Annotated in this window: 42 protein-coding genes (1 of these 42 running past the window's edge); 12 read left to right on the forward strand and 30 right to left on the reverse strand. The window is 39.1% G+C overall.

Features of this window, described 5'->3' with window-relative positions; genetic code table 11:
- Window positions 1-358 precede the first annotated feature (358 nt).
- From BLR60_RS07960 to BLR60_RS08000, 9 genes are all read right to left on the reverse strand, one after another.
- Complete coding sequence (locus tag BLR60_RS07960) at window positions 359-1,609, reverse strand: dicarboxylate/amino acid:cation symporter (protein WP_090498572.1); 1,251 nt, start codon at window positions 1,607-1,609, stop codon at window positions 359-361.
- Between the two features lie 167 nt (window positions 1,610-1,776).
- On the reverse strand, window positions 1,777-2,616 hold the full coding sequence (locus BLR60_RS07965; protein WP_090498574.1) for a cyanophycinase: 840 nt from the start codon (window positions 2,614-2,616) through the stop codon (window positions 1,777-1,779).
- The gene (locus BLR60_RS07970; protein ID WP_090498576.1) at window positions 2,616-3,641 is read right to left on the reverse strand and encodes an isoaspartyl peptidase/L-asparaginase family protein; all 1,026 of its coding nucleotides are present in this window, start codon (window positions 3,639-3,641) and stop codon (window positions 2,616-2,618) included. The genes BLR60_RS07965 and BLR60_RS07970 overlap by 1 nt, the downstream gene beginning before the upstream one ends.
- Window positions 3,642-3,647: 6 nt before the next feature.
- Window positions 3,648-4,739: a cyanophycinase gene (locus BLR60_RS07975; protein WP_090498578.1), complete on the reverse strand. Its 1,092-nt coding sequence runs from the start codon at window positions 4,737-4,739 to the stop codon at window positions 3,648-3,650.
- Between the two features lie 56 nt (window positions 4,740-4,795).
- Window positions 4,796-6,184 carry a RagB/SusD family nutrient uptake outer membrane protein gene (locus tag BLR60_RS07980; protein ID WP_244155615.1) on the reverse strand — a complete coding sequence of 463 codons (1,389 nt, stop codon included), beginning with the start codon at window positions 6,182-6,184 and terminating at the stop codon, window positions 4,796-4,798.
- A gap of 10 nt (window positions 6,185-6,194) precedes the next feature.
- A complete protein-coding gene (locus BLR60_RS07985) occupies window positions 6,195-9,593 on the reverse strand; it encodes a SusC/RagA family TonB-linked outer membrane protein (RefSeq protein WP_244155616.1) in 3,399 nt (1,132 codons plus the stop codon).
- Between the two features lie 76 nt (window positions 9,594-9,669).
- Window positions 9,670-10,848 (reverse strand): FecR family protein, encoded by a 1,179-nt coding sequence (locus tag BLR60_RS07990; protein WP_090498580.1) that lies wholly within the window; start codon window positions 10,846-10,848, stop codon window positions 9,670-9,672.
- Window positions 10,849-10,943: 95 nt separating this feature from the next.
- Window positions 10,944-11,528: an RNA polymerase sigma factor gene (locus tag BLR60_RS07995; RefSeq protein WP_090498582.1), complete on the reverse strand. Its 585-nt coding sequence runs from the start codon at window positions 11,526-11,528 to the stop codon at window positions 10,944-10,946.
- Between the two features lie 113 nt (window positions 11,529-11,641).
- Entirely contained in the window at window positions 11,642-13,468 is a 1,827-nt protein-coding gene (locus BLR60_RS08000; RefSeq protein WP_090498584.1) for a glycoside hydrolase family 2 protein, read from the reverse strand.
- A gap of 218 nt (window positions 13,469-13,686) precedes the next feature.
- Between BLR60_RS08000 and BLR60_RS08005 the strand changes: the two genes are divergently transcribed.
- Window positions 13,687-13,947, forward strand: a complete 261-nt coding sequence (locus tag BLR60_RS08005; RefSeq protein WP_090498586.1) for a hypothetical protein — start codon at window positions 13,687-13,689, stop codon at window positions 13,945-13,947.
- Here BLR60_RS08005 and BLR60_RS08010 read toward each other — a convergent pair.
- Window positions 13,944-15,713 (reverse strand): ABC transporter ATP-binding protein, encoded by a 1,770-nt coding sequence (locus BLR60_RS08010; protein WP_090498588.1) that lies wholly within the window; start codon window positions 15,711-15,713, stop codon window positions 13,944-13,946. The genes BLR60_RS08005 and BLR60_RS08010 overlap by 4 nt on opposite strands.
- A gap of 117 nt (window positions 15,714-15,830) precedes the next feature.
- Window positions 15,831-16,583, reverse strand: a complete 753-nt coding sequence (gene truA / locus BLR60_RS08015; protein ID WP_208600597.1) for a tRNA pseudouridine(38-40) synthase TruA — start codon at window positions 16,581-16,583, stop codon at window positions 15,831-15,833.
- Between the two features lie 195 nt (window positions 16,584-16,778).
- Between truA and BLR60_RS08020 the strand changes: the two genes are divergently transcribed.
- From BLR60_RS08020 to BLR60_RS08040, 5 genes are all read left to right on the forward strand, one after another.
- Window positions 16,779-17,246 carry a DUF4293 domain-containing protein gene (locus BLR60_RS08020; protein WP_090498590.1) on the forward strand — a complete coding sequence of 156 codons (468 nt, stop codon included), beginning with the start codon at window positions 16,779-16,781 and terminating at the stop codon, window positions 17,244-17,246.
- A gap of 28 nt (window positions 17,247-17,274) precedes the next feature.
- A complete protein-coding gene (locus tag BLR60_RS08025) occupies window positions 17,275-17,823 on the forward strand; it encodes a DUF4256 domain-containing protein (protein WP_208600598.1) in 549 nt (182 codons plus the stop codon).
- 321 nt (window positions 17,824-18,144) lie between these two features.
- On the forward strand, window positions 18,145-18,288 hold the full coding sequence (locus tag BLR60_RS25430) for a glycosyl-4,4'-diaponeurosporenoate acyltransferase CrtO family protein (RefSeq protein WP_394333564.1): 144 nt from the start codon (window positions 18,145-18,147) through the stop codon (window positions 18,286-18,288).
- A gap of 37 nt (window positions 18,289-18,325) precedes the next feature.
- Window positions 18,326-18,691 (forward strand): DUF2200 domain-containing protein, encoded by a 366-nt coding sequence (locus tag BLR60_RS08035; protein WP_090498594.1) that lies wholly within the window; start codon window positions 18,326-18,328, stop codon window positions 18,689-18,691.
- Between the two features lie 273 nt (window positions 18,692-18,964).
- The gene (locus tag BLR60_RS08040) at window positions 18,965-20,875 is read left to right on the forward strand and encodes a DEAD/DEAH box helicase (RefSeq protein WP_090498597.1); all 1,911 of its coding nucleotides are present in this window, start codon (window positions 18,965-18,967) and stop codon (window positions 20,873-20,875) included.
- Between the two features lie 81 nt (window positions 20,876-20,956).
- On the opposite strand, the gene BLR60_RS08045 is transcribed toward BLR60_RS08040, so the two are convergent.
- Complete coding sequence (locus BLR60_RS08045) at window positions 20,957-21,289, reverse strand: hypothetical protein (RefSeq protein ID WP_090498600.1); 333 nt, start codon at window positions 21,287-21,289, stop codon at window positions 20,957-20,959.
- Window positions 21,290-21,590: 301 nt separating this feature from the next.
- Here BLR60_RS08045 and bshC point away from each other — a divergent pair, with 301 nt between their 5' ends.
- Both bshC and BLR60_RS08055 read left to right on the forward strand, forming a co-directional pair.
- Window positions 21,591-23,177 carry a bacillithiol biosynthesis cysteine-adding enzyme BshC gene (bshC, locus tag BLR60_RS08050; RefSeq protein ID WP_090498603.1) on the forward strand — a complete coding sequence of 529 codons (1,587 nt, stop codon included), beginning with the start codon at window positions 21,591-21,593 and terminating at the stop codon, window positions 23,175-23,177.
- 59 nt (window positions 23,178-23,236) lie between these two features.
- Entirely contained in the window at window positions 23,237-24,322 is a 1,086-nt protein-coding gene (locus BLR60_RS08055) for an Ldh family oxidoreductase (protein WP_090498605.1), read from the forward strand.
- A 424-nt stretch (window positions 24,323-24,746) separates the two neighbouring features.
- On the opposite strand, the gene BLR60_RS08060 is transcribed toward BLR60_RS08055, so the two are convergent.
- The 10 genes from BLR60_RS08060 to BLR60_RS08105 all read right to left on the reverse strand — a co-directional run bounded on the left by BLR60_RS08060 (window position 24,747) and on the right by BLR60_RS08105 (window position 39,850).
- A complete protein-coding gene (locus tag BLR60_RS08060; protein WP_090498607.1) occupies window positions 24,747-27,416 on the reverse strand; it encodes a glycoside hydrolase family 3 C-terminal domain-containing protein in 2,670 nt (889 codons plus the stop codon).
- Window positions 27,417-27,418: 2 nt separating this feature from the next.
- Window positions 27,419-28,840: an alpha-L-fucosidase gene (locus BLR60_RS08065; protein ID WP_090498609.1), complete on the reverse strand. Its 1,422-nt coding sequence runs from the start codon at window positions 28,838-28,840 to the stop codon at window positions 27,419-27,421.
- A 56-nt stretch (window positions 28,841-28,896) separates the two neighbouring features.
- Window positions 28,897-30,501 (reverse strand): SusD/RagB family nutrient-binding outer membrane lipoprotein, encoded by a 1,605-nt coding sequence (locus tag BLR60_RS08070; RefSeq protein ID WP_090498612.1) that lies wholly within the window; start codon window positions 30,499-30,501, stop codon window positions 28,897-28,899.
- A gap of 20 nt (window positions 30,502-30,521) precedes the next feature.
- Window positions 30,522-33,788: a SusC/RagA family TonB-linked outer membrane protein gene (locus BLR60_RS08075; protein WP_090498614.1), complete on the reverse strand. Its 3,267-nt coding sequence runs from the start codon at window positions 33,786-33,788 to the stop codon at window positions 30,522-30,524.
- 116 nt (window positions 33,789-33,904) lie between these two features.
- A complete protein-coding gene (locus tag BLR60_RS08080) occupies window positions 33,905-35,095 on the reverse strand; it encodes an ROK family protein (RefSeq protein ID WP_090498616.1) in 1,191 nt (396 codons plus the stop codon).
- A gap of 148 nt (window positions 35,096-35,243) precedes the next feature.
- Window positions 35,244-36,437, reverse strand: coding sequence for a signal peptidase I (gene lepB / locus BLR60_RS08085; RefSeq protein ID WP_090498618.1), 1,194 nt, complete (start codon window positions 36,435-36,437; stop codon window positions 35,244-35,246).
- Window positions 36,438-36,569: 132 nt separating this feature from the next.
- Window positions 36,570-37,304 carry a 4-hydroxy-tetrahydrodipicolinate reductase gene (gene dapB / locus BLR60_RS08090; protein WP_090498620.1) on the reverse strand — a complete coding sequence of 245 codons (735 nt, stop codon included), beginning with the start codon at window positions 37,302-37,304 and terminating at the stop codon, window positions 36,570-36,572.
- Window positions 37,305-37,417: 113 nt separating this feature from the next.
- Window positions 37,418-38,131 carry a DUF5683 domain-containing protein gene (locus BLR60_RS08095; RefSeq protein WP_090498622.1) on the reverse strand — a complete coding sequence of 238 codons (714 nt, stop codon included), beginning with the start codon at window positions 38,129-38,131 and terminating at the stop codon, window positions 37,418-37,420.
- The gene (locus BLR60_RS08100) at window positions 38,131-39,039 is read right to left on the reverse strand and encodes a ParB/RepB/Spo0J family partition protein (RefSeq protein WP_090498624.1); all 909 of its coding nucleotides are present in this window, start codon (window positions 39,037-39,039) and stop codon (window positions 38,131-38,133) included. The genes BLR60_RS08095 and BLR60_RS08100 overlap by 1 nt, the downstream gene beginning before the upstream one ends.
- A gap of 7 nt (window positions 39,040-39,046) precedes the next feature.
- On the reverse strand, window positions 39,047-39,850 hold the full coding sequence (locus BLR60_RS08105) for a ParA family protein (protein WP_090498626.1): 804 nt from the start codon (window positions 39,848-39,850) through the stop codon (window positions 39,047-39,049).
- A 180-nt stretch (window positions 39,851-40,030) separates the two neighbouring features.
- On the opposite strand from BLR60_RS08105, the gene BLR60_RS08110 reads away from it, so the two are divergent.
- A complete protein-coding gene (locus BLR60_RS08110; protein WP_090498628.1) occupies window positions 40,031-40,552 on the forward strand; it encodes an NADPH-dependent FMN reductase in 522 nt (173 codons plus the stop codon).
- A 1,344-nt stretch (window positions 40,553-41,896) separates the two neighbouring features.
- Entirely contained in the window at window positions 41,897-43,648 is a 1,752-nt protein-coding gene (locus BLR60_RS08115) for a HAMP domain-containing sensor histidine kinase (RefSeq protein ID WP_090498630.1), read from the forward strand.
- Window positions 43,649-43,975: 327 nt separating this feature from the next.
- On the opposite strand, the gene BLR60_RS08120 is transcribed toward BLR60_RS08115, so the two are convergent.
- The 4 genes from BLR60_RS08120 to BLR60_RS08135 all read right to left on the reverse strand — a co-directional run bounded on the left by BLR60_RS08120 (window position 43,976) and on the right by BLR60_RS08135 (window position 49,378).
- Window positions 43,976-44,452: an acyl-CoA thioesterase gene (locus BLR60_RS08120; protein ID WP_090498632.1), complete on the reverse strand. Its 477-nt coding sequence runs from the start codon at window positions 44,450-44,452 to the stop codon at window positions 43,976-43,978.
- A 555-nt stretch (window positions 44,453-45,007) separates the two neighbouring features.
- On the reverse strand, window positions 45,008-47,152 hold the full coding sequence (locus tag BLR60_RS08125; RefSeq protein ID WP_090498635.1) for a glycoside hydrolase family 97 protein: 2,145 nt from the start codon (window positions 47,150-47,152) through the stop codon (window positions 45,008-45,010).
- Between the two features lie 501 nt (window positions 47,153-47,653).
- Window positions 47,654-48,907 (reverse strand): DUF2130 domain-containing protein, encoded by a 1,254-nt coding sequence (locus BLR60_RS08130; RefSeq protein ID WP_090498637.1) that lies wholly within the window; start codon window positions 48,905-48,907, stop codon window positions 47,654-47,656.
- 90 nt (window positions 48,908-48,997) lie between these two features.
- On the reverse strand, window positions 48,998-49,378 hold the full coding sequence (locus BLR60_RS08135) for an OsmC family protein (RefSeq protein ID WP_090498639.1): 381 nt from the start codon (window positions 49,376-49,378) through the stop codon (window positions 48,998-49,000).
- A 180-nt stretch (window positions 49,379-49,558) separates the two neighbouring features.
- Here BLR60_RS08135 and BLR60_RS08140 point away from each other — a divergent pair, with 180 nt between their 5' ends.
- Together BLR60_RS08140 and BLR60_RS08145 are read left to right on the forward strand one after the other, a co-directional pair.
- Window positions 49,559-49,924, forward strand: coding sequence for a YtxH domain-containing protein (locus BLR60_RS08140; RefSeq protein ID WP_090498641.1), 366 nt, complete (start codon window positions 49,559-49,561; stop codon window positions 49,922-49,924).
- Window positions 49,925-49,973: 49 nt separating this feature from the next.
- Window positions 49,974-50,717, forward strand: coding sequence for a YdcF family protein (locus BLR60_RS08145; protein WP_090498643.1), 744 nt, complete (start codon window positions 49,974-49,976; stop codon window positions 50,715-50,717).
- A gap of 100 nt (window positions 50,718-50,817) precedes the next feature.
- Here BLR60_RS08145 and obgE read toward each other — a convergent pair whose 3' ends face one another.
- The 4 genes from obgE to treZ form a co-directional block, all read right to left on the reverse strand.
- Complete coding sequence (gene obgE / locus BLR60_RS08150; RefSeq protein ID WP_090498645.1) at window positions 50,818-51,813, reverse strand: GTPase ObgE; 996 nt, start codon at window positions 51,811-51,813, stop codon at window positions 50,818-50,820.
- Between the two features lie 189 nt (window positions 51,814-52,002).
- Window positions 52,003-52,578, reverse strand: coding sequence for an adenylate kinase (locus tag BLR60_RS08155; protein ID WP_090498646.1), 576 nt, complete (start codon window positions 52,576-52,578; stop codon window positions 52,003-52,005).
- A gap of 374 nt (window positions 52,579-52,952) precedes the next feature.
- Window positions 52,953-57,005 carry a malto-oligosyltrehalose synthase gene (gene treY / locus BLR60_RS08160; RefSeq protein WP_090498648.1) on the reverse strand — a complete coding sequence of 1,351 codons (4,053 nt, stop codon included), beginning with the start codon at window positions 57,003-57,005 and terminating at the stop codon, window positions 52,953-52,955.
- Window positions 56,998-57,671: the 3' end of a malto-oligosyltrehalose trehalohydrolase gene (gene treZ / locus BLR60_RS08165; protein ID WP_090498650.1), read on the reverse strand. The gene runs 1,186 nt beyond the window's last position; 674 of the gene's 1,860 nt are visible here — the last part of the coding sequence; the start codon falls outside the window, past its right edge; its stop codon occupies window positions 56,998-57,000. The genes treY and treZ overlap by 8 nt, the downstream gene beginning before the upstream one ends.

Consider the following 57,671-nt stretch of genomic DNA (forward strand, 5'->3'; position numbering starts at 1 on the left):
TGTGCCTTTATATCCGATTTGCTGATAAAGATCGTTCAGGTACAGCTCAAAAAGAAGTGGGCATTCTCAAACTTGAGGTCGATCATCAGGCTGCATATCATGAGTTACATCAGTCTATATCAGTTTCTCAACAACCCTGAAAAGCTAAATATCGGACGGAGAGATAACAGCGGTCTAAAAAGAGGGACCTTGGAAATTGATTTTAAAACATAATCTAACCCAATTAGCCTAAAAACAAAGTATTTTCTTCCTTTGTAAATTTTAACCGGACAACAGTGAAATAAATTCAGCATGACGACCACATTAGGAATACTAATTGCTTTAGGTTATGCAGCCAAAACTGAGAACTGAAGAGCAGCTATCTTTTTTCTATTTGAATAGCCTCTCTGTACTTCTCTTCATCAAACTGATTTTCACTTTTGGCGATCACAATGGTAGCTACCCCGTTTCCAATGACATTCGTAATGGCTCTGGCTTCGCTCATAAAGCGGTCTACACCAATTAAGATAGAAATATGTTCAATCGGCATAATTTTTAATGCGGTGAGGGTTGATACCAAAACGATAAAACCACTTCCGGTAACCCCGGCAGCCCCTTTAGAGGTAACCATCAGCACACCTAAAACAGTAATCTGCTGCCCCAAAGTCAAATCGACATGAAAAACCTGGCAGAGAAATATCACCGCCATAGCCAGATAGATGGCTGTACCGTCAAGGTTAAAAGAATAACCCGTTGGAATAACCAAACCCACTACGGATTTATCGCAGCCAATGCTTTCCATTTTCTGCATCATACTGGGCAAGGCCGATTCGGAAGAAGAGGTACCTAAAACAATTAAAATTTCCTGTCGGATATATTTTAAGTATTGCCAAAGGCTAAATTTGTAGTATCTGCAGATTCCGTTTAACACAATAAAAATAAACAAAATACAGGTCAAGTAAACCGAACCCATTAGTTTCGCCATCCCAAATATACTTTCCAGTCCATGTGTACCAATGCTAAAGGCCATTCCGCCGAAAGCACCAATTGGGGCTAACCGCATAATCAGCTTCATAATTTTAAACAACACCTTCGATATTTTATCAAAGGCATTCAAAACCGCTGTACCTTCGCCACCCAATTTATTCAATCCGTAACCAAAAAGAATGGCAAAAAGTAGAATCTGCAGAATATTGCCCTCTGCAAAAGCAGCCATTACATTATGTGGGATAATATGGAGAAAGAATTCTCCCCAATTCATCTCTTTTGCCTGCTCGGCATATCCTGCAATTTTTGTAGCATCACCAGTTTTAGCTACCATTCCTGCACCCGGTTTTAAAATATTCGCCACCAGCAAACCAATGGCAATGGCAACTGTGCTTACAATTTCGAAATATAACAGTGCCTTACCACCAACCCTACCTACTTTTTTCATATCACCCATATGTGCAATACCCAATACAATGGTAAAAAATATAATCGGGGCAATTAACATGCTAATCAGGTTGATAAACCCCTCACTGATCATTTTGGCCGTTGGTGCGAAGCCAGGGAAATAAGTACCCACACAGATCCCTATAACGATGGCAATTAAAACCTGGACTGTTAAATTGGAAAATATCTTTTTCATTTATGCTTAGGAAAAATGAAAGATAGGGTAATTTTCCTTTTGTTAAATAGTTTGTTAATATTTGAATTAAAATAAAAGCCTACCTTAATTTCTCAAGATAGGCTTTCCCTGAAAGCGATAGAATCGCAATATTATTTTCGCAATCGTAAAAAACGAGCGCAAACGCATTAAGGCTTAATGTCAATCACATCACCAGCTGTAAAAATGCCAAAATCGGCCTGTTTAAATTTTAGCAGGCCCTTATCGGTTTTTTTGATGTCCTTTGGGTTAGCCAGACGAACAACCTGACTTTCGCCTGCAACAGTTGCTTTATTGCCATGAACAATGATTGCTGTGCTTTCATCAATACCTATACAAACCAGATCAGGATGCGCTGCCAAAGCAGATATCAATCGGTTATAACGGTTGCGTTTTAAAAAATGCTGATCGATAATGGTATTTTGCAATAAGCCCATTCCTTCTGCAAATTCGATATTTCGATCCCATAATTTATTAAAGGTTTCTTTATAAACGGTATCTAAAAGTTGTTTGCCAGTAATCATATACTTACTCATTACCGCAGCCCCGGCACTTGTTCCGGCAATGGTGGCTCCATTTTGATAAGCTTTATGAATAGCAGCGTAAACGGGAGTATTCAGTACCGATTTCATGAAACGGTTCTGGTCGCCACCTAAAATATAAATCAGTTTGGCTCCGGCCAGGGAATCGATCCACTTTTTATCGTTAACATCATGTTTACTAAAGTTAAAATTCCGGATGGTCCGGTTGTCAAGCTTCTTTAATTGGGTAGAAAGGGTCGCAAAGCCCGCATCAGGCACCTCGCTCGCCATTGGCAGCACAATAATATAATCGTCGGCGTTCAGTAAAGCTGTATTCAGCATTTCTTTCATCAAGGCATCAGAGCGGTCGCCACCACCAATAATAAACAGCTTACCTTTGGGTCTTCCCTGCGCAACTACCATTAACGAAAGGATGGCCAGCCATGCTATCAAAAATAGTTTTTTCATTATTTGTAAATGTTTACTTCTATTTTTCCGTCTGCAGTTATAGTGCCTCTGTACATGCCTTCTGTATTAAACGGCATCGATACATTACCTTTTTTATCTAACGCGATCAAACCACCATCACCACCCATTTTGCCCACCTTATCCAATACAATTTTCGAAGCTTCTGTAACCGAAATACCTTTATATTCCATTAAATCAGAAATGGTTTTGGCTACCACATTGCGGATATAGAATTCACCCCAACCGGTACACGAAATTCCAGCAGTTTCGTTATTGCAATAAGTACCTGCACCTATAATCGGCGCATCACCTACCCGTCCATATTTTTTATTGGTCATACCGCCTGTTGATGTGCCGGCAGCCAGGTTGCCTGCTTGATCTAAAGCTACACAGCCAACGGTACCAAATTTATAGTCGTGGTTTTTAATGCCGAGTAAACCCGATTTTTTGCTACCATGATCTAAAACTGCTTTTGTAGAATCTTCTTTAATGGCTTCCTGCAAACCGTTCCAACGTTCCTTTGTCCAGAAATATTTAGGATCAACGATTTCCAGTCCTGCATCTTTTGCAAACAGATCGGCACCCGAACCCACCATCATCACATGTTCCGATTTTTCCATTACCGCTCTTGCTGCTGAAATGGGATTCTTCACGGTTGTTACACCTGCAACAGCACCTGCCATTAAAGTTTTTCCGTCCATAATGGCGGCATCCAGTTCATTTCTGCCATCATGAGTAAAAACAGCACCTTTACCTGCATTAAAATGCGGATCGTTTTCTAAAACATGGATGGTTGCTTCAACAGCATCGAGACTTGATTTACCTGCTTTAATCTCTGCATAACCGGCCTGTAAAGCCTTTGTTAAAGCAGCCACATAAGCAGCCTCTTTCTCGGGTGTCATGTTTTTCTTTAAAATGGTACCAGCACCACCGTGGATGACCATTACATATTTTTTCTGTTGTGCACTAACATTCAATGCTAATACAGCGCATAATAATACCGTAAATAATTTCAATGCTTTCATTTTATTTTATTGATCTTTTTTATTTAACACTCCGTTATCTATCCACCATGCATACCATTTTCCACCGCTGCCATCACTCGCTTTAAAGGTAGCAACATTAAAACTTCCACCACCATTAACCGAGGCAGCAATTTCGTAAACCGAAAAAGCTTTTCCGCCATTGTTCCAATTTACTTTTTGGTTTTCCTCGAACTGTTCTGGTTGTTTGGTTGTATCTGGAATAATGAAATAAGCGTAACTATAAGCCCTTGCGGCCGAATAATCTCCAAAAACTTTAGCCATTCCATCTTTATCAATACAAACAGCGGTACGCTCATCTACAGCAATACATTTAGCCTGAATTGAAAAATCCTTATTGATTCTTCCTAAAAACACCAGAGATCTTCCTTCGCGATCGCGGGTCAAGTAATGTTGATCGGTAATTACATTTTGCAAATAAGGCGCTTTCAGGAAATCGTTATTATACAAGGTAACATTGGCATGGTACGGATTTGCCAATGCCTGCGCAGAGGTTAGCCCTCCGGTTTCGCCGCTGTAATAAAAACCGCCCAAAATAGCACAACCTGCACTAGTACCACCAACTGGTGCTTTTTTATCATTCAACAAATAATTTAAGGCCTGTTCGGTTTTGGTGCCCTTCCAGTATTTCATGTAATCAGATTGGTCGCCACCGGCGATGAAAACCATTTCTGCATGGCGGATGATGTAAGCCACTGTATCATTGTTAGCCAGTTCCTTCGAATTGATCAACAATGTTTCTACAGAATTTACAGTTCCTAACGCGTTTACAAAGGGATTATAGGCATCAGTTCCGGTGGCGCGGAGAATAACTACATCTCCTCCTCCGCTCCTGGCTATCATCCATTTAAATGCGGCTTCTACATCGGCACCACCACCCATAAGTACCATGCCTCCGGTAACTGGTTTAACAACGTTGGCACTATCGCCAATTATACCAATAGAACCTGGCCTGTTGGGCTTTGATGGATTCCCTCCAGTAGTAGGTGCCGGAACGATCGCTGTTGTGCCATCCGATTTGCCGCAGCTGATAGATGAGATGCAAAAAATCATTAAAAGCACAAGAAATGATTGTTTCATAATAAAAATTTGAATATACCGGGGGGAAACATAAGTTCCCCCCGACAAAAAACGCCCTAGTATTTAGGATTTTGGATAATATTTTTGTTCACAGATATTTCTGTTGCAGGAATTGGCAACGCATATTGCGCCTGGCTTGGAGACAAAGTGAGTGCACTTTGCGTTGCGGCAACATCGGCGGCAGTTCTTTCAATTACCATATTTCTACGTCTCAAATCAAAGAAGCGATGACCTTCAAATGCTAACTCTTTATACCTTTCATCATAAATAGCACTAATTAAAGCCGTTTTATCTGCAAATACTGCATTAATATAGCCATTAATTCTTGCCGCGCGTAAGGTATTAATATCTCCTGCAGCATCGCCTGTAGTTTCTGCTCTGGCTTCGGCTCTGATCAGGTACATTTCGCCAGTTCTGAATTGTTTTACATCTGCTAAACCAGGTGCAGATGAAGTTCCACCGATGTATTTATTTACCAGATATTTAGATTTTGTGCCTGTACGTGTATTATCGAATTTGATGTAAGGCACAAACCTGATGTCATTTGTCTGATCGAATGTTGCAATTAATTTAAATGAAGGCGCATATAAAACATAGCTACCCGATTGTCTGAAAAAGAAATCTCCGGTTCTTGAATCACCGGTTACCCGTTTTAATTTCCACACTACTTCAGCATCATTTGCATCTGTCCAGATGCCAGGAAACTGTGCTTTGGTAGCTAAAGGTAAAGCATTTATTACCTCAGTTGAGTAGGCAATGGCATCAGCCCAGTTTTTTTCATACAAAGCAACACGTGCCTGAATTGCCGAAACTGCAGTTTTCGTAATTCTAGTTTTATCGGTAAAGCTTGCTGGTATTAATGCTTTTGCTGCAATTAAATCTGTTTTTGCTTTTGCAATTACCGCCTCAAAAGTTTCTCTGGCTGGATAAATGATAGCAGATTTTTGCATATAGGTTACCCCTAGGGCACCTGTTTGATAGGAAGAGGCGTAAGCCCTTAACAATTCAAAATGCAAATAGGCCCGGAGCGCCAATAACTCACCTTTATAACGATCAGCCAAAGCAATATCTGTTCCCGTAAAAGTTAATTTTTCCATTGCTTCTAAAACCCGGTTAACTCTATCTATAGCTGTATAATTTGTATAGTATAGTCCGGTAACGGAACCATTGGAGCCATTGTACAGCCACCTAAATGCGTCGCTGTTTCCTACTGTATTTTCTTGCGGATACATGGCTTCGTCTGAAACGATTGAGCTATAGCTTAATGTAGAATAATCAATTGGTGCATAAGCGCCGATTACTCCTAAATTAACATCTGTAATATTCCTGAATGCTTGTTCAGGTAAAATTAAGTCTGTTGGCTTAAAATCCAGTTTGGTACAAGATGTTACCAACAATACGACTGCCAATAACACAGTGCATTTTGTATATATTTTGTTAATCATAAAGTACTTATTAAAAGTTAACATTAATTCCTGCAGTATACGTTCTGGTATTTGGATATTGAAAACGTCCGAAAACATCGTTGTTTTCAGGATCCAAACCTCTCCAACTGGTCCAGGTAAATAGATTCTGGCCCTGAACGAATACTTTAACACCTTTAATGATTTTAGTTTTTTCTAAGATTGATTTAGGTAAAGTATAACCAATAGTTACATTTCTTAATCTAAGATAAGAAGCATCCTGAATGTCTTTCGAAGTGAAATTTCTAGGGATATCAAATCTTTGCAGAATGGCATCATCTCCGGTATCGCCGGGGTTTTGCCAACGGTTGTACAACATCCTTACTGATTGGTTACTGGTACGGTAGGTTCTGTTTTCGTTATAAAAATCCTCATTATTCCACCGCATTACGTTGCTTACAAAAGAAAACAGTGCAGAGGCCGTTATTCCTTTATAACTTAATGAGGTAGTAAATCCACCGGTAAATGTTGGGTACATGCTGCCAGAATTTGTGGTACTTTGGGTATTGGCGTTGTACAATGTAGTTATACTGCCATCAAGGTTATAATATTGAGCCTCTCCGGTCTGTGGGTTTACACCTGCCCAATCTGGCGCAAAATAAGTTCCATAAGGCAAGCCTACTTTTATAATTCTCGAATCTCCATCAGGGAAATTATCAGTTACATCGCTCACACGTAAAATCATGTTTTTATTGTAACCTGCATTAGCACCAACTGTCCATATAAAATCTCTGGTTTTAATTACATCTCCGCTAATGTCAAATTCGACACCTCTATTTCTCATTTTACCAGAACTTAAAGGCAAAGTTGCATAACCTGCAACGGCAGAAGGAGGCTGATTGATGAACATATTGCTGGTAATTTTATTATAAAAATCGGCGCTCAAACGTAATCTGCTGCTTTTAAACAAACCCAGGTCGAAACCAGCATTAAATGTACTAACGTACTCCCAGTCGTAATCTATATTACCTGCGGCAGTTGCCCTAATCCCTACATTACCGCCATAGGTAGTATTACCATAGGCTTGTTGGTAATCGAAATTGCCACCAAACGGACTTGCTGCCGTTCCGTAGCTTGCCCTGACACTCAGATCTGAGATAATTTCTAAATTTTTAAGATAATCTTCCTGTTTAGCATTCCAGTTGGCACCTACAGAATAGAAACCATGCCATTTATTTTTTTCGACAACCGTTGTAGAACCATCATAACGGTAGCTTCCGGTTAAAGTATATTTACGATCGTAAGTATAACGGCCAATGCCCATAAATGATGCTATGGCATTTCGTGTTTTGCTTCCAGAAAGTGATGGTAAGAAAACCGTACTTACTGTTATGCCAGCAGGTGTTTCTGGTAAGCGATCATCTATACCAAAGCCTCTGTAACCGAAAAATTTATAGTCATTGTATATATACTCGTACAATGCTGAAAATTCAACATCGTGTTTACTATCAAATGTTTTAGCAAAGGTTAAACCACTTGTAGATACTATGCCGAAATTTCTGCGGCTAATCTCATCTAAACGGCCTTTCCCGCCCAGGGTATTTGCAACAGATCTTGAGCCGTAATAAGAATTTGGATTAACATAGTTTTCATCTGACGAATTTCTATAATCGATGCCAAATCTGGTAGTTGCCTTTAACGATGGTAAAATCTGGTAAGCAAATGAACCGCCAACTATGGCTTTAAACTGATCTGTTTTATTACTGGAATTCAGTAAACGCTCCAGGGCCAGGGTTCCTTCACGCTGATCCAAAATATTATACTTAGGCAGATTACTAATACCTGGATGCACCAGCGTACCATCGGAGGCATAGGGTTTCTCATAAGGCAATGCATAATAAACTGCAGACATTGGTGTGCCTGCCGTAGTAGCGCCTTCTCCATCAATAAAAGTAGATTGAGAATAACCTAATGATACGTTTACGGCTCCGCTAAATTTATCATCATTAAAATCTAAATTGCTTCTGAGTGCATATCGGTTAAGGCCTGTATTTACGGCAACACCTTCCTGGCTGTAATAATTTAATGAGTTATAAAAACGCAGTTTATCATTACCACCGCTAATACTCACCTGTTGTTCCTGGAACTTGCCTTTTCTGAAAAAGATGTCTCTCCAATCGGTATTAATCTGCCTTAAACTATCTAAAATAAAATCTGCACGGCCTCTTGATGCTGCCGTTCCTGCTGCGTAAGATGGGTTTTTCGGAGAATAAGTCCAACCCGGGCCAATGTTTACGCCTGTTAAGCCAATTTCTTCTTCAAACTGCAAACGCTCATTAGTATTCATCATTACAAAGTTTGGTCTGCTCAGATTAGAAAAACCATACTGTGAATTATAGCTTACAGAAACCCCACCTGCCTTACCTTTTTTAGTGGTATAAACAATTACACCGTTAGCCCCTCTTGAACCATATAAAGCGGTAGCTGATGCATCCTTTAGCACTGTAGCTGATTCTATATCATCAGGATTAATGGTTTGGAAATAGCCTGCCTCGATAGGTACGCCATCCAATATAATCAGCGGCCCCCTCACACCATTAATGGTAGCTATTCCTCTAATCACAACAGATGCACTCGTACCTGGCTGGCCTGAAGTTGAGATAACGCTCATGCCCGGCACACGCCCCTGCAAGATCTGATCTAAAGTTAAACCCGGAACCTGATTAATTTTATCGGAAGTAACCAGAGAACTTGCTGCGGCAGATTGCGTTTTTTTATAACTGGTATAACCTGTTACTACAACATCATTTAAAGTACCAGCCGATAAACTTAATTTAAGAGTTCCCAACTGACTTTTAGCTGCTACTTCCCTATCCGTATAACCAATATAAGAAATAACCAGAACTGCATTTTCATCTACATTTCTGATGATGAAATTTCCATTGCTATCGGTAACCGAAATAGCTGGTTGGCCCTTAACTTTTACTGAAGCACCTGGCATTGGGTTTCCATTCTCATCTACAATTTTACCCGTTACATCAATCGCTTTAGCATTATTGCTTTTCGCAATGGGCATAATTAAAATGGTATTTTCTATAATTTCCCAGCTAAATGGCTGCGATCTCAAAACCTGTGTAAGTACTTCCTTGATTTCGGCATTTTTAAGGTCAACCGTTACCGGTTTGGCCAGTTTTTCAATTAAATCAGAATCATACAGGAAAAAATAACCGCTTTGGCGTTTAATTTCTTTTAAAACGCGTACAAGCGGCACATTTTTTTGGTTCATGCTGATGTTCTGAGAAAATGCCGATGCACTAACCTGTAAGCACAGAACCGTCATTACAACAACAAAAAGTTTCATGGTTCTGATAAATGTTAAGTTAAAATAGTTTGTAATAAAACCTTCGGCCTTTAAGGCATCGGGATGATTACTTTGAGTGTAAAAGTTCATACATTCAGTTTGGTTTAAATTTGAATTGATTAGTTTATTTGTGGGTTAATTGATAAAATCTGTTATTCCATAGGCTTTATTTTCCTGGTAATACCTTTAACTTCTTTCCTTCCGCAATTTCGAACCTGATATTTCCAGTCTTCTCCAGCATTTTTAATACATCCGATAGTTTAGACTTACGTGGAACCATACCATTATACTTTTTATTTGGGATAGTATGATAATCGATATCCACATCGTACCATCTTTCCAATTGGCTTAGAACGCTTTTCAGGTCGGCATTGTTAAACTGGAAGAGACCATTTTTCCATGCCGTTTCGTCATCTGCATCTACACCAGTCGCCACCGTGATGATACCATCACCTGAAACCTCGGCAATGGCTTGCTCACCAGGTTTCAAAATTTTGACTGATTGACCGTTGCTTATCCGAACACGCCCTTCAAGCAAAGTGGTTTTTATGGTATTGTCGTCTAAATAGCTATTAATATTGAAATGTGTACCCAATACTTCCACATCCTGATGGTGATTTTTGACGTGGAAAGGTCTAGCCTTATTTTTAGCCACTTCGAAGTAGGCCTCGCCGGTAAGTTCTACGCTACGTATGTTACCACTAAATACTTCAGGATACTTTAAAGAGGAAGCCGCATTTAGCCAAACCTTTGTACCATCTGGTAAAATCACCTGATATTGCCCACCTTTAGGTGTCTGAATGGTGTTATAGGCAATTGCTGACCCCAATTTTAGATGGCTTTGATCTAAAACGGTATAGACCAATTGCCCCTCATTTGTTTTTGAAATTTTTAAGCCATCTTTATCGCTTATATTGGCTGCAGTATGTTCATCTAAAACAATTTTTGAACCATCAGCGAGGGTTAAAATAGCTTTATTGGTACCAGGTAAAATATCCAGCTGTTTGTGAATGGCTGAATCACGCTTAAGCCCTGACTTGGTTTTATAGAGAAAAACAAAGGTGGTTCCGGCAATAACGAGTAGAATGGCTGCCGCCGAAATATATTTATAAAGATTAACGGTTTTACGTTTTTCGTTAAGGTTAATTTTCGATTTAATCGCTGTGAAATTAACGTCAGCCAGTCTGGCTATTTCATCTGCGTTGAACTGCTCAAGAATATCAGGATTCTTGTCCAAATATTGATAGTATTTTTCTACAAAAAGAATCTCATCGGGTGTAGCCGTGCCCAACACATAACGCTGGATGATTTTTTGCAGTTCTTTTTGATGATTAAAGGCGTTCATTTTTTCTGGTTTTATATAGATGTACCAGAAAGCAGAAAATATCCCAAAAGAATTTTAAAATATTTCAAATAAATTTAAAAAAGAACTTAAACTTATCAGGAAATTGCAGATATAACAGCTGAAGCCACTAAAAAAAGGTGTGTAAGCCTTAAACGAAGGGCCTGTGTTGCGTTAGCTAACTGGTTCTGAACAGTTTTTTGCGATATATTGAGTTCAAACGCAATTTTGGCAGTAGATAAACCTTCAAAATAATGCATCATAAATATATTACGACGCTTTTCGGGTAGGGCTTTAATAAACAACTCCAGTAATCCAGCTACTTCTTTTTCAAGCAATATGCCATCAGCCTGCAAAGGAGAAATTAACTCATTTTCGAAAGATTTTCCGAAAAAGCTGTTTTTTGGACTTCTAGCTAAATGTTTCAAAGTCTGAAAGCGAACCGCTGTATGCAGATAAGCCACTGGATTTTCTAAATCGAGTTCAGCTTTTCTATTCCACAGGTCAGTAAAAATATTCTGAATAATATCCTGACATTTCTCTTTTTCGGGCAGCCGTTTGTAGGCTGCATTATAGAGTTCTGCCCAGTACCGGGAATAAATTTTGCCAAAAGCAACCTCATCTCCTTGCTTTAATAAGTCAAAAAGGGCATGATCATGCTCACTATTTCTCTTGATGTTCAAATGATTAGTTGGGTTGCGAAACCAAACATAATCATTTTTAAGGAATTACGTAAACGCTTTCAGACCGAAATTGAAGAGCCATAGTGCATTTAAAACCGTTAATTTTTAGGTTATCATTTTTTTTCAGCTGTGTTAAGGGTCCTGCCCGATTCGATAACAGCATGGTTAATTTCTTTTACACGTTTGACATCCATTTTTTCCACTTTGCGATCATAGGTAAGTAAACCGTTTATTTCATGTTCCACGTCGGTGGTCTGGGTGTAAACCGCTGTACTCAGGCCTTTATAAAGCATCAGCTGCTCAACCTGCTGCATCAGCAGTACATAACGATCCGTAAGCGCATTAACAGTAGGTTCATATCCGTATGCATTATTTTCAACTGGCCACATATGCCCCCTTACAAAGAGCCCGATACCGCCATATTCGCCGAGAGACGCGGCTCGCTTTCCATCTGGCTGCGATGCCCCGTTCGGACCAATATAAATATGCGTATCTACAAAATCACCATTTCCGGGATCTCCCAGTGGTTGCTGATACCCAGGATTATTATTAAACCCGGAATTGCCATTAACCAATCTGGATGGATCATATTTTTTTACCCAGGCGGTGATCTCTTTAACATCAAATGCACCCCAGTTTTCATTAAAGGGCACCCAACTGATAATTGATGGCGCGTTGTAGAGATCATCCATTATAGCTTTAAGCTCTTTTCTGAAAACGCTCCGATTTTTTAATGTATCCTCGTTTTGGTACCACATAGCAGGCATATCCTGCCAAACCAGTATTCCCATTTTATCGGCCAAATAGTAGAACCGTTTAGGTTCGGTTTTCATGTGCTTTCTGATGAGGTTAAAACCTGCATTCTTTGTAAACTCCAGATCCGATTTTAGCGCTTCTTCAGTTGGCGCGGTTAAAATCCCATCTGGCCAGTAGCCCTGATCCAATAAACCGACCTGCATTTCAAACTTTCCGTTCAAAAGCGGCCTTACCACACCATTTACTTTACCCAACCTGATATCACGCATCCCAAAGTAACTCATGATCTCGTCAGTTACCCTGCCGTTTTTATCCTTAAGCACAATTTTTAGGTCGTATAGAAAAGGATCGGCTGGTGACCACAGCCTGGGTTGATTTATCGGGAGAATTAACGGTTCGCCTGCCACCCCCTTTACTTCCGAAATGGCCTTTTTTCCCTCAAATGCAATGGCCTCGATCTGGCCACTGGTTGCTTTGGCTGAAAGAATAAGCCGCTTATTTTCTACATCGGGTGTAATTCGGATCTGTTCGATATGAGTATTGGCCACTGGCTCCAGCCACACACTCTGCCATATACCGGAACTGAAAGTATAATCGCCACGCGGGCCGTTTTTCCCTGAAGGCGCTTTTCCATCATTGGGATCATAAACTGCAACAATCAGTGTATTGGAACCATTCTTTAAAAGCGAGGTAATATCAAAACCAAAAGCATCATAAGCACCTGAATGGCGGCCTGCAAGTTTTCCATTGACGAATATCGTTGCATTGTGATCCACACCATCAAAATGTGCAATAATTTTTTTTCCTTTCCAGTTAGCAGGGATCTCGAACTCACGTTTATACCACATATTGATTTCCTGCTTACGCTCAATACCGGAGAGAAAAGATTCGGGACAGTAAGGCACCAGGATTTTTTCAGCTCTGCCGGGAAATTCTATTACCTGCCTGGGCGCCAGAGCCGATGGTGCATTCTTTCCGCCAACATATTCCCAGCTGCCGTTTAGGTTTAGCCAATCTTTGCGCTGGAGCTGTGGACGTGGATAATCTGGAAAAGGCACTTTTGCCGTAGCAGCATCAATCGTCCATTTGGTAGGGAGTTTAGCTTCCTGTGCCTGTAACGCTATTGAAAGTAGAGATGTAACAGCAAAAAAAACACAAATTTTAAGGGTAAATTTTAAATTCATCAGGCAGAGATATCTTTTTCGTTAGGTGGTTGATTTAATGCAAAATAGTCATAATGAACAGGCGGATCAAATGAATTGTTTAAAAAGTCTCAATCATTAGTTACAAAATATCTTTAGACCTTATCTTTTATAACGAAGAAATTTTGTTTCTGCACGACTGGTAATTTTCAATAAACTGGATGTTTATTCTATTTTTGCCTATAGATCAAACAATCTAAATGAGGCCTTACCCAATTGTATTAAAGATCCTTTTAGTCTTATTACCATTTTTATCTGTAGCGCAGAACGAAAAAACGGAGGTAGATATTTACCCTCACTGGGAAAAAGGCGAAGTGCACAAAATTTCGCTTAAAAGTACCACAACCGATATCGTGAACAAAAAATCGCTCCAGTACACCTCAACCTTTAATGCAAATTTTAAGGTATTAGAAAAGAATGATGATGAATATTTAACTGAGTGGACTAACAGTATAAATTAAACTTTGGCAATACCTTTAGAAGAGAACTGCAGATCGTAAAGCTTTTTATAATAACCGTTTAATTTTAACAACTGCTGATGCGTTCCTTTTTCTTTGATTTCGCCTTTATCGAGCACGATAATCTGATCGGCTTTTTGAATGGTTGACAAGCGATGGGCAATTACGATTGAGGTGCGGCCTTCCATCAAATTGTCAATGGCTTTCTGGATCAATAATTCGGTTTCAGTATCAACCGATGAGGTGGCCTCATCTAAAACCAGGATAGCCGGATTATGGACCAATGCACGGATAAAAGAAATCAACTGCGCCTGACCTGCAGAAAGTGTAGCCCCTCTTTCCATCACATTATACTGATAACCTCCTGGTAAACGTTCAATAAAGTCGTGTGCACCCACTTTTTTGGCCGCATTTACGACCTCTTCAATCGTAATTTCAGGATCATTAAGCGTAATGTTGTTTAAAATGGTATCTGAAAACAAGAAAACATCCTGGAGTACAGTTGCGATGTGGCTTCGCAGGTAATCGAGTTCAAAATCCTCTATATGGATGCCATCCACGGTAATATCTCCTCGTTTAACCTCATAAAAACGGTTCAGTATATTAATGGTAGAAGACTTACCGGCACCAGTTGCACCAACCAAAGCAACCGTTTCGCCTGCTTTTACCTCAAAACTGAGATCTTTTAGCACATAACTGTCATCGTTGTAGGCAAACCAAACCCTTTCGAACTTAATATTTCCATCCAGTTTGGTGGGTTTTTGTTTACCATTGTTAGGGGTAGTTTCGTCGGTATCTAAAACTTTAAAAACACGTTCAGCGCCCACCATTCCCATTTGCAGGGTATTAAATTTATCTGCCAGTTGGCGAATGGGTGTGAACACCATGCCGAGGTACATTATAAACTGTGTAATGGTGCCGGGAGTAACATCTAACGGCTTAGAAAGAATGCTTTTAGCACCGTACCATACCAATAAGCCAAGAGACATGGCCGAAATCAGCTCAACCACAGGGAAGAATATAGAATAGTACCAGTTACTGCGGATATTGGCATCGCGATAACGTTTGTTAATGGCATAAAATTTTCGGTACTCCTGTTTCTCCCGGGCAAAATATTGTACAATAGAAATACCGGTAATGTGTTCCTGCAGAAAGGTATTCAGGTTAGAAACTTCGTTCCTGATTTCCTGGAACGCGACTTTAATGGCTTTTTGAAATTTCCGGGTAGCCATAATCAGCAGCGGAATGGGCAAAAGCACGACTAAACTTAACTCCCAGTCGGTATATAACATTACGCCCACAATAACTACCACCTGCAAACTGTCGCCAATCATGGAAATTAAACCCTCCGAAAATATATCAGCAATGGTTTCCAAATCTGAAACCGTTCTGGTAATCAATTGTCCTATTGGTGTTTTATCGAAATACTTAAGGCGCAATTTAGTAATGTGATTAAAAACATTGATCCGCAGATCGCGGATAACAGACTGGCCTAATGTATTGGTTAAAAGCGTATGGTTATATTGAACTATACTCTGCAAAATGAGCATAAAAATCATCAACATGGTCATGTTTACCAGGCCCGAATAATTTCCGGTTAAAATGTAATGATCGAGTGTGTATTTGATCAAAAACGGACGCACAGGCGAAATGGCCGCCAGCAGAATGGTTAAAATAACCGACCATACAAACACGGTGCGGTAAGGCTTTACGTATTGAAAAATACGTTTCAGTAATCCGGTGTTATATACGTCGCCTGTAACTGCCATGATATGGTTAACTGTTTAACTGTTTAAATTGGTTAACTGCCGTTTAACTAGATGCTTTAATGATTCAATTGGTTAACTGGATTTGGATACAATTAACCGAACAACCAATTTAAACAGTTAACCAAAATAAGGGTATTCTATCTTCACTAAATACAAACCACAGGCAGGTACCGATTGCCCGGCTTTACTGCGGTTTTTACTTTCTATTATTGCTTTAAAAGCGGCTAAATTTATTTCTTTTTTACCAACTGACACCAAAGTACCCATAATAGCCCTGACCATGTTCCGCAAAAAACGATCGGCCTGGATGGTAAAAACCAAGCCGCCTTCTTGTTCTTCAAATACCGCTTTAGTGATTTTACAATTATTGGTAAAAGTTTGGGTATTGGATTTGCTGAAACACGAAAAATCGGTATAATTTAACAGCACAGCTGCGGCCTCATTCATCGCCTCAACATCAAGCTCATCTTTTACCAACCACGACCTGTTAATTTTAAAAGGGTCTTTTTCGAAATGGATATAATATTTATAAGCACGTGCTGTGGCATCAAAGCGGGCATGGGCATCGGGGTCTACCGGTATCATGCGTTTTGCAGCAATTTGATAAGGTAACATGGCATTGATGCCAGTAATGGCATTCAATACTTTAACCTCATCTACATCTTCAACATCGAAATGGGCATAAAAATCTGTGGCATGCACACCCGCATCAGTCCTGCCACAGCCTAATGTTTCGATAGGCTGCCGAAAAAAAACAGACATCGCCTTATCCAACAATTCCTGAACGGTAATTGCGTTGGGTTGGGTTTGCCAGCCATGGTATAAGCTGCCATCATAAGCCAATTGGATGAAATACCTTTTTTTATTCAAAGCGATGCAAAAGTACAGTTTAAGAGGCAAAGGGCAAAGCGCGAAGGTGAGAGTTTGGCGTTGGGAGTTCAGAGCAAATTCCCATCACAAACAGCAATTAATGCTTCTTATGTATAAATCTCTATCCTATTCGGGAACTTTAATCTTCTTTCTTTTATCAAAAAAGTATAGATTTGTTCCAATATATTTACATTCATGATACAAAGAATACAATCTATCTGGCTTTTTTTAGCGGCTTTAACCTTGGTTTTAATGCTTTTCTTACCAATTGCAACAAAAACAGTTGGTGGTTCTGAAGCCAAGATTTATACAAACGGTCTCCATCATTATCTTGAAGAAAAAACAGGAAAGACCTTAAATGCTGAAGTATTTTTACCCTTATTGATTACCAATATTGCAGTCGCATTACTCTGTTTCATCAATATTTTCAATTACAAAAAAAGAAGTTTCCAAAAACGTTTCGCCATCGTTTCGATCATATTAATAGGTGGTTTTGCTTTTTGGTGCAGCATTTATGCAAAAGAACTTCCTGGCGGTATAGAAGGCGCAAATTTTGGTATTGGTGCTTACCTACCCGCTTTAGCAATTTTATTTGTTGTATTGGGTATTTTCGGCATCAATAAAGATGAACGGCTGATCCGTTCTGCTGAAAGATTGAGATAGTTTAATTAGTTTCATAATTAAGAATCAGATGTTATCTACAGATCAAACTAAGGGGTTGCTAGACATACTAAAGACCCGTTTCGAAAAAAACAGGAACTGGCACGAGGGACTGGAATGGCTAAATATACTAAATAAGTTAGAAGCCAATCCGCAGAAACTTTGGGCCCTAAATGAAATGGAAGAAACCGGCGGTGAACCGGATGTAGTTGATTTTGATGAAAAAACCGACACCTATCTTTTTTTCGATTGTGCTACCGAAAGCCCAAAAGGACGTAGAAGTTTGTGTTATGATGCCGAAGCACTGGCATCAAGAAAAGAATATAAACCACAAGATAGCGCCATTAATCTGGCAAATAATTGGGGCATAGAAGTTTTAACTGAAACACAATATCGTTATCTGCAGCAATTTGGCAAGTTTGACAGTAAAAGCTCTAGCTGGATTAAAACACCTGATGATATTAGAAAGCTGGGTGGCGCATTGTTTTGCGACTATCGGTATGGGAAAGTTTTCACTTACCATAATGGGGCAGAATCTTATTATGCAGCGAGGGGTTTCAGAGCTTGTTTAAGCCTTTGATTTAAAATGGTTTTGAAAGATCTATCTTTCAGCATCTCAATTGCCTTTATATCCTAGATTGTTGGCATGTTGATAAACGCTTTCATCAAAAAAACTGATTTTTATAATAAAAACCTAAATCTTCTTAATTTTATTAAAAGCGAAAAGGCAAAAAAAATTACTGGAATGCATATTTCAAATGGATTGTAAAAAACACCTTTTTCAGATTTTTCAATCAAAAACTTAAACTTAAAAGCAAGATCGAAAAAGCTGATTAATTAAATTACGTACTGAAATGACAACATCCGAAATAGATCATTTAATTGCGTTTATCTTCGTGACTTGTTTCGCAATTGTTGCCTCTTACAATCTAAATTTAAATCTGCAGGTATCATCATGTTTTTAAACGTGATGATGAATCTGTATCCGTCTTTACTGCAACAAGAAAATAAAAGACAAATAGATAGATTTATCAATAAATTTTAACAATTATCTTCAAAAACAGGTATTTAAAACGAAGACGATGAATGTAACACCCGCGCATAATGAAAAAATAGCCAAAATGACTTTTTCGTCTGTTTACCCACATTACGTTACAAAAGTGGAGAAAAAAGGAAGAACGGTTGAAGAGCTGCACCAAGTGATTAGCTGGTTAACTGGCTATAATGAAGAACAACTTCAACAATGTATCCAACAGAAAACAACCTTTAAAGATTTTTTTGCGCATGCGGATATACATCCGAGTGCGCATTTGATTACAGGCGTAATTTGTGGTTACAGAATCGAAGAAATTGAATATACGCTGACCAGGCAAGTACGCTATTTAGACAAATTGGTTGATGAACTGGCCAAAGGCAAAACGATGGAGAAAATTTTAAGAGCCGGATAAATTAAAACTGCATTTGATAAATTGGCCACAATCTTCATAAAGATTTACGAATCCGACCATTAAAATCAAAAGGTTTTTATTTTAGTAAATTTTCTGGGGAATTAAAGGCAGCAATTCGCGCCATATCAGCTACCCAATTTCCATTTCTCCTTTTTTATCTTTTATTTCTTCCTTATTTCCAAATATTTAGCCTAAAAAACTATTTACTTGATTCTCTGAGAAATACGAAATATTAATCGTACCTTTGCGGCTCAATTAAAAATAAATAGACGAATGACAAACCCATTTCAATTATTGGGGATAAGTGATGACGTCGTTAATGCCGTAAAGGACCTTGGATTCGAAAATCCAACGCCGATTCAGGAGCAAAGTATTCCTGTACTGTTAGAAGGCACTAATGATTTTGTTGGTTTGGCCCAAACAGGAACAGGAAAAACAGCCGCATTTGGTTTGCCGCTGTTAGAACTAATCGATTTTAAAGTTAACAAACCACAGGCATTGATTTTATGCCCTACCCGTGAGTTATGCTTGCAGATCGCTAACGACCTTAAAAACTTTTCTAAAAACATTGCTAATGCCCACGTGGTTGCCGTTTACGGTGGCGCGAACATTATGCAACAACTACGCGAAATACGCCAAGGCGTTCAGATCGTAGTGGCCACGCCCGGCCGTATGTTGGATATCATTGGCCGTAAAGCCATTGATTTTTCAAATGTTAAATATGTGGTGCTTGATGAAGCTGACGAGATGTTGAACATGGGTTTCCAGGACGACATCAACGACATTTTATCAACCACTCCTGATGACAAAAAAACCTGGTTATTCTCGGCTACCATGCCAGCAGAAGTTCGCCGTATAGCTAAAAACTATATGGATAACCCTATAGAATTAACCATGGGCACCAAAAACACAGGTAATGTTAACATCGAACACGAATATTACATTGTTCGTGCCCGTGATAAATATGCTGCCTTAAAACGTATTGTAGATTTTAATCCTGAAATTTTTGCTGTAGTATTTTGTAAAACCAAATTGGATACACAAGATGTTGCCGAGCACTTAATTAAAGATGGTTACAATGCTGATGCTTTACACGGCGATTTATCGCAACAACAACGTGATAAGGTAATGCAACGTTTCCGTGAGCGTAACATGCAATTATTAATTGCTACCGATGTTGCTGCACGTGGTATCGACGTAAACAACGTAACGCACGTAATCAACTATTCTTTACCTGATGAAATTGAAAGTTATACCCACCGTTCAGGCCGTACTGGTCGTGCAGGTAAAACCGGTATCTCAATCTGTATCATCAACTCTAAAGAAGTTGGAAAAATCCGTCAATTAGAGCGTATCATTGGTAAACAATTTACCAAAGCTGAGCTACCGACAGGATTTGATGTTTGCGAAAAACAACTATTCTCTTTAGTACATAAAGTACATAATGTAGAGGTTAACGAAGAGCAAATTGATCAGTACATTCCGCGCATTATGGATGAATTTAAAGATTTATCTAAAGAGGATGTAATTAAACGTTTTGCTTCATTAGAATTTAACCGTTTCTTAGAATATTATTCCAAAGCTCCTGACTTAAATGCTGCTGTAGGTGATGACCGTGGTGAAAGAGGTGAACGTGGCGAAAGACGCGGACGTGGTAGCGAAGGTTACACCCGCTTATTCATCAACCTGGGTTCTGTAGATGAGTTTACCCGTGGAGATATGTTATCGTTTATCTGTAATAACGGAAAGATTGGTGGCAAGAGTGTTGGTAAAATTGATTTAAAAGGTGTTTTCTCTTTCTTTGAAGTTGAAGATGATGTTGCCGACAAAGTTTTTGAAGGCTTTAAATCAGTTGAATTTAACGGTCGCCAGGTACGTATCGAGAAAAGCGGAGATAGCGGTCGCGGTGAAGGTGCTGGCGAAAGACGCGGTGGCGGTGAAAGACGTGGCGGTGGTTTCGGTGGAGAACGCAGAAGCGGCGGCGGCGGTGGTTACCGTGGCGGAGGCGACAGAAGAAGTTCTGGCGGCAGCGGAAGACGTGAAGGTGGAAACAGTGGTGGCGGTTTCAGAGATTTCTCTGGACGCAGCCGTGATGAAAAAGGTGGAAGCAGAGAAGGTGGAAGCGGACGTAGAGAAGGCGGAAACCGTGAAGGTGGAAGTGGCGAACGCCGTAAAAAATGGTAAATCACTAAACCAAATATTTTACAAACCGGTCTTGTTTATTCGAGGCCGGTTTTTTTATGCAGTTTAATCATTTAAAAACGGTCAGGCCCAGGAAAAACGATCATACTTAATATTCTCAGCATCCATGAATTCACCAAATAATGAATAAGCCTTATTTCCACTAAACTGAAGCTTCAAAGTGTGTAGCAAACCAGATCTGTCACCTTGCTCTAAATTGAATATTTCGTAAAATTTAGCAACTTCTTCCAATTCAATAGCATAGCAATACTCATAATCAGCATCTCCCCATATTTCTTTTACCGATTTACCAATATCATATCCATCAAAGTATAATTGGTTGTTCTCATTAAAATACAACTCCATAGATATTTTAATATCAGGCTTTTCCAGGTAAAATAAAGTTACTTTTTCCAAGGGGTTTAGATTATTTAATGGCCAATGCGCGTCATAAATTTATAGAAAATAACGCTTTTCCAGACCAGGAAAACATTATTTTAAAATAAATGCCTTTTAGAATGGTTTATTCAGGTGGATTTTACAGCTGCAGAATTACAGGCTGTACCTCTTGATAACAGTACTTTTTTTAAAGCAGATATTGATCTAAAAGTATATTTCATAAATTTAGCATTAAGGAAAGCAACTTTAATTATTTAACAATTGTAAAATAGTGGCGCGACTTTAAGATTATCCTTAAATTGCACTACTTTCGCAAATCATGCAGGCAAAATACATTTCCTATCAGGAAACCGGTTCTTTTTCAAAACTGGTTTTAGATTACATCAACAACGAAGAGCAGCTTAAAGCTTTTTATAGTTACCGCCCTGATATTGCGGGTTTAGCCAGCGCAATCGAACACAGAAATTTCCTTGGAAACCGGGCAACCCTCGTAAAGGTTCTGCAAGATCAATATCAGCATTTACAGCCCAATAAATCGGTTACTAAAAACATAGAACTATTAGCCCATGATAATACGTTTACAGTAACTACTGGTCACCAATTAAATCTATTTACAGGTCCACTTTATTTTATTTATAAAATTGTAACGACCATCAATTTAGCCATTGAGTTAAAAATGGCTCATCCCGATAAAAACTTTGTCCCGGTTTATTGGATGGCGACTGAGGATCATGACTTCGAGGAAATCAACCATGTGAGTGTTGATGAAAAAAACATCAGCTGGATTCAGCAAACCAATGGTGCAACCGGAAGATTAAGCACCAAAACTGTTGCCGCGGCAGTAACCGCATACAAGGGATACCTTGGGATCTCGAAAAATGGAAAACGGATTGCCAAACTGGTAGAACAGGCTTATTTGCAACATGATAATTTGGCTGATGCCACCCGTTTTTTAGTGAATAATTTATTCGAGAAGTATGGCTTAGTGATTGTAAATGCAGATGATACTCAATTAAAAAAGCAATTTGCAAATATCATTACCGAAGATATTATTCAGCATAACAGTGCAAGAAATATTGAAAACAGCTCTAAAAACCTTGAAGAATTGGGTTATAAAACACAGGTTAACGGTAGGGATATTAATTTCTTTTACCTGATCGATAACCTTCGCGAACGCTTGATTTTTGAAGATGGCAAATATGTTGTCAACCACACCGAAATCAGTTTTACTGAAGCTGAGTTAAAAGCCGAAATCGAATCACATCCTGAGCGGTTTAGCCCTAATGTAGTGATGCGGCCCATGTACCAGGAAGTTATTTTACCTAATATTGCCTACATTGGTGGTGGTGCTGAAGTAGCTTACTGGATGCAGCTAAAAGCAAATTTCGATTACTATAAGGTAGATTTTCCGGTATTGTTGCTACGCAATTCGGCTTTACTGATAGACAAACGCAGTGCAGAAAATCTGTACAGACTGGGCTTTTCATTAGAAGATATTTTTCTTCCGGTTGAAGAACTGAAAAACATCTGGGTAAAACGGAATACAACTGCCGAACTCAGTTTAGCGGATGAAACCCGCGCAATTAATAGCATTTTCGACCAAATTAAGTTAAATGCCTATAAAATAGATAAAACCCTTTCTGTTTCTGCAGATACCGCAAAACAAAGAGCCAACCGCTTGTTAGCAAATCTGGAAAAGAAACTATTCAGAGCAGAAAAAAGAAAACATGAAACGGCATTGCTGCAGATTGACAACGTAAAGAAGAGATTGTTCCCAAATGGCACATTGCAAGAAAGGATCTTGAATATTGCACCGATGTATGTAAATTATGGAGAAGATTTCCTTTCCTCTTGCATAGAAAATTTTGAACCTTTGGGCGGCGATTTTACGATTTTATTGCCATAAAATTAGTCCGGAGTCCGAAGTCCGCAGTCAATCTTGATTATCGATACTTAATACCTAATATGAACTTCATCATCTTTACCGAAACCAAGCTCAGGGCTTTTACTTATAGCGTTTTTAAAAAAATGGGCTGTTCTGATGAGCATGCCGATTTAGCGACCGATGTTTTGATCCGTTCAGATTTACGTGGAATCGACTCGCATGGCGTTGCACGTTTAAGTGGCTATGTACGTCTTTGGGACAAGAAAAGAATTAATGCTAACCCGAACATTAAAATTGTACATGAAACCCCTACCACAGCAACAGTAGATGGCGATGCCGGATTGGGACTGGTAGTGGCGCCCTTTGCCATGCAAGTTGCTATCGAAAAAGCAGAAAAGTATGGTAGCGGCTGGGTATCGGTTAAAAATTCCAATCACTTCGGCATAGCAGGTTACCATGCTTTAATGGCAATAGAAAAAGATATGATCGGCATCAGCATGACTAATGCAAGCCCTTTGGTTGCACCTACTTATGCCAACGAACGTTTGCTGGGCACTAACCCTATGTGTTATGCTTTCCCTGCGGGCAAATACCCACCGGTAATTGTCGATATGGCTACCGCAGCTGCTGCCAACGGAAAATTGGAAATTGCACAGCGTGCCAATAAAAGTGTTCCGGATGGTTGGGTTCAGGATAAAAGCGGAGAAAATTCGACTGACCCAAACGAATTAAAAAACGGTGGTTCGCTTCTTCCTTTAGGAAGCGATAAAGACCATGGTAGCCATAAAGGTTATGGATTGAGTGCAACCGTAGATATTTTATCGGCGGTATTATCCGGGGCAAATTATGGTCCATGGGTACCGCCTTTCGTAGCGTTCCTTGAGCCATCGGCGAATCCGGTTGGTGAAGGACTTGGCCACTTTTTAGGCGCTATGCGTGTAGATGGGTTCAGGCCAGCTGCTGACTTTAAAGATCATTTAGATAATTGGGTAGAACGCTTTAAAAGTGCAAAAACAATAGACCCCAATAAAAAGGTTATTATACCAGGAGAGCCTGAGCATGAATTTGAACAGGAGAGAAAGATTGGTGGTATTCCGATCATTGATGTGGTGGTAAAGGATCTGAATGAACTTGCTGTGAAATTGGGTTTAGAAGAATTAAAATAGCTTCATTTAACCACAAAGGGCGCTGAGAAGAAAGCGCTAAGTTCGCAAAGTTGGGTGTGGCAATTCTAAATCTTTCAAGTCTGCTAGCATAGAAAGAATCTATCAGTCCGGCCATCATTTTCGCACAGCGTATAGAAATTTGTGTTTTCCGTGTTTCTGCGGCAAAAATATTTAGGCGAATTTATCATTCATTTCACGACTTCGACATTAGATCCTGAAATAAATTACAAACGACAGATTTCCATAGAAAAGTCGCCATTGCGAGGCACGAAGCAATCTTAATGCGTTCGCTAGTAGCGAAAGTTGTAGGATTGCTTCGTCGTTCCTCCTCGCAATGACGAAAAACAAAAAAGCCGCAGATTTAATCAGAATCTGCGGCAACTGTTACGTAATATGATTTATACCCAATAATCAAGATGTATTTTTAGGGCTTAACGATTAAATTATCTTTTAAGTAAAGTGCTTTACTTGACGATCCAATCATTATTCTATACTCTCCAGGGACTACTTCCCAAACATTATTGATATTGAGGGTTTGAAGCACCTCTTTATCCAGCTTAAATGAAATATGCTTAATTTCACCTACTTTTAAATGCACTCGTTGGAAACCTCTAAGTGCAAGAACTGGCTGTGCTAATTTGCTTACCAAAGGTCTCATGTATAACTGTACTACTTCTTCACCCTCATAATTACCTGTATTTTTTAACTCGAAACTTACCGTAACCGTTTCATTTTTAGTCATACTTTTTTGGTCAAACTTTAAATTTTGGTATGAAAAGCTGGTATAACTTAATCCATATCCAAACGGGAAAAGTGGCTCGCCACTTAAGTTGTTGTAATCGTCGCCTCTACCCGTAGGTTTGTGGTTGTAAACCAGGGGCAACTGCGATTCATCAACCGGGTAGGTAATTGGAAGTTTGCCTGATGGACTTACTTTGCCTAGCAATACATCTGCGATAGCACTACCTCCAGCTTCGCCAGGGTACCACACGTTTAAAACTGCATTTACTTTATTTAACCAGGGTTGCATATCGATAGCACTTCCACCAGTTAATACCACGATAATAGGCTTCCCTGTTTTTGCAAGTTCTTCCAATAACAATTCTTGGTTTCCCGGCAGGTTTAACATCGCCCGGTCTAAAAATTCTCCTTCTTTTATCCCGGCAACAAATACGATTACATCGTTATTTTTGGCCGCAGCTACAGCATCAGCTATTTCGTTAGATTTTTTGATATCATGATCCCAAATCAGTTTGATCTTACCATTGCCCTTAGGTTCAAAAAAATCGATTCTGATTGCATATTCCTTATTTTTCTCGAAATGAAAGGGAACGGTCTTGGTACTAAAAGATTTTTTATCCCAGTTATCGATCAATAATTGATCATCAAGATATAATCGGTACCCATCATTACCTTCCAGTCCAATATGAACGTCAGCATTTTGTGGCACTTTAATTTTACCTTTCCACCTTACCGAATAATCATCCAGTTGGAGCTGTTCATCCGGTGGGTATAATGTCCAACTGAAATTAATTACCTTATCATTAATTTCTTTAACTGGTTGCCCGGAGAGCAGAAGGCCCTTATAATATGCCCCTGTTAATCCTGTTTTTCCATTAGCAGAAAGAAACTGGCTATCAATCGGAAGATAAGAATGTATTTCTCTGGTACTGCCTTTTAAATAATTAACCTGAACATCATTGGATACCGCATTTTTCAGGCCATCCAATATATTGATCTTATTGTTTCCCGTGCCGCTGTAACCACCTAATCTGGCTTCAATAGCATCCTCACCTAAGAGCAGGATACGCTTTGCACTTTTTAATGGAAGTGTGTTATAGTCATTTTTTAAAAGAACGAAAGATTTTAAAGCCGCTTCTTCGGCCAGACGGCGATTACTTTGATCGTTCAACATCTTTTCAGCAATACTTTCATCTACATAAGGATGCTCGAAAAGACCCAGTTCAAACTTGGCTTTCAGCACCCTTGTCAAGGCATCGTCTATTCTCGATTTGGGAATACTACCATCTAAAAAAGCGGGTAAAAAAAGTCTGTAATGGTTATAATCTACCTGGAAAATTACGTCTAGCCCGGCATTGATCGATTGCGCTGTGGCGTCTTTATAATCTTTAGCCGTAAAATGTAATACATTGGCGCCTCCAACTGCACCCGCATCAGAAATAACGAAACCTTTAAAACCCCATTCCGATTTTAGTTTAGTGGTAAGCAACCATTTGTTTGAAGTTGCAGGTGAACCAAAAACACTGTTGTAGGAGGTCATTAATGAACGGATGCCCACATTTTTAACACCATCTTTAAAGGCAGGAAAGTGGATTTCCTCCAGGAAATGTCTGCCCATTTCTATGGGGTAACTATCACGGCCACCGTCGCCTACATTGGCAATAAAATGCTTTGGCGTAACAATAATATTCTGTTTTTCTATGGCGCTCATAAAAGCATGGCCAAGTACAGTAGTTAGATAAGGATCTTCTCCATAGGTTTCTTCTACCCTGCCCCATCTTACATCGGTAGCCATATTGATTACTGGCGCCAAAAGATCTCTCAAACCACGTGCCCTGGCTTCAGTGGCGATAGCTGTACCAATTTTCCCTACTAAAGTGGTATCAAAACTAGCCGCTAAACCAATTGATTGCGGGAAGGCTGTAGCCCCTTGCCTAACCAAACCGTGTAAAGCCTCATCAAAGGGAATAATTGGAATACCCAAACGGGTTTCTTCAATAAAATATTTTTGAATTTTATTAACCTTTTTCGCCAGAGAGAGTCCGTCTTCAGCAGTATTGTAAGTTAACATCTGTTGCGCATTGCCGCTGCCTTGTGCAGCCGCACTTACCTGCAAACCAAAAATGCCGTGTTTAAACTGGTTTTTATTTTTCTCGGTTACATCACCTGGAATCATGAACAACTGCCAGAATTTTTCTTCGGGAGTCATTCTCGACACGAGGTCTTTTACCCTTAAATCGATACTTAATTTTGGATTTTTATAGGGCAAAGATTGTTTTTTAACCTGGGCAAAAAGGCTGCTGCATAAAAACAATGCGGTTATTAAAAATAGGTAACTTTTATGTTTGGACATTACTAATTGGTTTCGGGCGTAAAAGAGAACGTCAACGCAATTTTCTCATCGGTTTTTGGAAAATCAAAATGCACTTTGCCATCTATCAATTTCCATTTTACTTTTTGCTTATTGTTTAGTAGCGTAATAGCGGTTCCTTTTTTGGGAATGTTTCCTTTCCAGGAAACTTCGTTAAGTGCATTACCATCCAGCAACGAGATCCCATAAATGGTTTTGCCATCTTTACTTTGGGTAAACCAATTTTGCCCATCATTGTAGTTTTTGGTAATTCTTGTGCCGTATATGGCTGCACCATTTTTGCTTGTCCACTGACCAATCTCCTCTAACTTTGTAATCACATCATTAGGCAGCGTTCCATCTGCCTTAGGTCCAACACCCAAAAGTAAACTTCCGCCCTTAGCCACTATTTCTACCAGTTTATGAACCACTTCTTTTGCCGTTTTATACTGATCGTTAGGCACAAAACCCCAGGCTCCGCCTAAAGTCATACAGCTTTCCCAAGGGTAATCCAATTGTTTTTCGGGGACCTTTTGTTCGGGGGTTTGGTAGTTTTCGTATTGCCCATGTACCGTTCGATCTACCATAATTAAACCAGGCTGTGCTTTTCTGGCCATTGTGGCGATTTTAGGCATGTCAATATCCTGGCTCCACTCCGGAATAGGTGCCCCCCACGAAAGTACTTCTTCATTTACTGAAGCCAAAGGCCTTACCCAACCACCATCTAACCATAAAATATCGATACTTCCATAATTATTCATCAACTCACCAATCTGATTTTGGGTATAGCTTTTAAACTTGTTCCAACGCCATGGGTTCTTTCTGATGTCGTAATTGTTATTTCTATTTGGGGTAGCGTATTTATCCCACCAATAGTATTGCGAATGCCAGTCGGGCTTTGAAAAATAAGCACCAATCATGAAGTTCTGCTTCCGGAAAGCATCGAATACGTATTTAGCCACATCTTTTTTAGGGTTATTGGCAAATTGACCTTTTGCAATGCTATAATCGCTTTCTTTGGTATCAAACATGGCAAAGCCATCGTGATGTTTGGTGGTAAAAACCAGGTACTTCATTCCGGCATCTTTACCTGCCTTTGCCCATTGCCCGGGGTTAAATTCCGTTGGATTAAATTTCTCACTTAATCCCCAATACCATTTCTTGTAATCATCGTACTTTATTGTACTGTCTCTTTCAATCCAGTCTTCCGAACAGATTGACCAGGATTCAATAATTCCAGGAACAGCATATAAACCCCAGTGAATGATCATGCCAAACTTTTGGTCTTGCCAATGTTCCAATTTCGTTTTTACGGCTTGATCTTTTGGCCATTCGTATTTCGTTGACTCTTTGAGGATATCGTTTCGTTGGGCAAAAGCGATGTTAAAGCAACAGATAAAGGCAATTAAAAGGCTGGGTATTTTCATATTTTAATATCATTAAAAATCCCGACAGAAACTGCCGGGATTTAATTTAAAAAGGATTAAGGCATCCAGAATATTTTGGTTTTGCGGGTATCTTTCCCTACCACAGCCTGATAGTTTGTACTATTTAAAGTTTTCTCTTTTGCCGGATAAATTAATCTCGTTGGAGGCGTCTCATAACCTGCTTGCTTTCCGTTTGTCGGGAATGTTAACACAGGAATACCAGTTCTTCTGTATTCGGACCATGCCTCCGTTGCCTGAAGAACACCAAAGTGTACCCATTTTTGGGTATAAATCTTGGTTAGTTTATCTGTTGAAGCATCAGTATAAGTTGCATTAGAAGCATTTACCCAATTATCAATTGTTGTTGCTGACGGAAAAGTTTCCTTAACATATGCCCCTTGATTTATATTATTTAGGTGGTAATAAAATGCCACAGATTGCCTTAAAGCTATATCATAAGCGGTCTTAGCATCTGCTGTACTGCCCCATCTTTCAAAAGCTTCTGCTTTTAACAAGTTAACTTCTGATGCTGTAATTAAAATTCCAGGAAGTTTTTGGTTGAAAACAAAAGTTCCAGAATCTAACACCGCATAATCAGCAAAGCTTGATTCTTGCTGGGCTGTGGTGAAAGTAACAGGCATTGCTTTATAAGTTGGATTTTGAACAAATTGATCTTTTCCTGCCACTTTCTTTACCCGACCAAATTTATCATATAATACTGGGATTCTTGGATCATTTGCTGGTAGCAAAACTGTATTTAACATATAATCAGTAGCATACCAACCACCTTCAAAAAATGCATCGTGCAAATCGCTTGAACTGTTTGTAAGGGGCTGTAATAAAATATCAGAAACACTTGGATTGTAAGTGCCAACATTACCACCATCAACTAATGGAAAATTAGTCTGATCGCCTAACATTTGAAGCACAGCAGTTTTTGCGGTTGCTTCATCGGTTTTTGAGATACGCATTAACAGCCTTAACCGTAATGAATTAGCATATCTAGTCCATTTATTTAAATCACCCTTTAAGAGAATATCTGCTTTAGCGAAGACAACTGTAGAAGTTGCTGTTTTGAAGTAGGTACCCGCACTTGCTAAATCAGCAATAAAGCCGGTATATAGTGCCTTTTGTTCATCATATTTAGGATTTTTAATCAAATCATTTGTTGTTAAGCCTCCCGCTTCTGAATAAGGAATGTCACCCCATAAATCTACCATCTTAGCCGCTTGTTCGATAAGCACTACTTTTGCCGCTTGTAAAATAACTCTTTGAGCAGCTTGATCAGTAGTTGAAAGTGAATTAAATTTCCTTTCCATTGCTCTGTATAAAGCAAGTGGTCCACTTCCATTTCCTCCTGGGCTATAGAAATCATCCCAGTATTGTTGTGAGTAGCTATCACTTTGCTGATAAACGGTATTGCCGTTAGCAATGTAAGTAGTTTGAGCATACACTCCTGGCATTTGACTCAAGAATGTGCGCATGTTCCAATACTTAGCAGCTACACGGTCATTATTGAGCATTCCAGTAAATAATCCCGGTAAATTGGGGTCTAAAACGTTTTCAGGATTATTAAATTTATCATCAATATCCTTTTTGCAACCAACCGCAACAGTTAGTGACAATACAAGAAAACTTGCTTTTATGATTAACTTTTTCATAATATCTTATTTGTAATTGGCTAAAAATTTGCATTTAATGAGAATCCAAAGTTTCTAGATGCAGCTGTTGAGCCAACATCCACACCTTGCGACCACCATTTGTTTCCTAGCGGTGCCTCCGGATCCAGATCTTTCAAAGTTCTATGGATGTAAAATAGATTACGTCCGATCAATGAAAATCTTAAATTAGAAATTTTTAGTTTTTTGGTGAAAGAAGCCGGGATTTTATAGCTCAACACAATCTCTCTCATTTTGATATAATCGTTATCAAAAATCTCTGCTTCGGTTAATGAACCTTCACCCCAATTATAGGTAGTTATATAATAGTCAGCAGCAGAAAGCACCTTCGTATTTGGCAATCCGGTGGTTTGATTTACACCCTGCAAAACTACACCATCATTATAGGTTTTACCATTGCTGGTATAGCTTAAACCGCCGCTAGCTGCATCTCTGAATTCCATCGAATTTTCTAACATACCTGCACCACGCATATATTTCAAGTTAGGCGCAATCATTTTACCACCGAAACGGTAATCGATAGTTACGTCTAATGCAAAGTTTCCGTAGCTAAAAGTGTTAGAGAAACCACCAACTGCTTTTGGCATAATGTTTCCTGCCTTAACATAAACAGAATTATCCATTACATAGTAACCATCATCATTAATTAAGTAATTTCCATTCGCATCAGTCTTTCTCGGACGAATATAGATGTTACCCAAATCCTCGCCAGCTCTGGCAACGATTTTAGCGGTAGCCTGATCTGAAGAATAGAAATTGATTTCAGAATTGGCATCATACAATGAATTAACTTTCGATTTATTGGTTGAGAAGTTTAAACGGGTATCCCATCTGAATTTTCCAGAAACCGGTGTTGCGTTTAAAGCAATCTCCCATCCTTTATTACCTACTTCACCAACGTTTACAATCTGCTTTTGTGCGCCATTTGTTGCAGTAACATCTAAAGGTAAGATTTGATTTTTGATCTTATTATTATAATAACTCACATCTAAACCTAATCGGCCGTTTAAAAATCTGGTTTCTAAACCAAATTCGGCTTCATGCTTCTTTTCAGGCATTAAGCCTAAGTTCCCATACGAATTTAAAGATACTATTGATGGCACAGGCCCATTAATGCTTTGTAAAGAAGTTTGTTTATAGGAAATGTTTGCCTCATAAATTGGAGGGGCATTACCTACCACACCGTAAGAGGCTCTTAGTTTTCCATAACTCCAGAATTTTGGTAATTTCCAAAGATCACTAAAAACAAAACCACTGTTTACTGAATAATAAGAGTATTGATTGTTTCCTGGAGGAAGGGTAGAAACATATTCTTGTCTGGCAGTACCTTCAGCAAATAAGAAATCCTTATAACTTAAATTCACTAAACCTAAGTAAGCATACTTAAGTTGCTCTTTACGTGCTTCAGTAGTCTCGGCCACATTAAAAGAGTTAGATAATGCAAAGAAGTTTTCCGTTACTAGTCCATCTCTAGTGTTCGATTTTAAGTCTTTATAAGTTTCTTTTCTACCCTGGTAACCGCCGCTGATTGATAAACCAAAATCTTCGCCAATTTTGTTCGAGTAAGTTAACAATGCGTCTCCGTAAAGTACAGAATACTGTCCTTGAGTTGTTGTATAAGCTCCAGTACTTGTATTCGTGTTAAGCGCGCTTGGAATTTCAGTAAACTGATGATTTTCAGTTTTAACACTGGTATAGTCATTCCCAACACGTCCTCTCAACTTTAGGTTTTTAGCTACGTCATAATTTAAAGTGAAACTAGATAACAACCTGTTTTCATTTTCGTCATATTGGTTTTTCAATTGTTGCCAATAAAAATCCAATAAATTGGTTGCTCTGATATTGAAAAGGAATGGTTCAGGACGAGCAGTCTGATCAAAAGTAGCATACTTGTAACCATTACTCGTTTGGAATCTTTCTTTCATCAGGCCCATATCTTCCGCACGGCTGAAAAAACCAGCAAATGAGCCTAAAACCTGACCTAATTGGTAAGGTCTGTTTTTAGTAATGGTATTTACATAACTCACAATCACGTCTGCAGACAATTTTGGCGCAAGTTTGATTGTAGAGTTTAAGTTAAAAGTATTTTTAGCACCGGTATTTCCTGGTTGAGTACCTTTATAATCTAAACGAGAAGCAGAGAAACGGTAATTAACGCCCTCTGTCTGATTAGAAATTGCAACGTTTGCATTAGAAGTATATCCGTTTTGGTATACATCTCTATAGTTATTTGGTTGAGGAGAGTATGAACGAATTGAACCATCCCACCATCTTACTTGCTGGCCTTCCATTTTAGGCCCAAAATTCGCATAAGCTCTGAAATACGGTCGGAAACCACTTGGAGAAATTGCATCAGCAATCCAGCCTTCCTCAGTTGCGCCATTTGCTATATTAGTTTCCCTATCATAACCAGGACCATAGGTATTTTGAAAATTAGGAAGAAATGCTACCTGATCAATAGAACCCTGATAATTAAAATCTACTCCTAAACCACGATTTTTAGATCCTTTTTTTGTGGTAATTACTACAACTCCACTAGCTGCATCAGAGCCATAAAGCGCAGATGCACTTGCTCCTTTTAATACGGTTAAACTTTCGATATCTGCAGGGTTAATATCCAATATGCCATTACCACGTACACGTTGATCATCCCAATAGTTATTGTTGTTTGCTCCTGCTGCACCATTTTGTCCATCATTTCTGATCATTACCCCATCCACAACATATAAAGGTTGCTGATTGTAGTTAATAGAGTTAATACCCCTGATTTGAACATTTACCGCACTACTGGCACCACCTGGAGCTGTTGTAATCTTAACACCTGCAGCTTTACCATAAAGTGCTGATGCAAAGTTGGTATTACCTGCCTCTGTTAACTGTTTAGCCGTTACCGTACTCACTGCATAACCAAGAGATTTTTCCTGCCTCTTGATGCCAAGCGCAGTCGTAACTACGTTAACTTCATCAAGCTGATTACTGCTTTCTTTGAGGATAACATTAAGTGATGTTTGATTATTTATGCTAACTTCTTGCTTAGCGAAACCTATTGCAGTGAAAACCAATACCTCGCCAGGATTTACTGTTAATGAAAATTTTCCATTGCCATCTGTTTGCGTTACTTTGGATGTTCCTTTAACAGAAACGCTTACACCAGGTAGAGGTCCTGATGAGTCTTTTACCGTACCGGTAATAGTTGTCTGTGCGAAAGCACTTATTGTTATGAAACATAACAATAGTATACTCAAACACTTTAAGTACATTTTTTTCATATTTTTTTGTTTAGTTTAAGATTAGTTTAAATTTTGACTTTGTATTGAGCCTTTTATCTTGCCATATCGTATTGGTTTTGGTTAAATATTTATCTTCTATTTGTTAGTTAGCTATTTTAATCGAATTGGTTATGCTCGATTGTTAAACTTCCGGCAGCCAATAATTCGGCTTCATCCGTCAGGGTAGAAAGTTTTATTTCGGTTTGCTCAGCTATCCGGGGAATACAAAACTCATGAATGGCTTGTTGTATCGGCGGTAAAAGCATTTTCCCCGCCTTTGCGCCTCTTCCACTCAAAACAATACACTCAGGATTTAAAAGATGGATTAACGTAGCCACGCCTTTACCCAATTGAAAAATCGCTTTAGCCAAAACAGATATGGCCACAGGATCTTGCTCACTTACAGCATGTAAAAAATGATCCGCAGGATGTTTACTTTTGTCTTTAAACAGTTTTTTCATACTCGATTCGGCACCGGCAGCTATAGCCTCTTCTGCCCGTTTTGCCATAACCAATAAAGAAGTATCTACCTCTAAACAGCCTCTTCTTCCGCAAGAGCACAAGTTATCGCTGTCTGAAAGTGGGATATGACTAAATTCACCAGCATTGCCGCCACTGCCCCGGTATAATTTACCATTTACGATGATGCCCAAACCCGTTCCCCAACCAATATTAACGACCATTACATCTTTTAAATTAGCAGCCTCTCCGAAATTTAATTCGGCCATTGCAATTAAACTGGAATCGTTATCTATATGTACTGGTAAATTGATTTCGGAAGAAAGGTATTGCTGTAAGGTGATACCTTCATTAACTTTAAGAAAAGAATGGTTTATGCCTTCATCTGCATTAACAAAACCTGGCATACCAATGCCAACACCTAAAATATCTGTCCGGTTGATTTTAGATTGATCAATACTGCTGTTGATGAAATTAACAAGGTCTCCAATATTACATTCTTTTGATGACAGCTCAAACTCCAAAGTCTGAATGGGTGTAACCATTTTTCTGGATAGGTTATAAATGGTTAACCTGGATGTAAGCTGATCCATCGCAATGGCTACAATATATTTTTGGAGATTGGGATTGATTAGGAACATTGCCGCCCTTCTGCCACCAGTTGATGGTGCATAACCCTCTTCTATAATATAGCCCTCGGCAATTAAACCATTAACCACTGCGGTAACTAAAGGCAAACTTTTTTGCGTCAGCTTACTCAGATCTGTAAGTGAAAGCGATTTTTTATAGTACAAATGCTTAATGACACCAGCCCTAAGACGCTGATTTTTTTCAACAATTACAGACATGATATTTGATTGCAGTTCAAACTTAAAAAATATTTTTAAAACATTATTATACTTCTTAATTTTTTTTAAAAGTTAATTATAAATGTGTTATAAATAAAAAAGGCGAATAATCTTCGATTATCCGCCTTTTTTAAAGAATTATATTTTATCAATGAATTCCCATAAATAATCTGTTCCACCTTATTTTATGTAAAAAAGAAGCAGTGCTATCCCAGCTCATCCAAACAAATAAAGCCTTACCTACAATATGGTCTTCAGGTACAAAACCCCAATAACGCGAGTCGGCTGAGTTATGGCGGTTATCGCCCATCATCCAGTAATAGTCCAATTTGAAGGTATAGCTTGTAGCTGCTTTATCGTTAATATACCAAACACCGGCTTTTTGTTCCACTTTATTACCTTCGTAAGTTCTGATTGCCCTGTAATACAATGGCATGGTGGTGCTATCAATTTTAACAGTCCATCCTTTTGAAGGAATTTTAATCGGCCCAAAGTTATCCCTGTTCCAAACTCTATTTGGATCGTTCGGAAAAACGCCCCCTGGAACGGCTCCGGCAGGATCGGGACTTAAGGTTACCGATTTTACAAAGTCAAGCGTTTTTAGCTTTTCTGCAATTTCTGGCGAAGCATCTACAATGTAGGTATTGGCAGCAACTGCAGGTACACTTCCCAGGTTTAAATTAAACTCATCAAGCGCAGCATAATTAAAGTCCATGGTTTTAAACTCAATGCGATACGGCATCATGCCCGTACTTTTTAAAGGCTCATCCTTACCATTTACGTTGGCAATACCATTGCTCATTGAAATTACATCACCCGGGATACCAATACATCTTTTAATAAAGTTCTCGCGTTTATCCACCGGACGGTCTACAATAGTATAGGTACTCCTCACCTGTTCCCGGCCCATGCTTCGTACCAGCGCATAATAACTTTCTGCCTGGTTTTCTACAGCAACAGTATCTCCTTCCGGAAAGTTGAATACCACTACATCATTTCTTTTAATTTTAGATAAACCAGGTAAACGGTGATATTTCCACTGCACGCCATCCCAGTAAGCTTTGGTAGAAGTAGTTAAGGGCATGGTGTGATGAGCGAAAGGAAAAGCAACCGGCGTCATCGGAATACGTGCCCCATAATTAACTTTACTTACAAAAAGGAAATCGCCAATCAGTAATGATCTTTCCATCGAACCGGATGGAATAGTGTAGGCCTCAATAAAAAATACGCGGATGATGGTTGCAGCCACTACGGCAAAAACAATTGCATCAAACCACTCGCGTGTTTTCGTTTTTTTCTTCTTTGGGGCATCTTTTTTTCGTTGCCAGAATTTATAATTCATATATCTTATTTTTGGTTTAGCGATTTATCAAACCAGCTACCTGTTATCTGTAATCCTTTGGTGTGATTTCACTGATTAAATGATTTCACAGATCATATTGCGCTTTGGTCTTTCAGCTTTAGGCTTTAGACTTTATTCAAAAATATCAGTAATACTGAAAAATCCTTTTTTATCTTTTAACCATTCTGCCGCTACTACCGCACCCAAAGCAAAACCAGCTCTGTTGTGGGCTGTATGTTTAATTTCTATCTCATCAACCTCGCTACTGTAAATTACCGTATGCGTACCTGGAATATTTTCTATTCTATGCGATTCGATCAGCAATTGTTCAGCTTTTGGAAATAATTCAACATCAGTTCCTACCACTTCGTTTAACCACTCTTGTTTTCTGTCCAGATTATCCACAATCCCTTCTGCAAGGGTAATGGCTGTACCGCTTGGTGCATCCAATTTTTGTGTATGGTGAATTTCTTCCACCTGAACATCGTAGGCGGGATAGTTATTCATTAGTTTGGCCAGAGTTTGGTTAAGCTTAAAAAATAAATTTACGCCAATACTGAAGTTAGACCCATAAAGTAAAGTATTGTTACTTTTATCGCAATCATCTTTTACTTCCTGCAATTTGCCATACCAGCCAGTTGTTCCCACGACTATAGGCACATTGGCATCAAAACAGGCATCAATATTTTTCAAAACCGAATCAGGTGTACTAAAATCGATTGCTACATCAGCCGACTTTAAATTTTGCCTGGTTAAATCTTCCTGATTATCAATCGTTATCTTGAGCACAATTTCGTGGCCACGTTCCAACGCAAATTTTTCGATAATCTGCCCCATTTTACCATATCCTAAAAGCGCAATTTTCATCTATTTATGTTTGTCTTAGTTTCTATTTTTATTTTTAGCCCTAAATCCTCGCTATTAATGCAGCAACCCATCACAATTTTCATACGTTATTCATTGCCCTGGTTCCCGGGACATTAAAATTTTAACGACAATTTTAATACAGGCGTCAAATTTAAACCATACATCGTATCTGCGTTAATCACAGATGGCATTACCCTAAAAGAAAGGTCATCATCAATATTAAAGAAATGCAAACGGGCTGCAACATAGGCATCAATAATATTGGCCGCATAAAGTAATCCATAAGAAAAGTATACAATCTGCGAATTGCGCTTATATAAACTTTTACCATCCAGCACACCTTGATCGCTATACTGCGTTAAATCTAACTTTTTACCTGGATTATCCTGACGATACTGCGCCTCGTTCAAAAAACGTTTGTAGCTCTTCCTGCTATCCATTAGCGATAGTGTGAGTGCGGTGGCACCGCCATAAATAGCCGCAATTTTACCACCAGTATAAATCTTTTGAAAAACCTGGCTTTTTCCGGCTCTTGTGCCATAACCATCGTTAAGAAGTTGCATATTATACAATTGCCCCCAACCTGGTATGATCATCGATCTGAAAACAGCTTTTCTACCGGCAACCTTACCTGGGTTAACATATTTGGCTTTCATCGAATCCTTTCTGGTCATCGGTTTTTTAGCCACAGTATCTAAAGATTTAGATAATTTGATCTTTGAGGTATCAGCAGGTTTCAATAAAGTATCCTTAACCTGTGCAGCAGCAAAGTTCACCATAAAAAATGCAAATGCAGCAACCAGTATAAAAAGCTTAGTCTTTTGCATTACCAGTCTAATAATTCCAGAATCCGGTTTAAGTCATCATCGCTCATGAAAGGAATTTCTATTGCCCCTTTACCGTTCTGACTTACCTTTAACTTTACCCGTGTAGCAAATTTAGACGCCAGATCGTCCTGTAATTTTTGATATTGAAAGGAAACTGCTTTTTCTTTTGGCTTTTCGCTGGCTTTTAAAGGTACATGCTGCAAATTACGTACAAGCTCCTCCACTTTCCGTACAGATAAGCCTTTTTCTAAAATCTCCTGGTGAATAAACAATTGTTTGTCCACACCGTCAACATTAATTAAGGCCCTTGCATGACCCATACTAATTTTCTGATCGCGGATAGAAGCCTGAATAGCGGGGGGAAGTTTTAACAAACGCAGGTAATTGGTAACCGTAGTACGGTTTTTACCTACACGTTCGCCTAATTGCTCCTGTTTTAAGCCCACCTCGTCAATCATCCTCTGGAAACTCAATGCTACTTCAATGGCATTTAAATTTTCGCGCTGAATATTTTCGATCAGAGCCATTTCCAACATCTGTTGATCATTGGCACTGCGGATATAAGCGGGCACTTTGGTTAAACCAGCTAGTTTCGAAGCCCTGAACCTACGTTCGCCGGAAATAAGCTGGTATTTGTTTGCAGCCAGTTTTCTAACGGTAATAGGCTGTATTAAACCTTGTATTTTTATCGAATCGGCAAGCTCGTTTAAAGCTACCTGATCAAACTCGGTACGTGGCTGATATGGATTGGTTTCAACTTCAGTTAAACTTACGTGACTGATATTGCCAATCTGCTCGGTTTCGCTTACCGCATTAACCTGCTGTTTCGGCGGATGAGCAGATTCGCTATCATCTAAAAGCGCACTTAACCCTCTTCCTAAACCTGTTTTTCGCTGAAAAGATGTCATCTATAATTTATAAAGTTGCTGTTCCAATGTTTTCTTCTTCCTTTAAAAGGCCGTTTTTCTTTACAATTTCGCGGGCAAGGTTCAGGTAATTAATAGCACCTTTGCAATTTGCATCGTGCATAATGACCGAAACACCATAACTAGGTGCCTCACTTAAACGCGTATTGCGCTGAATAATGGTATCGAAAACCAATTCGTGAAAATGCGTTTTTACTTCTTCTACTACCTGGTTAGATAAACGCAAACGTACATCATACATTGTTAATAAAATACCTTCAATCTCCAGATCAGGGTTTAAACGGTTCTGAACAATTTTGATGGTATTTAACAACTTCCCTAAACCTTCCAGGGCAAAATACTCGCACTGTACCGGAATAATAACCGAATCTGCAGCAGTTAGCGCGTTAATGGTAATTAAACCTAAAGATGGAGAGCAATCAATGATAATAAAATCATACTGATCCTTCACTTTCTCTAAAACCGCTTTCATTTTATACTCACGGTTATTGAGATTGATCATTTCGATTTCCGCACCTACCAGATCGATGTGTGCAGGCAATAAATCTAAATTCGGTGTATCCGTTTTTTGGATGGCCTGTAAAGGATCGATATCATTGATGATACACTCGTAGATGCTATCTTTAATATTCCGGGGGTCGAAACCGATACCAGAAGTGGAATTGGCCTGAGGATCAGCATCTACCAGTAAGGTTTTGTATTCTAGTACGGCCAAACTAGCAGCCAGGTTTATAGATGAAGTTGTTTTACCAACACCACCTTTTTGATTTGCTAATGCAATAATTTTGCTCATCTATGTATCCGAAATTTACTTAACGTTTATTTAGGCTGTGTTATTTATGCGTTTTAATCGGCAAAAAGTTCTATTTTTGCTTTGTTTACGGCCTTTTTCACAATCAGCTAAGATACAAACTATATGGCAATTTTAGCAAGAAGCACATTTGGGTTTTACACATCTTATTAACAATTATCCATGATCACGATTATAGCTGCAACCAACAGGCCCAATAGCAATACGCTAAAAGTTGCTAAATATTACCAAAAGCAATTAAAAGAAAAAGGAGCTGAAGCCAATTTGTTTAGTCTGGAGCATCTACCTGCAGATGTTTTGAATACCGATATGTATGGTAAACGATCAACAGCTTTTCAGGAAATTCAGGACATGATCAACAACACCGAAAAGTTTTTGTTTATCATGCCAGAGTATAACGGAAGCTACCCGGGCGTACTAAAAGTATTAATTGATGCCTGTAATTTCCCGGATAGTTTTTATGATAAAAAAGCAGCTTTGGTTGGCATTTCTTCTGGCAAATATGGTAATATCCGTGGTGTAGATCATTTTACAGGTGTTTGCCATTATATCCACTTGAATATTTTACCCTTACGTTTACACATTCCGAATATTAAAATAGAATTAGATGCTGCCGGTAACCTCAATCAGCCGGATACGGTTAAATTTACCGATGAGCAGATAGAGAAATTTATCAGGTTTTAGCGAAAAGCCTTATTTCCGGAAGATTGATAGGTCGTCCCAGCGGGACGATTCCGAGGTAGCCAATTGCAAATTGGCGTTTTCGTTCCGCAGGAACGTTTCATGTTTTCACATGCACAAACCGTGCATCTAACCCGATCTGATAGCCATCGGATGAGCGGAATATCCCACAGCGCATCGAGGACTATGAGCGAAAGCGGGGCTGCAAAAACCTAAAGGCTTCCAAACCAACTTTCCTAAAAACAACCAAGATTAAACACCTATTTGTTTTTGGAAAGCAAAATCTGTGTTCCATAGGAACGTTTGTCCCTGCTCTCCGCTTTACTCCGTTGCACTCCGTGTTCGCTGCGATCAGGTTTACCTACACAGGACAGTGCTATAAATCCAAGAGGTAATTTAGGCGCTTCGCAACCCCAAATCTGATTACCAGCCTTGCCACCTAAACCCGATTAAGCGGAATAGCCCACAGCGCAGCGAGGACTATAAGCGAAAGCGGGACTACAGTAACCTAAAGGCTTCGAAAACTGTTTTCCTAAAAATAATTTCAAAGTTTTTTTGATTTGGAAAGCAAAACCTGTGTTTCATGGGAACGTTTGTCCCTGCTCTCCGCTTTACTCCGTTGCACTCCGTGTTCGCTACGATCAGGTTTAGAAACGCAGGGTATTGCTATAAATCCAAGAGTAATTTAGGTGCTTCGCAACCCCAAATCTGATTACCAGCCTTGCCACCTAAACCCGATTAAGCGGAATAGCCCAGAGCGCAGCGAGGACTATAAGCGAAAGCGGGACTACAGTAACCTAAAGGCTTCGAAAACTGCTTTCCTAAAAATAATTTCAAAATTTTTTGATTTGGAAAGCAAAACCTGTGTCTCATAGTAAGGTTTGTCCCTGCTCTCCGCTTTACTCCGTTGCACTCCGTGTTCGCTGCGATCAGGTTTAGAAAAGCAGGGTAGTGCCATAAAACCCAATGCATAATTTAAAGACACAGTATTTCTTCGCTTCGCACCCCCAATCTGCTTACCGGCCGTACCACCTAAACCCGATCCGATAAACTTTTAGCAACAATAGTTCATAATGGTAAAAAGCCTTTCAAAATGAAAAGGTTTTTTTATTAATTATAATCAAAAAACACCATAAAAACCTGTAAAACAAAATCTTAAATTAAAAAGAAACCTACTGGCATCACTATTGATTATGGACTAAACGGATGCTATTTATTTAAGCTTTGTTATATAATTTAGTTCATTAGTAAACAGATTTAATTATAAGTTACTTTTACCACGAAAAGAGGGAAATTAATTTGCGTTCTTAGCTAAACTTTCCACTCTTTGCGGTTAATCAAGTCATCATGAAAATAAAAACCAAACTCCGCCTCGGATTCGGCTTTCTCTTTATCATCGTTTTATCCTTCGGCTTAATTGCGCTGTTTTTCTTAAATGAGCTTTCCGATAAATCGAAGGTAATTCTTAAAGACAACTACAAATCTTTGAAATATGTTGCCGCCATGCGCAATATAATCGATCAGCATGCTTTTCCATTAAACAGCACACAGCTGAATACATTTGGGGATAACCTGAAAAATGAGGGCCTGAACATTACCGAACCTGGCGAAAAAGCAGCCTTCAGGAAATTAGAAACAGCATTTAATGCACTAAAAGGTGCACAACCATTAACTATTAAAGAAAGTAGCATTAAAAATTTGCGCGTTGCACTGCAGCATATAGAACAGGTAAACATGAAGGCCATTTACGATAAAAATGAAATGGCGAACGAAACCTCATCAAGGGCAAACCTCTATATTATGATTGCGGCAACCCTTAGTTTTATCATCCTTTTTACCTTCATTGTAAACTTTCCGGGATTTGTGGCCAATCCACTTGCCGAATTTAGTGCGGCAATTAAACAGATCAGTCGTAAAAATTATAAACAACGTTTGCATTTCGAAAACGAAGATGAGTTTACAGAACTGGCAAACTCCTTTAACGGAATGGTGGTTAAGTTAAATGAATGGGAAAACAGCAACTTATCTAAAATTAAATCCGAAAAGTCGCGTATTGAAGCCATTATTGCACAAATGCAGGATGCTATTATCGGTTTAAATGAGAAAGGGGAAGTGCTCTTTCTGAACCATCTGGCAGCAAAACTGATGAGCCTGGATGAAGATAAGGTTATTGGTCAAAATGTAGCCGAACTGATGCCAAAAAATGAGTTGCTCAAACGAATTATTAAACCTGAAACAGATGACAATACCTTAAAAATTTATGCTGATGACAAAGAATCTTACTTCCTGCTGGAGAATCGCGAAATCATCATTCCAAATTATGAAGAACAGGATAACAGCGCATTAATTGCCTCGTCTAAATCTGCAGGTAGCGTTTATACCTTAAAAAACATTACACACTTTAAAGAGCTTGATGAAGCAAAAACCAATTTTATTGCCACCGTTTCACATGAGTTGAAAACACCACTTTCATCCATCAAAATGAGCTTAAAACTGCTGAACGATGAGCGGGTGGGTATGATGAACGATGAGCAGCACGAATTGCTCAACCACATTAAAGAAGATAGCGACAGACTGCTAAAGATCACCAGTGAACTGCTTGATCTTTCGCAGGTAGAAACCGGCAATTTAAAACTCACCTTTGCCATAACCAAACCTGAAGAAATTGTGCGTTATGCTATTGAGGCCGTTAAATTCCAGGCCGAACAGAAATCGATTCAACTGGTGCTTAATTGTGACCAGAACTTACCCAATGTAAATGCCGATATCCAAAAAACGGCTTGGGTAATGGTTAACTTTTTATCTAATGCCTTGCGGTACAGTTCAGAAAAATCGAAAGTAGTGATTGATGTTTTGCAAAAAGACAATTTTATAGAATTCTCTGTGCGCGATTTTGGAAAAGGTATTGATGAAAAATACCAAAAAAGATTATTCGACAGGTATTTCCAGGTACCAACCGATGGTCAGAATAAATCTGGCTCCGGATTGGGCCTTGCCATTTCTAAAGATTTTATCGAAGCCGAAAACGGGAAAATATGGGTAGTAAGTGCCATTGGGGAGGGAAGCAAGTTTTGTTTTAATTTACCCATTGCGGAATAGCCTATTTTAACCGCGAAGACGCAAAGTTACTTAGTTACTTACCACCGAGGATACTGAGTTTTCACAGAGGATCCCAGAGAATAAAATGTTTAAATGGGGCAAAACTGACTCAGTAAACTCGGTGCCTTAACTCAGTTTTCTCTGTGGTTAAACCTAATCAGATTTTTTAACCGCAAAGTTCATAATGTTCTTTACCACAGAGGGCAAAGAGTTTTTCACAGAGGGCCACAGAGAATTAAATGTTATATAGTTGTACAACTAACTTTTTGTACTTGATGCCTTGCTGTATTTTCTCTATGGTTAATTATAAACGCCAACTGCTCACCCCTACACAATATACGGCTCCATTTCCTTATCAATGCTTTTACGCAGTTCCATTAATTTAATGGCGTAGCCATGCATGGCAATTTCTTTTTCGGTTTTAGGTTTAAAAGCCGGAATTGGCTTTGGCTGACCATTGTCATCTACCGCAACAAAAACAATAATACAGTGTGTATTTTTAACAAAATCTGTTTGTTCTAACGGTTTTGAATAAGCATCTACGGCTATATGCATACTGGTTTTACCCGTATAAATAATGCGTGCTTCCATCTTTACCAAATGTCCGATATGAACAGGGTGAAAAAACCTGATTCCACCCACGTAAACGGTTACACAATAGGTTTGGCTCCACTGCAGGGCGCAGGCAAAAGCAGCCTGATCAATCCACTTCATCATCATCCCACCATGCACTTTACCGCCATAGTTAACGTCAGAGGGTTCACTTAAAAATTGAAGTTCGATATGGTTGTTGGGTCCGCGCATGGTATGTTTTGTTAAAATTGCTTGTTTTTAATGCCTAGCTAATATATTATAAAATAAGAAATTTTCCTTCTGTTTGAACGAAAAGTCGTAGCGAGACGCTACAACTAGAAAAAGATTTAAAGGATTAACACAGATAAGAATATCGATCCGTGTTTATCTGTGCTTATCCGTGGCAAAACAGCAACAAAAAAGTCGTAGCGAGACGCTACGACTAGAAAAGGTTAAACACAGATAAAATTATCGATCCGTGTTTATCTGTGTCTATCCGTGGCTAAAAACAGCAACAAAAAAGCCGTAGCGAGACGCTACACCAGAAAAGGGATAAACAGGGATAAGAATATCGATCTGTGTTTATCTGTGGCTATCCGTGGATAAAACCTGCAACAAAAAATCCGTAGCGAGACGCTACGACTAGAAAAGGAATATCGATCCGCATTTATCTGTGCTTATCCGTGGCAAAAAACAGCAATAAAAAAGTCGTAGCGAGACGCTACGACTAGAAAAGAGCCTTGGAAGAGTGTCTGTTGGCAACAACTGACACCACACCCTTACCTATTATTTCGCTATAATACTAATCGCGTACCCGCCACCAGGGGCACAATACTGCGTCAATTTTGTTTTATTGGTTACTTCCATTTTGCGGATGGTATAGGCTTTTGGATTGGTTTCATAATGGGCATTCTTTGCATCAGCATAAATGGTTGCTGTATATTTTTTACCCGGATCTAAAAAACTGAAGTCGATTTTTGAAGTGCGGGCTTCCTCATCATTGGTGCGGCCTACAAACCAATCATTCTTACCTTTTGCCTTACGTGCAAAAGTGATGTAATCACCAGGTTCTGCTTCTAACACTTTGGTATCGTCCCAATCTACTGCCACATCTTTGATAAACTGGAAAGCATCCATATACTTATTATAAGTTTCTGGTAAATCGGCCGCCATTTGCAAAGGGCTGTACATGGTTACATAAAGCGCCAGTTGGCGGGCCAAAGTACTGTGTACGAAAGAAGTATTTGCCGGATTGTAAGTACTCGCCCTGGTTTCAAAGATCCCGGGGGTATAATCCATTGGACCACCGATTAAACGGGTAAAAGGCAAGATGGTGGTATGATCGGCATTGTTCCCGCCAAATGCTTCATATTCGGTTCCCCTGGCCGATTCGTTCCCGATTAAATTTGGGTAAGTCCGTGCCAAACCTGTCGGGCGTACAGCTTCATGTGCATTCACCATAATTTTATATTCGGCCGCTTTTTGAATGGCATACAAGTAATGATTATTTAACCATTGACCGTAATGATGCTCCCCCCTTGGAATGATGTTACCGACATAACCACTTTTAACCGCATCGTAACCGTTGGCTTTCATAAATTTATAGGCCGTATCCAAATGACGTTCATAATTACGAACCGACGAAGAAGTTTCATGGTGCATAATCATTTTTATGCCTTTACCTGCCGCATAACGGTGCAGTTCTTTTACATCAAAATCGGGGTAAGGAGTAACAAAATCAAACACATCATCTTTTGTTTTGCCAAACCAATCTTCCCAACCTTCGTTCCAGCCCTCAACTAAAACAGCATCTAAACCATTTTTAGCAGCGAAATCGATATATTCTTTAACGTGCGCAGTATTTGCAGCATGTTTTCCATTGGATTTTGTTTTCGAGTAATCGGTTACACCCAATTGCACACTGGTTAAATCATTGTAGGCCCAGGTACTTTTTCCTGTGATCATTTCCCACCAAACACCAACATATTTGGTTGGTTTTATCCACGATACATCTTTGAATTTTGTTGGTTCGTTAAGGTTGTAGGTAAGCTTCGAAGTCAAGATATCACCAGCTTTATCACTAACAATAATGGTACGCCAGGGAGACAAACATGGTGCCTGCATATAACCTTTATCGCCAACTGCATCTGGTGTTAACCATGATTCTAAAATCATATGCTGATCATCCAGATTTAACGACATCAAAGAATAATTGACCAGCGCTGCTTCGTGTATATTGATATATAGGCCATCTTTGCTCTTCATCATTAAAGGCGTTTGTAAGCCGGTTGGCGAAAAAGTAGTCTGAGAGGCATTGGGTGTTACAGCAGCTTTCATTTTACCACGAACTTCAGACAAATTTGATGTCACCGTGCTATATTCCTGTGTATCATAATCTCCGGGAAGCCAAAAAGCTTTATGATCGCCAGCCAGGGCAAACTGCGTTCTCTCCTCTTTGATTACAAAATAATCCAGATTTTTCTGTTCAGGGAATTCATATCTGAAACCCAGGCCATCGTTAAACAAACGCAAGCGGATAATAATATAGCGGTTCGTTTCTTTTTGGGTTAAGGTTACTGCAAGTTCATTGTAATGATTTACAATTTCTTTTACTTCGCCCCAAACCGGTTTCCATGTTTCATTAAAAGTGCTGGTTTTGGTATCGGTGATGGAGAAACCGTCCATTAAAGATTTACCCTCTTTAAGTTCCAAACCTAACTTACTGATTTTGATTACAGCTTTTCCTTTGTACTTTAAACTATAGGTAGGTACGCCCCCTTCTGCCAAAGCAAAGCTGGCCACCAGATTGCCATCGGGTGACTTCAATTTTTTTTCGGGAACGTTCCCGAAAGCATTCCCAAAAAATAGCAAAGTGCATATTAAAGTAAGGATTTTAGAACTGGCAAAGAATTGGTTAGTTTTTTTATTCATGTTAGCTTTTAATTATCGTTATTATTATTCATTTATCACATTAGCACTTGCAGGTTTTGGTTTCTCTAATATAAAAACGCATTTAATTAAATACAACTATATTAATTAGGTAATAATCGGGTATAACCTGATGTAAAAAGTATTTCTACTTTACTATGTTTCGGTCTTTAAAGACACCAACCGCAGCGGAAGTTCATATGATCTTCAAGGCATCATTGAGCGCTAAAGCATTTAAAAACCTGCGAGGCTAGTCATGCAATACCTTCGCGTTAGGGATTGTAAGGGTTTAGTACCGGATTTTCATCGGTACCGAAGCGAAGCGTAGCCCTGAAAAGCCCGCCCCCTTTCCCGTTTTTCACGGGATTGGGAAACGCCCAAATATGCTGACAGTTTGCCGTTCACACCTGGCGATGAGCAATATCAGTCATTCAAAATAAATCCTGAAACACGTTCAGGATGACGATAAGATATAAAAACCGAGACGGGATGACGTACTGTGAGTTACTCCAAAAGTAAAGCATCGTCATCATCATCGGTTAAACTCAGCTGCACACTATCGCTACCGGCAATTCCCTCTATTGAACCACGGATATGGGTTGCGTTTAACAGTACTTTCTCCAATTGTTTTTCACGGGCTTTCCATAAACGTTCCATTGCATCGCGCTCACGCTGTATAGATAGTTTCATGCTCATAAAACCTTCTCTAATGGCTTTCCATTGTTCAGAAAACTCTGCTCCCATTAAATAATCGTATAACATGTGCATTTTTTCACCACGGTTTTCCTGCGATTTCACTGCTCCTGCCAGGCGCAAAATACCTTCGCGCAAAACATACGCTACCGCATTTACTTCTTCGAAAGAACAGATCCACACCCCATCACGCTGCCCGAAACAATCCATACCCTTCGGGTAACACTGACTCACAATTACGGCTACATCAATGCCCATGCTCCGCATATCTTTCTTCAGTTTCTCGATCCAGTCGCCACCAAAATCTTTGGTACGTTTGCTTTCGTAAATTATTTTACCGCACTCCTGTCCAAATTGGTTACGCACCACCTGTACACAATCTGCCCCGCGCACACCCTTACCTACTTCTTCAATTAAATCGAAAGGATAATTGGTACGCAGCAGTTCTTCCAGGATCAATTCCTGTACTTCACCCTGCAATTGCATACTCCCCTGCTCGGCTTTACGCTTCATCTCTTCAGCCAATTTTTTCTGGTCGTCGAGCTGTTTTTCCAACTCCTTTAAGCGCAATTGATGTTCGGTATCTTTAATGCTATTTTTTTCTGCCTCTTGTTTACGGATCTGTTCTACCAGCTCATTACGCTGCTCCTGCATTTTACGCTGAAAAGCAAGTTCCATTTCTTCTTCTTTTACCTTGAGGCTTTCCTCCCGGCGTAAAAAATCCAGTTCCTTCTCACGGGCTAACTTTAGTTTTTCGGCACTTTCTTTGGCATTACCTTCCAGTATCTGCAGCTTATTTTCAAAGTCGGCTGAGATACTTTTACGCAGGTTCTCCTCCAGGTTATCTTTAAGCTTGGTTTTCTCTTCGTTAAGTTTAGCCTCAAAAGCTTTCAACTGCTGCTGTTTTTCTGACTCAAAAACCTGCAGTTTACGCTGATATTCTTCATCTTTCTGCCTGGCATAAGCAGCCGCTTTCTCACGTAATTCTTTCTTATAATCTTCGGCCATGGCTTCTTCCATCGGAAAAACATGGGCACAATTGGGGCATTTTATTTCAGTAGGCATAAATTATTTTTTACCGCAGCGCATACTGTGGATTACAAAGATATTAAAGCTTTTATGATTGCGCAAAGGAGTTTTGCACCATCAATAAACCTAAAGCACTTTGGATCTGATTTCATGACCAGCAGCCAGCAATTTACTGACCGGGCATTTTGCTGCAATTTCTTCCAGCCTGATTTTCTGTTCTTCGGTTAGCACGCCGGTACAGGTAATTTCTTCCAAAAATACCGTTTCGCCGTTTTCGGTATCAATGTTTACTTCTACTTCAATTTTATCAATTGGCCATTCTTTTCTATCGGCATACATCCTTAAGGTAATGGCTACACAAGAGGCCAAAGAAGCCATTAATAATCCTTTCGGGGCAAAACCTTTGTGTGTACCCCCCAATTCAAGCGGTTCATCTACTATAATATCGTGCGAGCCATTAGTGACCGAACAGGCATAGTGTTCTTTATTTATTGTTGCTTTTACCATTATAATTCGTTTTAGTAATCCAAATATTGGGCTTTAACTTTAAACATAAGTAAAAGTCTGGTCTTTTTTCACACCAGCTAGACCGAAATCTTTTCAAAACAAGTGACTGCTATTATTTCTCAAATCAAAAAAACTCAAACATTCTAACCTACCAATTGTTCCTTAAAAAAACATTACCTTATGAAATACAGAAAGTTAATTGGAAAATATTTAAAGCACGAATCGGATAACAGTGCCAAAATAGCCCTGGCCCTAGTGGCTGGTTTAGCAGCTGGAGCAGTAATCAGTATTTTATTTGCTCCCGACAGCGGTGCAGGCACCCGTGGAAAAATTGCCGGAGGTGCCAAAAATCTTCGTTATGGTTTTCAAGACAAATACAACCTGCTAAAAGAGAAAGTTTTTGGCGTAGAAGCTATTGAAGAGGATATTGTTGAACATGAAGTACCTCATTTTAAACACACGGTTACCAAAAAACGTAAATCGGATGTAAAAGAAATTCTGGAAAATGCTCATGAAAATGGACAGGTTCAGGAAGGACAGGGATAACATACAACTGGCAAAATAATCTTAGTTTTACAGGATTATTTTGCCAATTATGATTTTTATTCTTTCTAAAATTTTAATCTTTCTGCTGCAACCCATTATCTGGATTTTTGTAGTATTGCTATTTGCTCTTTTCTCTAAAAAACAGCAGCGACGAAACAGACTTTTCGCCATTGGTACTGTATTATTGTTTATTTTCTCGAACGGTTTTATTATCGGAAAAATCTATAATCTGTATGAAGCTAAATATCCGGCACCAAAAAAATATGATGTTGGTATTCTGTTGGGTGGCTTCTCAAAATCTACTCAAAGGGGTGAATTAGCGGTTAGCGATAGAGGTGATCGGTTAGTACAATCGATTTATTTATTGAAAACTGGTGTAATCAAGAAAATCCTGATCAGCGGAGGCTCCGGAAAATTAATTGGAACTGAATCTATCGAAGCCGATATGACTTTAAAGTATTTGAAAAGTATTGGTGTACAGGATTCATCAATTTTGATTGAAAACAGAAGCAAAAACACGATAGAAAACTCAAAATACAGCGCAGCGCTGGTTACTGAAAATCAGCCAAATGCATCAATATTGGTTATTACAAGCGCATGGCATATTCCCCGTTCAAAAATGATTTTTGATAAGGCTTTTAACAGGAAATTAGCTTATTACCCTACAGATTATATTGGAAAGGAAAAGTATGATATCTCTGATTATTACATGCCCGATGCCGGTGCGTTAACCCAATGGCAATATATTTTAAAAGAATGGGTTGGTTTAATGGTTGACCGTTTGAGAGCCTGATACATTAGTCATTGATTCATTGGTCATTGGTCATTCGTAATTGTTGATAGGTAACCAATACAAACTAATAAACGATTGACTAATGAACTAATAAACCTCTTTACCCTTCAATTGCTTTCCAAAGCATATCTTTCAATTCTAAAATATTTTTTTCAGCCACTGATGAGATAAATATCGATGGAATATCAGGAAGATCCTGCTTCATTTCTTCCATTAGTTCGTCATCCAACATATCTGATTTGGTAATGGCCAAAACATGTGGTTTTTGCATTAACTCAGGATTATAGGATTCTAACTCACTTTTAAGAATTGCGTACTCTTCTTTAATTGAGCGACTTGTATCGGCCGGAACCATAAATAACAGTACGGAGTTACGCTCGATATGACGTAGGAAACGGTAACCTAAACCTTTCCCTTTTGATGCACCTTCAATGATGCCGGGAATATCGGCCATTACAAAAGATTTTCCTCCTCTATAACTTACAATACCCAAATTAGGAACAATAGTGGTAAAAGGATAATCGGCGATTTCTGGCTTAGCTGCCGAAACTACAGAAAGTAGAGTTGATTTACCTGCATTCGGGAAACCCACGAGGCCAACATCGGCTAAAACTTTTAGTTCTAAAATGTTCCATACCTCTTGCCCCTGCTCGCCCGGTTGTGCAAAGCGAGGCGTTTGCTGAACTGCATTTTTAAAATGCGCATTACCTAAACCACCACGACCACCGGCTGTTAAAATCTTGGTTTCGCCATCTTTGGTAATTTCGAAAAGGATTTCTCCCGTTTCAGCATCTTTGGCAATGGTACCAAGCGGAACTTCTAATATTTCATCCTTACCTTGTTTACCAGATTTATGGGAACTTCCACCTGCTCCGCCATCTTCAGCAATAATGTGTTTACGGTATTTAAGGTGTAATAATGTCCAGATATGGATACTGCCTTTAACGATAATGTGGCCTCCGCGACCGCCATCACCACCATCAGGGCCACCCATTGACGTTAAAATATCACGATGTAAATGTGCTGAACCTGGCCCACCTTTTCCGGAACGGCAACAAATTTTTACATAATCTACGAAATTCGAACCCTGTGACATATTTTATTATTGAAATGTTTAATAATGGAAAGTTAAAACAACAATTCCTTTAAAATTAAAGAGTTATAACGTTTTTAACATTATAACTCCTTGTATGTTTTTGAAATGATATCAGGGATTAAAATTAATCCTGATGCATTTTCGTGATACTTAATGATTGGTATTTATACCTAATATTTAATTAATGAATTAAACCTTATACTGATCAATTACCGCGCAAAGATCGTTATAAATGGTTTCTATTTCACCAATTCCGTTTACTTTATTCAACTTTCCCTGCTCCTCGTAATAAGGCAGTACATGAATTGTTTTGTTAAAGTATTCCGAAATCCGTTTTTTCAGTTTTTCAGCATCATCATCCGGACGGCCGCTAATTTTATGGCGTTCAGCAATACGTTTGGTAAGTTCATCCTGGTCTACATCTAAAGCAATAACACCGGCAATTTTACTGCCTTTACGCTCTAAAAATAAATCAAGCTCAATGGCTTGCGGAACAGTACGCGGAAATCCATCAAACACAAATCCTTTAGCGTTAGGATTTTTATCTACCTCTTCTTCAAGCATGGCAATTGTAATGGCATCAGGAACCAATTCGCCGTCAGCCAATAATTGACTCACTTTTTTTCCTAATTCTGTTTCTCCTTTAACGTGTGCTCTAAAAAGATCGCCTGTTGAAACGTGTACCAACTGATATTTTGCAATCAGCTTTTCAGATTGGGTGCCTTTACCCGCCCCTGGAGGGCCAAAGAGAACTAAATTAAGCATTCAGGTTGTTTAGGTTATCTTCAAAAATTAAAAAAGCCTTATTCCTATGGCTCGGTTATAAGTAATATTTAAATCTCTGATTAATAGGATTAGACATTGCTTACTTTCAAGGCTGCAAATATATAATTATTAATTTAGATGCCATTTAAAATTGATAATATATTTAAAAACGAGCTGTTTTAATGACATTTATCTTATTCTAAGAAGAATCTTGTGCCATTTTTATATTTGGCAGAATTTTCTTAAAATAACAGGTCATATTACCGAAAGATTCTTTTTACATTTCATCAATTTTATAAAAATTTTATTATTGCAACACTCTTGATCTTACGCCGGGCTAAGTAAATTGGATGTGCACCTAATTTACGGAATGTTTAACGTCCGTAAAGTTCGGTCTCTGCTTTCAGCCAGTTTATCATATCCTCGTTTATAAAATTTTTATCTGCTCTCCATGTCCAATTTCCTGTTGCATTACCCGGGATGTTCATCCGGGCCGTTTCATCTAATTGCAGAATATCCTGCATGGGGATGATGGCAGTTTTAGCAATTGACGCATAACAAAGTTTGATCAGGATGGTATTAATATTTTTTTCATTAACTGCCGTACCTACATACCTGGAAAGTCGTTCTTTGAGATTTGTATCTGTTTCATTTTTAAACCAGCCCAAGGTGGTATTGTTATCGTGCGTTCCGGTGTAAACAATACAATTTGACGAGTCAAACTGATGTGGGATATGCACTGATCCGGCTAAATCTTCTCCAAATGCAAACTGCAGTACTTTCATGCCTGGCAATTTAAATTGTTTGATCAGCTGCTCCACGTCAGCCGAAATTTCGCCTAAATCCTCGGCAATAAAAGGGAGTTTATCCAGTTTCTTTTCTATTGTTTTAAAAAATTCGGCACCAACTCCAGGCTCCCATGTACCATCAACAGCATCTTCACTACCAGCCGCAACCTGCCAGTAATCAGAAAAAGCTCTAAAATGATCTAAACGGAGGAGATTAAACAGCTGTTGATTTTTTTTCAAACGATTTTCCCACCAGGTAAAACCATCGGCTTTCATCTTTTCCCAGTTGTATATCGGCATGCCCCAAAGTTGACCCTTTTCGTTAAAATAATCGGGCGGAACACCTGCCACTACGGTCATATTCCCATTCTTATTCAGTAAAAAGTTTTCGCGCTGCGACCATACTTCAACCGAATCATAATCAAGGTAAAATGGAAGGTCACCAATCAGGCCTACGCCTTTCGCATTTGCATATTCTTTTAAACGGTACCACTGGCGATAGAAAATAAACTGGTTCCATTTTATTTCTTCTATTTCTGCCTGATTGTTTTTTTCAAAGTCGGCAATGGTTTGCGGATCTTTTAATTTATACTTTTCCGACCAGTTAAACCATTCTTTACCCTTGAAATGTTGCTTTATGCAGGTATACACAGAAAAATCAGCTAACCAGCTTTGTTCATTTTTGCAAAATACCTCAAATTCATTTAACAGATTTTCATCGCCGTTAGCTTTAAAAACCCGGTAAGCTTGATGTAAAGCCCGCTGTTTTATTTCTTCGGTTTTCTCAAAATCAATTGGCCCTGTTTCTGGCAATATAGAAGCGTTCAGATCACCTTCGCTTAATAGCGCTTGTTCAAATAAGCTTTCAGGACTGATGAGCATGGTATTTCCGGCAATTGAAGAGTTGCTTGAATAGGGCGAATATCCCGTTTCTTTTTTGGTTGGGTTAAGCGGCAAAACCTGCCAGTAGCGTTGGCGTGAAGCCGCAAGAAAATCTACAAACTGGTATGCGTTTGGACCTAGATCGCCAATACCAAAACGGGACGGCAAAGCACTAATGTGCATGAGTACACCTGCAGCGCGCTGATTATTTTCAGAAATTAATTTAATTACCGCCAACTGAATAGAATTAAACAACTGGCTGATCGGAACACCTTTGTAAAGCGGATCTTTATACTCTTTTTTCCCGGTCAGCAGGTTTTCCCAGCCAAGCGGTGCATCATCTGGTAACAACACTTCGGTATCTTCCCAGTCAAAATTATCCACTGTTACATTTTGCTTTTTACAGCATTTGGCAAACCCCAAAGGAACTACGGTAATTAGCCATTGTGCTTTGTATTGTCTGGCAAAAGCACAAATATGTTGGCTATACTTACCCTGAACCTTTAAAGGGATGTAAGCTCCTTCTTCAAAAATTACTGCCTCCGATTTTCTGATCCCTAGCAAAGTTTTGGTTAGCCATATTTTTATCTTTCCCGAAAATCTTTCTTTGGAGAGCTTTTTAAAGTCTACAGGATCATCAAATGTAGCCAGCAGATTAGCCCTATCGTCAAAATCAACAGGTCTTCTGTTATCCGGATCAACCAGACTTAAATCCCATAATTCCGTTCCCTGGTAAATATCCGGAATGCCCGGGCAAGTGAATTTAAGGGTAAGCTGAGCTAAGCTGTTGATGACCGCAAAATCAGCAATCCGTTTTAAAAAATTTTTGATTAACCTATTACTCTCCTGCGGCTCGGTTAATATAAGCTGTGCAAATTCAATGAGTTTATCCTCATAATTCTCATCAGGATTTGCCCAGTTTGACCGCTTTTTGGATTCCCTTAACGCTTTTACAATAAATTGTGCCAGGCGTTCATCGATTTCAGCATCATCATCTTTATGAAATGGCAAAGCGCCAATAATGGTTTGCAGCACGAGATAAACATCATTATCATGTAATTGCTTAAAAGAGGGATGCTGATTTAGTAAGGCGATGAAAGTTTTTTTCAGCTGCTGTATCAATTGAGCCCATTCATCCGGAAGATCGCTAAGTACGTTTAATCTTGCCCTAACATCTTCTCCTTTTTTGGTATCATGAGTAGAACTTCCATTCATGCTAAATGGCCAGTCTTGCTGTCTATGATACATCTCATTATGAAACTCATCCACGGTCATTCCAAAAGCATCTGGCGCATCGCCCACTTCTGCATGGCCTATAAAGCGGTTATAGGTAAACATGGCGGTATCTTCTACCCCTTTTGCCATTAATGGGCCTGTAAATTGCATGCAGCGTTGAAAAAAATGGCCTAACTTTTTGCTATAGGCCATATCTTTTTTTCTCGGCATTTCTAAAAAGATTTTAATCAACAGTTCGCCTGCCTTAGCCAGCTTTTTATGCTGAAGAACGGGGGTAAGCAAACTTTGAACATGATGTGCTTCTGCCTCTGCCAGTGGAAAGCGATAGTTGTAATATCGGTATACTGGCATGGCAATCAGCATTTCGGAGAACGCCATTTTAAGATCTTTATGATTTATGGTTAAAAAATCCTCCAGCTTAAGTGCCACTAAGCCTTCAAATAAATTATCCAGCTCACCTTGCATATGCTTAAACAAGATATTGCTTTTCTTTTCGTAAATCAGTTTAGCAGGATCGAGTTTTTTACCTGTTACTTCCTGATAGAGTTTATTAAAAGGCTTTTCTGCTGCTTTGTTGGTAAAAAGATTGTTCACCGTTGCCAAAAAGTCGTAGCCGGTAGTGCCCTGCACTTTCCAGTCTTGGGGTAATGCTTCACCGTTTTCGAGAATTTTTTCGACCACGATATAAATGTCTTTGCCTACCGCTTTCCTAAGCCGTTGTAAATATTCCTTAGGATCGTAAAGTCCATCAACATGATCGATCCGCAAGCCCTGGAAAATGCCTTTATCAATCAGTTCAAAAATATAACGGTGATAAAGATCGAAGGCTTCCTGATGCTGCATATTAAGGCAGATCAGGGCATTGACAGTAAAAAACCGGCGGTAGTTAATATTGTAATCGGTTTCCTGCCAGTTGCATAAACGATAGTATTGGCTATTAATAACTTTTGTTAAAGCTTCGGCATCGCTATTTATGTCCTCAAGATTTCGTGCCGAAAGGTTTTTTGCCGTTTTTGCATTAACCGGCCAATTAGAATCGCCATAATTAAGGTAGTATTGACCTTTAGTGGCCACTAACTTTATTTTCTGTGCTGCAATTGCTTCTTCAAGGTCTTCACCTAAAAAAGGAACCATCAAACGGCCATCGCCTTTTTGCAGATCGATATCAAAAAATTCCGAAAAATCAGATGCACTTCCTTTCTGCAATACATCCATTAGCCATGCATTGTCCGGATGGAAGGCCATATGGTTAGGCACAATATCCTGAAGCCAGCTGATGCCAGCAGCTTTTAACTTTTGTGAAATCTCAATCAATTCGGCCTCGGTACCGATCTCGGGGTTTATCTTCAAAGGGTTTACCACATCATAACCATGGGTACTGCCAGGCATAGCCTTAAAAATTGGCGAAGCATACAAGGTGCCAATTCCAAGTTCTATTAGATAAGGGATGATTTGATCTAGTGATTTAAGGTTAAAATTTTCGTGAAACTGGATTCGATAGGTAGAATTTGGTTTATGCATCTGCTTTGTAAAGAATAAGAATGGATTCGGGAAATAAATTAAGCTGGCTCTCAGCCATTATATGATTTGATTCTTGGTTTGGACCATTCCACTGCATTAAAGAAGAGTCTAATAACACCGAGGCATGTTGAAAGGAAGGATCAATGGATAAAGTTTGTTTCTGTTGAGAAAAATTGAATAAGGCCAAAATTTCTTCACTGTCTTTCCAGCGCCTAAGCATAAGACAGTTTTGTTCAGGAAATGCTACTGCATATACATTTTGACGATCCAGGTTGGCAAAGACAGGATATTTTTTCCGAAATGCAATCAAAGTTTTATAATAACTGAGCATGATCTTGTGTCTCGGTTCTGCCGTTTTTTCCCAGTCCAGTTTTGAACGTTCAAAAGTAGAGACTGCCTGTGGGTCGGGTGTTTCGCCATGGGTATGGAAGTCGGCAAATTCTGCCTTTCTTCCTTTTCTTACCGCTTCAATCAGTTCTTCATCGCTATGGCTCACAAAAAACTGGAAAGGATTGGTTTCTGCCCATTCTTCGCCCATAAATATTAAGGGTAAAAACGGACTGCAAAAAACTGCTCCTGCCATCACCTTCAACATTTCGAAACTAACCAGGGCGCTGCTTCTTTCGCCCAGCATACGGTTACCTACCTGATCGTGATTTTGCGAAA

Source organism: Pedobacter terrae (assembly GCF_900100705.1).
In the GTDB taxonomy this organism is placed as follows: Bacteria; Bacteroidota; Bacteroidia; order Sphingobacteriales; family Sphingobacteriaceae; genus Pedobacter; species Pedobacter terrae.

What these genes read in the sequence shown, in the direction of transcription:
- BLR60_RS07990 (WP_090498580.1), bottom strand. Translation starts at nt 10,848, where the DNA reads ATGAACGCCTTTAATCATCAAAAAGAACTGCAAAAAATCATCCAGCGT.
- lepB (WP_090498618.1), bottom strand. Translation starts at nt 36,437, where the DNA reads ATGAATTATAAATTCTGGCAACGAAAAAAAGATGCCCCAAAGAAGAAA.
- BLR60_RS07965 (WP_090498574.1), bottom strand. Translation starts at nt 2,616, where the DNA reads ATGAAAAAACTATTTTTGATAGCATGGCTGGCCATCCTTTCGTTAATG.
- BLR60_RS08135 (WP_090498639.1), bottom strand. Translation starts at nt 49,378, where the DNA reads ATGGTAAAAGCAACAATAAATAAAGAACACTATGCCTGTTCGGTCACT.
- treY (WP_090498648.1), bottom strand. Translation starts at nt 57,005, where the DNA reads ATGCATAAACCAAATTCTACCTATCGAATCCAGTTTCACGAAAATTTT.
- BLR60_RS08095 (WP_090498622.1), bottom strand. Translation starts at nt 38,131, where the DNA reads ATGCAAAAGACTAAGCTTTTTATACTGGTTGCTGCATTTGCATTTTTT.
- BLR60_RS07985 (WP_244155616.1), bottom strand. Translation starts at nt 9,593, where the DNA reads ATGAACTTTTACACTCAAAGTAATCATCCCGATGCCTTAAAGGCCGAA.
- BLR60_RS08000 (WP_090498584.1), bottom strand. Translation starts at nt 13,468, where the DNA reads ATGAATTTAAAATTTACCCTTAAAATTTGTGTTTTTTTTGCTGTTACA.
- BLR60_RS08065 (WP_090498609.1), bottom strand. Translation starts at nt 28,840, where the DNA reads ATGAAAATACCCAGCCTTTTAATTGCCTTTATCTGTTGCTTTAACATC.
- BLR60_RS08155 (WP_090498646.1), bottom strand. Translation starts at nt 52,578, where the DNA reads ATGCTTAATTTAGTTCTCTTTGGCCCTCCAGGGGCGGGTAAAGGCACC.
- BLR60_RS08130 (WP_090498637.1), bottom strand. Translation starts at nt 48,907, where the DNA reads ATGCCTACTGAAATAAAATGCCCCAATTGTGCCCATGTTTTTCCGATG.
- BLR60_RS08025 (WP_208600598.1), top strand. Translation starts at nt 17,275, where the DNA reads ATGTTATCTACAGATCAAACTAAGGGGTTGCTAGACATACTAAAGACC.
- BLR60_RS08035 (WP_090498594.1), top strand. Translation starts at nt 18,326, where the DNA reads ATGAATGTAACACCCGCGCATAATGAAAAAATAGCCAAAATGACTTTT.
- BLR60_RS08115 (WP_090498630.1), top strand. Translation starts at nt 41,897, where the DNA reads ATGAAAATAAAAACCAAACTCCGCCTCGGATTCGGCTTTCTCTTTATC.
- BLR60_RS08075 (WP_090498614.1), bottom strand. Translation starts at nt 33,788, where the DNA reads ATGAAAAAAATGTACTTAAAGTGTTTGAGTATACTATTGTTATGTTTC.
- BLR60_RS08070 (WP_090498612.1), bottom strand. Translation starts at nt 30,501, where the DNA reads ATGAAAAAGTTAATCATAAAAGCAAGTTTTCTTGTATTGTCACTAACT.
- obgE (WP_090498645.1), bottom strand. Translation starts at nt 51,813, where the DNA reads ATGTCACAGGGTTCGAATTTCGTAGATTATGTAAAAATTTGTTGCCGT.
- bshC (WP_090498603.1), top strand. Translation starts at nt 21,591, where the DNA reads ATGCAGGCAAAATACATTTCCTATCAGGAAACCGGTTCTTTTTCAAAA.
- BLR60_RS08060 (WP_090498607.1), bottom strand. Translation starts at nt 27,416, where the DNA reads ATGTCCAAACATAAAAGTTACCTATTTTTAATAACCGCATTGTTTTTA.
- BLR60_RS08010 (WP_090498588.1), bottom strand. Translation starts at nt 15,713, where the DNA reads ATGGCAGTTACAGGCGACGTATATAACACCGGATTACTGAAACGTATT.
- BLR60_RS08105 (WP_090498626.1), bottom strand. Translation starts at nt 39,850, where the DNA reads ATGAGCAAAATTATTGCATTAGCAAATCAAAAAGGTGGTGTTGGTAAA.
- BLR60_RS08125 (WP_090498635.1), bottom strand. Translation starts at nt 47,152, where the DNA reads ATGAATAAAAAAACTAACCAATTCTTTGCCAGTTCTAAAATCCTTACT.
- BLR60_RS08055 (WP_090498605.1), top strand. Translation starts at nt 23,237, where the DNA reads ATGAACTTCATCATCTTTACCGAAACCAAGCTCAGGGCTTTTACTTAT.
- BLR60_RS07970 (WP_090498576.1), bottom strand. Translation starts at nt 3,641, where the DNA reads ATGAAAGCATTGAAATTATTTACGGTATTATTATGCGCTGTATTAGCA.
- BLR60_RS08120 (WP_090498632.1), bottom strand. Translation starts at nt 44,452, where the DNA reads ATGCGCGGACCCAACAACCATATCGAACTTCAATTTTTAAGTGAACCC.
- BLR60_RS08110 (WP_090498628.1), top strand. Translation starts at nt 40,031, where the DNA reads ATGATCACGATTATAGCTGCAACCAACAGGCCCAATAGCAATACGCTA.
- BLR60_RS08140 (WP_090498641.1), top strand. Translation starts at nt 49,559, where the DNA reads ATGAAATACAGAAAGTTAATTGGAAAATATTTAAAGCACGAATCGGAT.
- BLR60_RS08005 (WP_090498586.1), top strand. Translation starts at nt 13,687, where the DNA reads ATGAGGCCTTACCCAATTGTATTAAAGATCCTTTTAGTCTTATTACCA.
- BLR60_RS07975 (WP_090498578.1), bottom strand. Translation starts at nt 4,739, where the DNA reads ATGAAACAATCATTTCTTGTGCTTTTAATGATTTTTTGCATCTCATCT.
- BLR60_RS08100 (WP_090498624.1), bottom strand. Translation starts at nt 39,039, where the DNA reads ATGACATCTTTTCAGCGAAAAACAGGTTTAGGAAGAGGGTTAAGTGCG.
- BLR60_RS08145 (WP_090498643.1), top strand. Translation starts at nt 49,974, where the DNA reads ATGATTTTTATTCTTTCTAAAATTTTAATCTTTCTGCTGCAACCCATT.
- dapB (WP_090498620.1), bottom strand. Translation starts at nt 37,304, where the DNA reads ATGAAAATTGCGCTTTTAGGATATGGTAAAATGGGGCAGATTATCGAA.
- BLR60_RS08040 (WP_090498597.1), top strand. Translation starts at nt 18,965, where the DNA reads ATGACAAACCCATTTCAATTATTGGGGATAAGTGATGACGTCGTTAAT.
- BLR60_RS07960 (WP_090498572.1), bottom strand. Translation starts at nt 1,609, where the DNA reads ATGAAAAAGATATTTTCCAATTTAACAGTCCAGGTTTTAATTGCCATC.
- BLR60_RS08020 (WP_090498590.1), top strand. Translation starts at nt 16,779, where the DNA reads ATGATACAAAGAATACAATCTATCTGGCTTTTTTTAGCGGCTTTAACC.
- BLR60_RS08080 (WP_090498616.1), bottom strand. Translation starts at nt 35,095, where the DNA reads ATGTCTGTAATTGTTGAAAAAAATCAGCGTCTTAGGGCTGGTGTCATT.
- BLR60_RS07980 (WP_244155615.1), bottom strand. Translation starts at nt 6,184, where the DNA reads ATGATTAACAAAATATATACAAAATGCACTGTGTTATTGGCAGTCGTA.